The 41,049-nt window shown below is 37.5% G+C and carries 38 protein-coding genes and 1 other annotated feature (1 of these 39 running past the window's edge); of the genes, 33 read left to right on the top strand and 5 right to left on the bottom strand.

Going from position 1 to position 41,049, the window contains the following annotated elements; translation table 11 throughout:
• The 26 genes from IAE53_RS03870 to IAE53_RS03745 form a co-directional block, all read left to right on the top strand.
• A partial coding sequence (locus IAE53_RS03870) for an LPXTG cell wall anchor domain-containing protein (protein WP_200554186.1) occupies positions 1–298 on the top strand: 298 nt, incomplete at its 5' end.
• Between the two features lie 96 nt (positions 299–394).
• On the top strand, positions 395–1,918 hold the full coding sequence (locus tag IAE53_RS03865) for a glycosyltransferase (RefSeq protein ID WP_200136009.1): 1,524 nt from the start codon (positions 395–397) through the stop codon (positions 1,916–1,918).
• A gap of 3 nt (positions 1,919–1,921) precedes the next feature.
• Positions 1,922–3,652 (top strand): glycosyl transferase, encoded by a 1,731-nt coding sequence (locus IAE53_RS03860; protein WP_200136008.1) that lies wholly within the window; start codon positions 1,922–1,924, stop codon positions 3,650–3,652.
• A 12-nt stretch (positions 3,653–3,664) separates the two neighbouring features.
• Entirely contained in the window at positions 3,665–4,429 is a 765-nt protein-coding gene (locus IAE53_RS11385) for an Ig-like domain-containing protein (protein ID WP_233610657.1), read from the top strand.
• A complete protein-coding gene (locus IAE53_RS03850) occupies positions 4,422–5,303 on the top strand; it encodes a helix-turn-helix transcriptional regulator (RefSeq protein WP_148423785.1) in 882 nt (293 codons plus the stop codon). The genes IAE53_RS11385 and IAE53_RS03850 overlap by 8 nt, the downstream gene beginning before the upstream one ends.
• A gap of 159 nt (positions 5,304–5,462) precedes the next feature.
• Complete coding sequence (rfbA, locus tag IAE53_RS03845; RefSeq protein WP_200136007.1) at positions 5,463–6,335, top strand: glucose-1-phosphate thymidylyltransferase RfbA; 873 nt, start codon at positions 5,463–5,465, stop codon at positions 6,333–6,335.
• A gap of 5 nt (positions 6,336–6,340) precedes the next feature.
• Complete coding sequence (locus tag IAE53_RS03840; RefSeq protein WP_200136006.1) at positions 6,341–6,934, top strand: dTDP-4-dehydrorhamnose 3,5-epimerase family protein; 594 nt, start codon at positions 6,341–6,343, stop codon at positions 6,932–6,934.
• A gap of 14 nt (positions 6,935–6,948) precedes the next feature.
• Positions 6,949–7,986 carry a dTDP-glucose 4,6-dehydratase gene (rfbB, locus tag IAE53_RS03835; RefSeq protein ID WP_200136005.1) on the top strand — a complete coding sequence of 346 codons (1,038 nt, stop codon included), beginning with the start codon at positions 6,949–6,951 and terminating at the stop codon, positions 7,984–7,986.
• A 39-nt stretch (positions 7,987–8,025) separates the two neighbouring features.
• Positions 8,026–8,859: a dTDP-4-dehydrorhamnose reductase gene (gene rfbD / locus IAE53_RS03830; protein WP_200136004.1), complete on the top strand. Its 834-nt coding sequence runs from the start codon at positions 8,026–8,028 to the stop codon at positions 8,857–8,859.
• Between the two features lie 292 nt (positions 8,860–9,151).
• Positions 9,152–11,710: a GBS Bsp-like repeat-containing protein gene (locus IAE53_RS03825; RefSeq protein ID WP_234456349.1), complete on the top strand. Its 2,559-nt coding sequence runs from the start codon at positions 9,152–9,154 to the stop codon at positions 11,708–11,710.
• 11 nt (positions 11,711–11,721) lie between these two features.
• Positions 11,722–12,165 carry a hypothetical protein gene (locus IAE53_RS03820; protein ID WP_148423791.1) on the top strand — a complete coding sequence of 148 codons (444 nt, stop codon included), beginning with the start codon at positions 11,722–11,724 and terminating at the stop codon, positions 12,163–12,165.
• Between the two features lie 119 nt (positions 12,166–12,284).
• Positions 12,285–13,265, top strand: a complete 981-nt coding sequence (locus IAE53_RS03815) for an ABC transporter ATP-binding protein (RefSeq protein ID WP_148423792.1) — start codon at positions 12,285–12,287, stop codon at positions 13,263–13,265.
• Between the two features lie 16 nt (positions 13,266–13,281).
• Positions 13,282–14,100, top strand: a complete 819-nt coding sequence (locus tag IAE53_RS03810) for an ABC transporter permease (protein WP_233610656.1) — start codon at positions 13,282–13,284, stop codon at positions 14,098–14,100.
• 12 nt (positions 14,101–14,112) lie between these two features.
• A complete protein-coding gene (locus tag IAE53_RS03805; RefSeq protein ID WP_148423794.1) occupies positions 14,113–15,216 on the top strand; it encodes a glycosyltransferase family 2 protein in 1,104 nt (367 codons plus the stop codon).
• Between the two features lie 12 nt (positions 15,217–15,228).
• Positions 15,229–16,365 (top strand): polysaccharide pyruvyl transferase family protein, encoded by a 1,137-nt coding sequence (locus IAE53_RS03800; protein WP_200136001.1) that lies wholly within the window; start codon positions 15,229–15,231, stop codon positions 16,363–16,365.
• Between the two features lie 37 nt (positions 16,366–16,402).
• A complete protein-coding gene (locus IAE53_RS03795; RefSeq protein WP_080519151.1) occupies positions 16,403–17,017 on the top strand; it encodes a sugar transferase in 615 nt (204 codons plus the stop codon).
• Entirely contained in the window at positions 17,017–17,784 is a 768-nt protein-coding gene (locus IAE53_RS03790) for a DUF4422 domain-containing protein (RefSeq protein WP_200136000.1), read from the top strand. The genes IAE53_RS03795 and IAE53_RS03790 overlap by 1 nt, the downstream gene beginning before the upstream one ends.
• Positions 17,784–18,974, top strand: a complete 1,191-nt coding sequence (glf, locus tag IAE53_RS03785; RefSeq protein ID WP_200135999.1) for a UDP-galactopyranose mutase — start codon at positions 17,784–17,786, stop codon at positions 18,972–18,974. Before IAE53_RS03790 ends, glf begins: the two co-directional genes overlap by 1 nt.
• Before the next feature lie 51 nt (positions 18,975–19,025).
• A complete protein-coding gene (locus tag IAE53_RS03780) occupies positions 19,026–19,979 on the top strand; it encodes a glycosyltransferase family 2 protein (protein ID WP_148423798.1) in 954 nt (317 codons plus the stop codon).
• Positions 19,979–20,941, top strand: a complete 963-nt coding sequence (locus tag IAE53_RS03775) for a glycosyltransferase family 2 protein (RefSeq protein WP_148423799.1) — start codon at positions 19,979–19,981, stop codon at positions 20,939–20,941. The genes IAE53_RS03780 and IAE53_RS03775 overlap by 1 nt, the downstream gene beginning before the upstream one ends.
• A complete protein-coding gene (locus tag IAE53_RS03770) occupies positions 20,934–21,344 on the top strand; it encodes a GtrA family protein (protein ID WP_167497532.1) in 411 nt (136 codons plus the stop codon). The genes IAE53_RS03775 and IAE53_RS03770 overlap by 8 nt, the downstream gene beginning before the upstream one ends.
• Positions 21,334–22,173 (top strand): glycosyltransferase, encoded by an 840-nt coding sequence (locus tag IAE53_RS03765; protein ID WP_148423801.1) that lies wholly within the window; start codon positions 21,334–21,336, stop codon positions 22,171–22,173. Before IAE53_RS03770 ends, IAE53_RS03765 begins: the two co-directional genes overlap by 11 nt.
• A gap of 46 nt (positions 22,174–22,219) precedes the next feature.
• A complete protein-coding gene (locus tag IAE53_RS03760) occupies positions 22,220–24,403 on the top strand; it encodes a hypothetical protein (protein WP_200135998.1) in 2,184 nt (727 codons plus the stop codon).
• A 124-nt stretch (positions 24,404–24,527) separates the two neighbouring features.
• Entirely contained in the window at positions 24,528–26,426 is a 1,899-nt protein-coding gene (locus IAE53_RS03755; protein WP_200135997.1) for an alkaline phosphatase family protein, read from the top strand.
• A 1-nt stretch (position 26,427) separates the two neighbouring features.
• Positions 26,428–27,303 (top strand): fucose 4-O-acetylase, encoded by an 876-nt coding sequence (locus IAE53_RS03750; RefSeq protein ID WP_200135996.1) that lies wholly within the window; start codon positions 26,428–26,430, stop codon positions 27,301–27,303.
• 9 nt (positions 27,304–27,312) lie between these two features.
• Positions 27,313–28,218: a glycosyltransferase family 2 protein gene (locus IAE53_RS03745; RefSeq protein WP_200135995.1), complete on the top strand. Its 906-nt coding sequence runs from the start codon at positions 27,313–27,315 to the stop codon at positions 28,216–28,218.
• Between the two features lie 69 nt (positions 28,219–28,287).
• Here the strand turns inward: IAE53_RS03745 and IAE53_RS03740 are convergent, their stop codons facing one another.
• The gene (locus IAE53_RS03740) at positions 28,288–28,740 is read right to left on the bottom strand and encodes a flavodoxin (protein WP_148423806.1); all 453 of its coding nucleotides are present in this window, start codon (positions 28,738–28,740) and stop codon (positions 28,288–28,290) included.
• Between the two features lie 267 nt (positions 28,741–29,007).
• Here IAE53_RS03740 and larD point away from each other — a divergent pair, with 267 nt between their 5' ends.
• From larD to brnQ, 4 genes are all read left to right on the top strand, one after another.
• Positions 29,008–29,727, top strand: a complete 720-nt coding sequence (gene larD, locus IAE53_RS03735; RefSeq protein WP_148423807.1) for a D/L-lactic acid transporter LarD — start codon at positions 29,008–29,010, stop codon at positions 29,725–29,727.
• A 211-nt stretch (positions 29,728–29,938) separates the two neighbouring features.
• Positions 29,939–31,234: an adenylosuccinate lyase gene (gene purB, locus IAE53_RS03730; RefSeq protein WP_200135994.1), complete on the top strand. Its 1,296-nt coding sequence runs from the start codon at positions 29,939–29,941 to the stop codon at positions 31,232–31,234.
• Positions 31,231–31,794 (top strand): hypoxanthine phosphoribosyltransferase, encoded by a 564-nt coding sequence (gene hpt, locus IAE53_RS03725; RefSeq protein ID WP_010296244.1) that lies wholly within the window; start codon positions 31,231–31,233, stop codon positions 31,792–31,794. Before purB ends, hpt begins: the two co-directional genes overlap by 4 nt.
• Before the next feature lie 57 nt (positions 31,795–31,851).
• Positions 31,852–32,099: a binding site (T-box leader), on the top strand.
• A 143-nt stretch (positions 32,100–32,242) separates the two neighbouring features.
• Complete coding sequence (gene brnQ / locus IAE53_RS03720) at positions 32,243–33,634, top strand: branched-chain amino acid transport system II carrier protein (protein ID WP_200135993.1); 1,392 nt, start codon at positions 32,243–32,245, stop codon at positions 33,632–33,634.
• Between the two features lie 12 nt (positions 33,635–33,646).
• On the opposite strand, the gene fni is transcribed toward brnQ, so the two are convergent.
• The 4 genes from fni to mvk are packed head-to-tail and all read right to left on the bottom strand — an operon-like array spanning position 33,647 to position 37,592.
• Entirely contained in the window at positions 33,647–34,702 is a 1,056-nt protein-coding gene (gene fni, locus IAE53_RS03715) for a type 2 isopentenyl-diphosphate Delta-isomerase (protein ID WP_200135992.1), read from the bottom strand.
• Position 34,703: 1 nt separating this feature from the next.
• Entirely contained in the window at positions 34,704–35,723 is a 1,020-nt protein-coding gene (locus tag IAE53_RS03710) for a phosphomevalonate kinase (RefSeq protein ID WP_200135991.1), read from the bottom strand.
• Positions 35,716–36,678, bottom strand: a complete 963-nt coding sequence (gene mvaD, locus IAE53_RS03705) for a diphosphomevalonate decarboxylase (RefSeq protein ID WP_200135990.1) — start codon at positions 36,676–36,678, stop codon at positions 35,716–35,718. Before mvaD ends, IAE53_RS03710 begins: the two co-directional genes overlap by 8 nt.
• The gene (gene mvk, locus IAE53_RS03700) at positions 36,660–37,592 is read right to left on the bottom strand and encodes a mevalonate kinase (protein ID WP_010296222.1); all 933 of its coding nucleotides are present in this window, start codon (positions 37,590–37,592) and stop codon (positions 36,660–36,662) included. Before mvk ends, mvaD begins: the two co-directional genes overlap by 19 nt.
• 155 nt (positions 37,593–37,747) lie before the next feature.
• On the opposite strand from mvk, the gene IAE53_RS03695 reads away from it, so the two are divergent.
• From IAE53_RS03695 to IAE53_RS03685, 3 genes are all read left to right on the top strand, one after another.
• The gene (locus IAE53_RS03695) at positions 37,748–40,141 is read left to right on the top strand and encodes an exonuclease domain-containing protein (protein WP_200135989.1); all 2,394 of its coding nucleotides are present in this window, start codon (positions 37,748–37,750) and stop codon (positions 40,139–40,141) included.
• Positions 40,142–40,207: 66 nt separating this feature from the next.
• Positions 40,208–40,735 carry a hypothetical protein gene (locus tag IAE53_RS03690; protein WP_010296216.1) on the top strand — a complete coding sequence of 176 codons (528 nt, stop codon included), beginning with the start codon at positions 40,208–40,210 and terminating at the stop codon, positions 40,733–40,735.
• Positions 40,736–40,749: 14 nt separating this feature from the next.
• A protein-coding gene (locus tag IAE53_RS03685; RefSeq protein WP_200135988.1) for a pyridoxal phosphate-dependent aminotransferase crosses the window boundary here: on the top strand, positions 40,750–41,049 show its start. 891 nt of this gene lie beyond the right edge of the window; only the first 300 of its 1,191 coding nucleotides appear in the window; its start codon is at positions 40,750–40,752; its stop codon lies beyond the right edge, outside the window.

The following is a 41,049-nucleotide window of genomic DNA, read 5'->3' as shown; positions in this document are numbered from 1 at the left end:
AGATACACCGAGTTCGGATGTCCCAAGCTCAGATACACCAAGTTCGGATGTCCCAAGTTCTGACACACCAAGCTCAGACGTGCCAAGTTCGGATACGCCAAGCTCGGATGTGCCAAGTGGGGCTGTACCAAGCTCACCAACTGTGAACGTTGTTTATAAAGTAACCAATAAAAATGGTAAGAAACTACCCGATACTGGTGAAAATAAAGACAACCACGCCGGTGCTATCGCCGCTGCGTTACTCGCCGGTGGCTTGGGAGTGACATCAGTAATTCGTAAAAAAAAGAGTGATGACTAAAAAAATATTATTTTTTGATGAAATCATGGTTGTAAAAAAGGCTAAGCATTCTAGGCTTAGCCGTACATATTATAAATAAATAGGGGAATTTAATAAATGCATGCTGTATTTGTGAATACTTTTTATGCACACAATCTATCTGGTGCTAGTTTTGCAGTCGATAAAAGACTGCGATTATTTCTGAATCATAATATTGCAACAACCGTTATTAGTGCTGATTATTACTTAACAAATCGCTATTATTTTCATTATCATTTTCCAGACTTAACACAACACTTTTTAGATGTGCATGACATTTTGACAGATAATTTAGACCGAGCGGAAACGGATGCTTGGTCTGATTTTTATGCGAAAAATAAGTCACATTATAAATTTGATATGCAACAAAAAATAGCCACCAATGCAAATGGCACTTATCTCAGGTGGCACAATTATGATGATGGACGCTTAATGTTAATTCATCATTATTCTAGCAAGAACCAATTACTGCGCAGCGATGAATATGATTGGCGTGGTTATTTAGCCGTTAAAGCATATTATGCGTCTAAGCCAAATGATGGTCAAAATTATGTTGTGAGGCGAGAGCATTTAAACGCCGATCAGCAGCCAACTTTGACTTATCATTTTACGAGTGACAATCAAATTAGACGTATTGATTGGCGAGAGAAAGATGGTCAAATCCATTATTTTAATCAAAAAAACGATTTGTTATTAGCAGCTTTAACATACTACACGACCTTGATTGCTGATGATATTTTGATGGTGCTAGATTTATTTCATTCTGATACAATTGCCAAATTACACGCTTTAAATGATCTAAAACGTGTTCGCCTCCTTGTTCAACTGCACAATATTCAAGTAAAAGACACACCAGACGATACCCCAATAAGAATAGGCTATAGTTATCCGGTATTAAATAGTCATCAGTATAGTGGATTGGTTGTGTTGACTGAGCGTCAGCGAGAAGATGTATTAGCATTTGTTGATGAAAATAAGGTTTTCACAATCGCTGAAAATTGGTATGACGAAGATGATAAAGCCTCGCATAATGCCATTGAGTGGGCTAATAAGGAAGCTGGCTTGGTAATTATTTCTGCCCGATATGACAAGACCAAACAGATAGATCATGCCATCAAAGCGATTGTGACTGCACATGAGAGAGTTGCGGGTATTCACCTCGAAATTTGGGGTGGTGGTAATGATACTGTTCGAAACGAATTGCAACAATTGATTGATAGCAATCATGCTAATGACTATATTACATTAAAAGGGATTGCAGATAATCAATATATGAAGCAACGTTTGGCAGAGGCACAACTCCATGTTTTAGTGTCAAAAAATGAAGGATTGCCGATGGTTTTTTTTGAATCCCAGTTGGGTAAAACGCCGTCAATTAGTTATGATATTGATTATGGACCCGATGAAATTATCACCAACCGTGTAAATGGTGATTTAATCGCAGCAAATGATGTGAGTTATTTGGCTGCCAGAATGGTTGAGTTATTTGAAAGTCCGGGAATATTGGCACATTACGCTGAAAATTCCAGTCAGACATTGATCAAATTTAGTGAAGATACAATTTGGCAGAAATGGGAAAAGCTGATAGAGCAGGTATTTTGATAGATGAAAGTAATCATAACAGAGAAAGTAACCTCAGAATTACGCCGTTTTGAAACCGCTAATACTGAACCAATTCTTTTCATTTCATGGACATCCAAAATCGCATATCAAACCATGCCAAACGAAATTAATTTATTTTCATTTATGCGGCATCAAAATAATCAGAACTTATTGACAAGGCTAGATTGGTTATCGAATTTTGTGCTCAACTATCGTTCAGTTGCGGGAAATCATCAATTTGAATTTCAGAATTCACTTGGTAAGATTGCAGCCAAAATTTATATGGCTGATAATAATCGTCATCAGGTTGCTCACATTGATACCTTTGACGAGTCAGATCATCGTGTTGAAATGCAACTTTTTGATGAGCATAGCACGTCACAAATTTTTACATACGACGCTGATGGAAGACCAGTAACCAGCCATTTTAGTAATGATGACGGCACGATTCAAATCATCTTTTATTGGCGATTTCAGCATGGAAAGCTTGAAAATGTGGGCATGTCGATCCAACAAGACGGCAATGAGCAATTTTATAATAGTTACTGGGATTGGCAAATAGCGCAATTTAAATTACTTATTGGTCGCTGTTCGGATATTAGTGAAGTCCTTAGTTATGAAGCCCCTTTATTGTCTTTGAGTTTACCTACTAGACGGATTACTAAGAATGAACTAACATACGCATTGGCTCTCAATGCTTATCACGCTAAGGAAGGGCCACATTTTTGGATTGTCAATTTTGATGATGAAAATCATTGGAAACCAAGGACTGACATTGTGAAAACGATGATTCATGTTAATCAAAATCAATTCAAAACGATGCAATTTGACTCACCCTATGTTGATGAAGAAAGTTGGATTAGTAGTCAATTACAAAAATATGAGTCCGCAATGTCTGCTGGAGATGTCATTATTTGGCAATATCCAAAATACTCGCCTAAGTTAGAACTCGCTGTGATAGAATGGTCTAGAGAAAGAAATATTCTCATAGTTGGTCTTGTTCACGATGTTACTATGTTAAGAGTTGACACTAATAAATTAAAACATTATGATTTAAGCTCAGATAAAACAGTTTTGCAATCGTTTGATGCTGTCATATTGCCAAAAGGCTTTGTGCAGCCGCTAAACGATATTGGTGTTATGTTAAAACATATCATTCCGTTAGCGATGTACGATTTTTTGTACGATCAGATCATAACGCCCGCTACCTATCAAAAATCAGTTGTTTATGCTGGTTCTTTGTCAAAGTTTCCAAATCTATCCCAAGTAAATTTTGATTTAACAGTCTATGGGGAAAAGAATTTTTCAAGTATTGTGGTGGATCAACCACATATTACCAATGGTGGTTTTGTTGAAGCGAGTGAATTACCCACTAAACTTTCATCAGGATATGGTTTGATTTGGGATGAATCAGATGATGACGCTTACTTGAAACAGTATACGCAATGGAATTGGCCATATAAGTTTAGCTTGTATATGGTATCAGGATTTCCGGTTATTGCTTGGCAGGGATCGGCAATTGCAGAGGTTATTCGAAAAAAAGAAGTCGGTATTGTGATTGCCGATTTGTCTGAACTGAGTGCGGCTATCGACAATATTACCAAAAATCAATATGACCAAATGGCAAAAAACGCTACGATTCTTGGACAACAATTGGCGACTGGTAGTACGACAAAGAAAATAATACAAGATTTAGAAGCCTTTCTTGGTGGTCAATCATCAATCAGTTTATAGTATGAGTTAGGAGTGATTAAAATACGTAAATTATTATTATCAATTATGGTTATAGCGATCACTTCATTTACGTTTTCGACTGTTTCAGCCAATGATGGCACAATTACGCAAAATGGTATAGCCACAGTTTCTGGTACTTCTGACCCAAAAGATACAATTGAGATTAGTTTACCAAGTGGTAAGGTAATTAACGTCACACCTAATAGTTCTGGGCATTATAGCACTGATATCAGCGGCTTATCAGTGGGCGACACAGTTTATGTGACTGCAGTGAATAAGGATGGTAAAAAAAGTCAACCGACAAAACATACGATCACAACAGCTGATGTGATCGAGGAGAGTAGTTCGCAAACCACTACAGTATCAAGTCACGATAGCCACTCAAGTTCCTCAGAAACAACATATCAGTCGCAGAATAACAAAAAAAATCAGAGCTCTTTATGGCTGACTGTTTTATTATGGCTAAGTGGTGCGATTGGCATTACTGTTGGTGGGGTGGCGGTGGTCAATTCACGTTTTCCAAAGGTTAAACAATCAGTTTTCTCATTAGTTGGCTCTGGATTGTTATGGCGCAGTCAACAAAAACGGCATAAAGTGAAACTGGTTGGCGAAATTAATGATCACACTGAAAAAGCTTTTTTTGATATCACAACAAATGAATTGAAAATATTGGCGAAAACTGGCGAAGTTGAGTTAAACCGAAAATTCACACAATTTGAAGTAAAAGTATTTAATCGCCAAAATGACAATGTACAAATGGTAATAGTTGATGAGTAATTTAGGTCCAGCAATGAAATATTATTTGTCACAACGTAATATTTCGATTAAGCAAGTAGTTGATGAAACAAAATTGTCGAAGAGTTCACTTTATGATTTTTTTAATGGCAAACATGAACTAGGTGCCACCAGTTTTGTTTGTTTGATCAAACATTTAAATATTGACATTGATAATGTCATTGATGAGTATCACGACGCGGCGGATAACTCACAACGTAATATCAACACAGAATACAATACGATCAAGCATTTTGGAGCAGACAAATTAACCGATTATTTGTGCGATCTTGGTATCCATCAAACGGCTGTGGTTTTAGCTGATTTTATTGTACAAGCACAATATGAGGGCGAATTGTGTGACAAGATTGATATAATACAAGATGTGTCACGTGAGCTAGTCTTTGATAAATTAGACTACTACACCGCCGATGAAATGAATTTGTTTATCAATTTGATTAGTATATCGCAAAACTTTAATTATATTTATGGTGTTTATTTGGATTGTGAGCGATTGTTTTCAAGGCGAGATTTTAACGCGATGTATCGTAATAAATCAGAGTCAATTCAACAACTGTTGATGATTAGATTCAACATGATTGCGCTGTGCATGAAACATGCTGCCAAAGATCTAGCTGAAAAAATTATTCATCTGACGCAACAGTTACAAGATGTTGTTGATGACATGTATTCAGTTTTGCTTTTAAGACTGACGGAAGTTGTCGCGCTTATTATCGCAAAAGAAGATGCTCAGGCTGAGGCTTTATATAATAATATTTTTTCTGCAATGTCCTATTTTTTACCGGCGACAGGACAATATCGCTTTGAAATGCTATTTCTAGATTCTTTCGAGGCTTTTAAACAAAGCTTTGAATGAGTGGTTTGGGTTGTGATAGATTTCAACAATTACAAAATCTGCGGAAGCAGATTTTTTTACTATTTTTGAAAGATATGTTTATTTTGCCTGACAACCAAATAAGGTATAATATAATTTGTATATAAATAGTATATTAAAACTATGAAGGGAACATACAACATGAAAGGCATTATCCTAGCCGGAGGATCCGGTACCAGACTTTATCCAATTACCAAAGCAACTAGTAAGCAATTGGTGCCAATTTATGACAAGCCAATGATTTATTATCCGTTGTCTGTTTTGATGTTAGCTGGTATTACAGATATTTTGTTAATTTCGACACCAGAATATGTTGGACAATTTGAAGAATTATTCGGTAATGGTCATGACCTTGGGTTAAAGATTGACTATGCCATTCAAAAAGAACCTCGTGGCTTGGCCGATGCGTTTATCGTTGGGGCTGACTTTATTGGTGCTGATTCGGTAGCGTTGGTATTGGGAGATAACATTTTCTACGGGGCTGGGCTATCAGAGAAGTTACAAGCAGCCGCTTTGAAAACAACTGGTGCGACAGTATTTGGTTATCAAGTGAAAGATCCAGAACGTTTTGGTGTGGTTGACTTTGATCAAGCTGGTAAGGCAATATCGATTGTCGAAAAGCCCGCACAGCCTAAATCAAATTACGCGGTGACTGGTCTTTATTTCTATGACAATGACGTGGTCGAGATAGCGGCCAATGTGAAACCATCAGCGCGTGGTGAAATTGAAATTTCTGATATTAACCAAGCTTACTTAGACCGTGGCGATTTGGACGTTCAAGTCATGGGACGTGGCTATGCTTGGCTTGACACTGGCACACATGATTCTTTGTTAGAAGCCTCATCGTTTATTGCGACGATCCAAAAGCAACAGAACTTAAAAGTGGCTTCCTTAGAAGAAATTGCTTACCGGATGGGGTATATCGACATCGCGCAATTAGAGAAGCTGGCGCAACCATTGAAAAAGAATGATTATGGCCAATATCTGTTAAGAATTGTTGCGGAAGAAGGATAAATTTAATGAGTGATAATTTTTTTGAAAAAGCATTAGCCGGCCAAACGATTGACGCGATTCCCGGTATGATAGAATTTGACATTCCAGTTCATGGTGACAATCGTGGCTGGTTTAAGGAAAATTTCCAAAAAGAAAAGATGTTACCACTTGGTTTTCCGGAATCCTTCTTTGAAGCAGATAAGTTACAAAATAATGTGTCCTTATCAAGAAAAGGTGTGCTACGTGGTCTACACGCCGAACCTTGGGATAAGTATATTTCTGTCGCTGACAACGGTCGCGTTTTGGGATCATGGGTTGATTTACGCGAAGGGGATTCCTTTGGTCATGTTTATCAGATGATTATTGACGCTAGTAAGGGAATTTATGTCCCACGTGGCGTCGCTAATGGCTTCCAAGTATTGAGCGACACAGTGTCATACTCATACTTAGTGAATGATTACTGGGCACTAGATTTGAAGCCCAAGTATGCTTTTGTAAATTACGCCGATCCTGCTTTGGGTATTGAATGGGATGATGTTGAGCATGCTGAGGTGAGTGAAGCAGACAAAAATCATCCTTTGCTCAAAGATGTCGTGCCACTAACAAAAGTACAATTGTAATTAGGAGAAAATAAATGACTGAATACAAAAATATTTTAGTAACCGGTGGCGCCGGCTTCATTGGCGCCAACTTTGTGCGCTACATTGTTGAAGAACACCCAGACGTGTTTGTCACGGTGCTTGATAAGTTAACGTATGCCGGTAATAAAGAAAACTTGGCAGGTTTACCAGCAGACCGCGTGAAGCTAGTGGTTGGCGACATTGCCGATGCGCCATTGGTGGACCAATTGGTCTCTGAAACCGATGCGGTGATCCATTATGCCGCCGAAAGTCATAACGATAATTCACTGAAAGATCCATCACCATTCGTGCAAACGAACATCATTGGCACGTATACATTAATTGAAGCAGCACGCAAATACAACAAGCGATTCCATCATGTTTCAACTGATGAAGTGTATGGTGATTTGCCATTGCGAGAAGATTTGCCGGGACATGGTGAAGGTGTCGGCGAGAAGTTTACGCCTGAATCACAGTACCGACCATCAAGTCCCTATTCATCAACTAAGGCTAGTTCTGATTTGTTAGTCCGTGCTTGGGTGCGTTCGTTTGGTTTGCAAGCCACAATTTCTAACACTTCTAACAATTATGGTCCTTACCAACATATTGAGAAGTTTATACCGCGACAAGTTACCAATATCATTTCTGGCATTAAGCCTAAATTATATGGTTCTGGGAAGAACGTCCGCGATTGGATTCACACCTATGATCATGCCACAGCTGTTTGGGCAATTTTGACTAAAGGTAAAATTGGTGAGACTTATCTAGTTGGCGCCGACGGTGAAAAGGATAATATCACGGTCCTCCATGCGATTTTGAAAGACATGGGTAAGGATGAAAATGACTTTGAGTTTGTTCAGGATCGTTCAGGCCATGACTTGCGTTACGCTATTGACGCTACAAAGATTCGTGAGGAATTAGGTTGGGAACCAAAGTATACAGACTTTGCGACTGGCTTAGCAGATACGATCAAGTGGTATGAAGACCATCAATCATGGTGGCAAGCGGAAAAAGCTGCAGTAGAAGCGAAATACGCGCAGAATAATCAGTAACCAAAGGTCAGCGGAAGCGGCCTTTTTTTCGGAGGGAATATGAAATACTTAATAACAGGCGCGCATGGACAGTTAGGTCAAGAATTGCAAAAGTTGTTACACGAGCGTGTCTTAACCTTTGTAGCATTTGATTCTCAGCAGTTGGACATTACAAATCGTGAAGCAGTGATGGCAACTTTTAAAGCAGAACAACCGGACGTTGTGCTTCATGCGGCTGCGTATACAAAAGTGGATTTGGCCGAAGATGAAGGACGTGCCATGAATTGGCAGGTTAACGTAACAGGCACCAAGAATATCGCCGACGCTGCCAAACAATATGGTGCCAAACTAGTGGCAGTGTCGACAGACTATGTTTTTGATGGGCTGAATGTTGGTGAGTATCGCGAGACAGATCCAGTTAATCCAAGAAACGCTTATGGGCGCGCCAAGTTAGCTGGTGAATTAGCTGTCACGGAGAGTGGAGCGGCAGCGTATATTGTTCGAACGAGTTGGGTGTTTGGCGAATTTGGAAATAATTTTGTCTATACGATGCAACGATTGGCAGAAAGCCACCCTAAACTGACGGTAGTTAATGATCAATTGGGCCGACCAACTTGGACGAGAACATTAGCCGAGTTCATGTTGCACTTGATAGCGGTCGAGGCGACATACGGGATATATCATTTATCGAATGATGAGACTGCCACTTGGTTTGACTTTGCCAAAGCAATCTTAAAAGATACTAAAGTAGAAATAGCACCAGTGACCAGTGCAGAATTTCCACAAAAAGCGTATCGACCAAAGCATTCAGTGATGAATTTAGAGAAGGCAAAGGCAACAGGATTTGAGATACCAAGTTGGCGCGATGCATTGGCGTTGTTTTTGAAGCGATAGAGGTGAAGAATAAGCTTTTCAGTGAGAGCGTGAGAGTTAACGGACTTAGTTAGACGATTGCATGATAAGGCTTTATCAAAAGTAAATGTTGTAACGGAGAAAGTAAATAGTGAAGAGAAAAGTCAGAACTTTTATAATAATATTTTTGGCCAGTTTTTACATTGGCATAAATCATATTAGTGCAGATAGTGCGGTGAATAACTACATTTTAAACAATAATATCGCACCTGCAAAAGAACAAATTAACTATAGAATCAACATGCAAGACGCTTCGAAAAATGGTGGTATTAACATGAATTTTTCTAACGGTAAGCCACAGTTAGTTATTATTCATGATGTAGGAGTCGAAAATAGTACGATTGACAATGAAATCAATTATATGGTCAGGAATCAAACTAGTGCTTTTGTGCATAGCTTTGTTGATGGCAACCAATTAAAAACAATCGCTGATACTAGTAAGATTGCGTGGGGGGCCGGGCCATTTGGTAATCGCTATGCGGATCAAATTGAGCAAGTGCGGGTCAATAGCAAAACTGAGTTTGCTCACCAAATTTCCTCTCTTGCTAATTGGACGGCACAACAAATGATAAAATATCAAATGGGTGCGCCTAAGCTAATTTCAACAACAAGTAAAAGCTTGGATGGGAACTTAGCAAGTCACGAAAATATTAGTTATAAGTGGGGAGGAACAGACCATGTTGATCCAGTCGAGTATTGGAATAAACGTGGCAGAAACTATTTTGGTCAAGCCTACGATATGGCACAATTTAGGGATTTAGTAGCGGTTTATTATGCGAGAAGTCAAGCACCGAAAATTACCAGTGCAACGATTGTAGGTAATCCAAGTACTGGACGATTTGATATCAATGTTAAAACGACTGGTCTAGTTGGTGAAACAGTAAAAGTACCTATTTGGTCGGATGCAAATGGGCAGGACGATATCATTTGGTATTCTGCTGAAAAAATACAAAATGGTCAATATATTGCTCATTTTAATGTGAACGAACACCACAATGAAATGGGTCGGTATCATGTAAGAGTCTATGCTTATGCAAACAATCAGACATCTGAAGTAGCAATAGCAAATGATAATTTGAATGTTAATGTTTCAACGAATCCAAATGTTAATTATAATACACAGGTTCAAAATATTGGATGGCAAACGTATGTTCAAAATGGGCAACAATCAGGTACTACCGGTCAACAAAAACGACTAGAAGCTATCAAAATGTATATTACAGGAGGTGTGTCAGGTGGCATAACTTATCAAACACACGTACAAGACATAGGTTGGCAGTCCTCAACTTCGAATGACAATGTTTCAGGTACAGTTGGACAATCAAAAAGACTGGAGGCAATCAGAATCTCATTAACAGGTAGTTTGGCGCAACAATATGATGTTTATTATCGTGTTCATGCGCAAAATTACGGTTGGCTTGATTGGGCCAAAAATGGGGATTCAGCAGGTACTGCAGGTATGGGTCTTCGGCTAGAAGCTATCAATATTAAATTAGTTAAAAAAGGAGATTCAGCTCCTGGATCTACCTCACGTCCATATGTCGAAGCTGCACCCATTATTCAATATAATTCACATGTTGAAAATTCTGGCTGGCAATCTCCAGTTGAAAATGGTCAACAATCTGGTACTACCGGCAGTGGCTTGAGGTTGGAAGGGATTAAAGCGGCTATTAAGTCTTCTGCAATATCGGGTGGTGTTTCATACCAAACGCATGTACAAAATATTGGTTGGCAAAATACAGTCAAGGATGGTCAGTTAAGTGGCACAACTGGTAAATCCTTAAGATTAGAAGCAATAAAAATGCGTCTCACTGGTCAGTTAGCTCAAGAATATGATATATATTACCAGGTTCATGCACAAAATTATGGTTGGCTAGGATGGGCAAAAAATGGTGAAGTGGCTGGCACAACTGGATTAGGATATCGACTAGAAGCTATTAAAATACAACTTGTCAAGAAGGGTACTGCGTTTAATGCTGGTGGGCCGAGTTCAGTAACAGAAGTGACACCTCAAATTTTAAAAACTTCAATCACCGGTACACCGGAACGCGGTAAATTCAAAGTTCTCGTTGAGACAAATGTGTCGGATTTAATAACTGTTAAAATACCGGTTTGGACGACAAAAGGTGGTCAAGACGATATCAAATGGTACAACGCAACTAAAACAGGGCCTGGGCAGTACGCTAGTGATATTGATATTATGAATCACAACAATCAAATTGGTCAGTATCAGATTCATGCTTACGCTTATAGCCTTACTAAACAAACTTGTCAGGTGGTTAATAATAATTTGATGGTTGCGACTAAGCCAATACTAAATGGTGTTAATACAAATCAACTTACTTGGTTTAATAGTATTAAGAGTTCATTAGTTGATTTGGCAAATAAGAACGACATATTTCCTTCAGTAATGCTTGCTCAAGCAATTACAGAAAGTTCTTGGGGGCAAAGTGAACTAGCGCAGAAAGCAAATAATTTGTTTGGAATCAAGGCTACTAGTGACTGGGAAGGAGATATATACAAAGTAAAAACGCAAGAGTTTTCTGATAAAGATCAATATGTAATTGATTACACTGGGCAAAAAATATTTGTTAAAAAAGGGCAAGGATACTATATATATGCTAACTTTAGAAAATATGCATCCCAGTTAGATAGTCTGAATGACTATGTAAGAAAAATTAGAAATAATTACGCTGCTTCGTTACGTAGTAATTCTCATACTTATCAAAATGCTATCTTTTTGCTGCAAAAGAATGGATATGCAACTGATCCTAACTATGCCAAAAGTATGATTGCTAGAGTTCAGAATTACGTCTTAGAATCACTTGACTAGGAGAGATACACATGAAAAAATACCTCAAAATATTTTCAACGCTACTAATATTACTAATAATAGTAGGTTCAGTTTATTGGTTATGGTCAAGTGATTCTACTTCAAATAAAGATGGTGTTGCCATTTCGTCTAAAAAAATAAAACGTAGTACAACGTCAATGACTTCTGAAAAGTCCTCAAGTAGTGACAATGCATCTTCAAAAGAGAAAGATGCAATGTCAAGTAGTTCTTCTTCAATAAGTTCCAATAATGGACATCAAAGTGAAGAATCAGCAATTAATAGTACTGCGAGTGAAGCGGCCAAAGTTATGTCAGTTGATCAAGCACGAAATTTAATGAGAGATTCAGGAATTAGCGATGGTGCATTTTCAAACAACGACATTAACAAATATATAATTGAGGCTAACAAAAAGCATAAAGACTTTATTGAATATTTAAAAAGTCTTGGATTTTAAAAACGTAGAAATTTTCTACGTTTTTTTGTGATTTACTATAAGTCGTAATCGGACTTTTATGAGAGAATATGGTAATATAGTACTATGTGGTTTTCACTCTCACCACAATTAGGATAATTATGGATAATACAAAAAAACAATATATGGTTAGCGCCAAATCAATTACTAAAAATTTTCAATTATATGCTAACCAATCAGAAAAGCTTAAATCAACTTTTTTAGGAAACACTGCAGATGCTAATTTCTGGGCATTACGTGGACTGTCATTTGATGTTGAACCAGGTGACGTTGTGGGTATTGTTGGTACCAATGGTTCCGGTAAATCTACTTTGCTAAATATTTTAAGTGGTGTCATTCCACAGACATCTGGTACTTTGGAACTAAACGGTAGCATTGGTGTTGTAGCTATCAATGAAGGCCTGAATTGGGATCTTACAGGGCGTGAAAATATTCGTTTGAAACAACTGATGATGGGAAAAACGAATAAAGAGATTGATGAGGCAATGCCTGATATTATTGAGTTTTCAGAACTTGGTGAATTTATTGATCAGCCAGTCAAGGATTACTCGAATGGTATGCGTGCAAAATTAGGATTTTCAATTGTTACGCACAATGATCCTGATATTTTAATCGTCGATGAGGCTTTATCGGTTGGGGATTCTAATTTTTCGAATAAAGCACTTAGTAAAATACGTGAGTTTATTGCCGAAAAAAAGACAATTTTTTTTGTGTCTCACGATTTAGAACAAGTTCGCGAATTCACCAATAAAGTGATGTGGATTCAATATGGTGAAATGCGTGATTTTGGTCCAATGAAACAGGTCACTGATGAATATGAAACGTTCGTTAAAGACTTAAATGCGATGTCAGATGTAGAACGTGATACTTTTGTATCAGACCAAAAACATAACCAACAAATTTTTACACTGGCGCAATTGCAAGATAAATTATCACTGAATGGTCATAACAAAGAAGATGTTGAAGCCAGAACTGCAATCAGAAGTTTCCAAGGCTTTAAAGCGATTCCACTTTATACTGCTTTAACAGTGTTGTTTGGTTTAATGGCACTAGTTGTATATAACTATTTGTTGAAGGGATGATAGCACAATGTGGATAATGATCAAATCAATATTTAGTTTAGTTGTTGAGCAGGTTAATTATTTAGGTATGGCTATTCGGTTAGCAATTTATGATACCAAGGCTAACAATGCACATAAATATCTAGGCAATTTTTGGGAAATTTTAGATCCATTATTTCAAGTTTTAACTTATGCAATTATATTTGGTGGTGGTTTTCGACAATCAGCCCCAGTTGAAGGGACGCCATATTTTGTTTGGATGTCTGTTGGCTTTTCTGCTTGGTATTTAGTAAACCAAGGATTTAGTGACACAATCCGTTCTATTCAGACACAAATTTTCATGGTGAAAAATGTTAAATTCCCAGTTTCCGTTTTGCCAACAATTCGTGTGTTGCAGGTATTTCCTGCAGTTTGTTCCATTTCAATTGTTGCATTTATTAGTATGGCATTGACAGGACATTTTCACGTCTCTATCTACTGGATTCAAATCATCTATTATATGTTTGCTGCTCTTGTGATGTTGGTTTTCCTAGGAATTTTTAGTGCAACAATTAACATTTTAATTCCTGACTATGATTTAGCCATCCGCCAAGTGTTACGGTTGTTGTTCTTTGTATCAGGCATTTTATTTGAACCTGCAAAAGGTAATGCATTTAACTCATTAATTTATTACATTTCTCGTGTTAATCCATTCTATTATATTGTTAATGGTTGGCGTGATACATTTCTGTTCGATCGATGGTTTTGGAATTCACCACTGCAATTAACAATGTTTTGGTTGGAAATTGGCATATTTGCTATAATAGGTACCCATCTGTACTTGAAGTTCAAAGATCAATTGATTGATTTTATTTAAAATGGAGATATTATGACTGGTAAAAAAGTGTCGGCAGCGATTGTTACATACAATCGACTAGATTTGCTGAAAGAATCTTTGGGTGCCGTATTAGGACAAACAAAGTATTTAAATCATGTTATTGTAATTAATAACAAATCTAATGACGGGACAAAAGAGTATTTATCATCTTTAACAGATGAACGACTCGTTGTTTTCAATTCGGAAGACAATTTAGGTGGCGCTGGTGGATTTAATCAAGCTGTACGCCTTTTCGCTGAAAAAACAGACGATGATTATGTCTGGTTGATGGATGATGATACAATTGTGCAACCTGATGCACTTGAACACTTAGTGGATTTTGTTGAAGAACATGATCATGTTGGATTCGTGAACTCCCAGGTTCGTTGGGGTAGTCTCGAGGGAAATCCCTCATGGATGAATGTACCAGCGCCACGTGGCTTTACATGGCAAATGTATATGACGCCGAAAAATCCAGCTGTCGAGGTTGTCAATTCCACATTCGTTTCGGTAATGTTTTCTCGCAAAATGGTAGCAATGATTGGATTGCCACAAAAGGAATACTTTATTTGGGGCGATGATATGGAATATACTAATCGCATCGCCGATGTTGATCGTGGCTACACTGTTTTAAACTCAATTGCCGTTCACAAATCAAAAGAAAACTCAATGCCTGGTGATATTGTGAAAGAAAAAGATGAATCACGTCTTTGGCGTTACGACTTTGAATTTAGAAATCGTGTGCTGACTGCAAAACGTATTTCAAAACATGAATACATGCGAACTATCATCAATGCATTTATATTTGATTTAAGATTTGTGTTGTTTAATAAGAATGTTAAGTTTCGATTTACTAAAGCAAAAATGATTATTCGCGGTATTTTCAAGGGAATGCTCTTTAATCCAGAAGTTGAGTACGCAGATGGTCTTTCGAGAGTACCAAAACGATCAATTAATGCGCTGTTTAAAGCGCGTCATCTTGCAATGCCAACAGATATATTTACTTTAGATGATGACATAAAAGTTATTCATGAATCGAAATTAACTGATTTCAAAGGACACACAGTTGCTGCAGATAGATTTATTGAACAGCAGATGGGTGATTTTCGACAATAAGTTGAGGATTTTATGGCAACACACTATTTAATTTCCACTGCTGGATTTCCAAATTATGGTGATGAGCAGATAGTGAGAACATGGCTTGCTTTTTTTAAAAAGGTGCATGCAAATGACCAAATTATACTTGATGTTCCATTTCCATCACGAGCGCAGTTTCTTTTTAAAGATGAATTTCCAAATTTACTAATAGTAGATACTATTTGGAATTTGATTTATTTGGCTGAATCAAAGGGTATCACTTTGGACGATACTAATTCATTGTTTGAACTATTGCATGGCGGTGATCCTCGCAATGCTGGTCCCATAAAAGCGATGTTCGGTGCTGACTCGCTGCATTTGCTAGGTGGGGGCTATTTTTCTGTTGATCATATTGAGTTTAAAAGAACTTTTTATTTTTTTGCCTTATTGTCAATTATCAAAGATAAAAATACTAAAACCAAAATTTTTGCAACGGGTTTAGGCTTGACGCCAATTAATTCGGATATAGTTTCTACCATTAAAGGATATGTAGCGAATTTCGATTATTTTGGGGTGCGAGATCGAGTTAGTGATCTTTTTCCAAATGCTACGTTGGAAGTGGACGATGTATTTTTGTCAAAATCTTTAAGGACGATTAAAATAAACAAATCTGATGACAATCCCGATATCCTAGTATCAATACAACCAATTTTTGATGATAAGATTCGAAAAGTAGTTATTGAAAACTTAATATTTTTCTTGAAACAACATAAAAATGCTAAAATAGGTATACTGGAAGCTATGGTTCCGGACGATAATTGGCTATATTTCGGAGATGTCTTTAATCAAGAGCCTGACATAAAAGAAAGATTGATATTTTATGATTTTTGGACTCTTTGGACGGATGGTATTCCTTTCAAAAAAAATCAACTTTGGATTAGTACTCGTTTTCATTTTCATTTAATTGGTGCATTATTGGGTGCTAAGGGCACTGCCATTTCTATAGGGACACAATACTACGATGTTAAACATCAATCCTTAATTGATTGGGGTACAGGATGGCAATTTCAAAACTTTACAAAAAAGTATTCGGTAATTGAACCAAAAATCAATTGCTTTTTCCAAGTGAAGTCCAAACACTTGGCAGAACAAAAGATAAAACGAGTTGAACGGATGTTGTATCCGTAATTTAGAGAAGGAGGGGCATACTGTGGCTAATAGAAGTATGGGTTACACTATTTCTAAAAAAATATTAGATTTGTCAGTGTCTTCATTTGCTTTGGTGTTTTTGTCACCACTTTTTCTGATTATTGCTGTTGTCATTAAATTTGATAAAAAAACGAGTCGAGTTCTTTATCAGCAAGAGCGCGTTGGTAAATTTGGAAAAAAGTTTAAAATTTATAAATTTCAAACGATGGTTGATAATGCTGAATTAATTCTAGAGCAAGACGCAAAGTTGCATGCGGAATTTATTAGCAATGGCTATAAATTAGCGACTCGTGAGGATCCTAGAATCACAAAGTTTGGCGTTTTTTTGAGAAAAACATCACTTGATGAATTACCTCAGTTTTGGAATGTGTTAATCGGTGAGATGAGTATTATTGGACCACGACCTGTTGTTGAAGACGAATTGCAAGAATATGGCGATCAGGTTGACAAGTTTTTGTCGGTGACCCCGGGAATTTTTGGCCTTTGGCAGGCGAGTGGACGAAGTAATATAGTGTACCCAGAACGGGCGCATATAGAATTAGAGTATGTGGATAAGGCTAACTTAAAGTTTGACTTTTACGTTTTGTTTAAGAATGTTATTGCAGTATTTAAGCAGGATGGTGCGTTTTAATGATATATATCGCAACACACAAAAAATATGTGATGCCACCATTTGATGGCTATCAACCCATTCTTGTTGGCGCGGCACGTCACTCTGAATTGCCAAGTGGCTATATGTCTGATGCAACTGGTAAAAACATATCTCAGAAAAATAGTAATTTTAGTGAAGTAACAGCTATTTACTGGATTCGATATAATACTGATGATGAAGTTGTCGGTTTAATGCATTATAGAAGGTATTTGGGTTTAAAAAAGAGTCATAGACTTGAAGATATTCTTCAGAATCAGCAGATTAATCATTTGTTAAGCCAATACGATGTTATTTTGCCTAAAAAAAGAAATTATATCATTGAAAATCAAAAAGATCACTATTTGCATGCTCATTCAACAAAACCTTATGTTATCATGAAACAGGTGATTGCAATGAAATACGTTGAATATTTACCAGCATTTGAGCAAATGGAAAAATCTACATCAGCGCATTTGTTCAATATGTTTATTATGCCAAGGGGTTTGTTTAATGATTATGCTGATTTTTTGTTCGGTGTTCTTGAGGAAGTTGAGAAAAGTATCGATATTGAAAAGCTTGAAGGACAAGAAACAAGGGTCTATGGTTTCTTGGCAGAGCGACTGATGGATACTTGGGTAAATACAAAAAGACTATCCGTGGCTGAATGTCCTGTGATAGGACTTGAGCGGACAAATTGGTTGGATAAAGGGTATAATTTTCTTAAGCGGAAGTTTTTTCCAAAATCAAAAAAAAAGGTACATTTCTAATGACAAAAAAATATAATACAAAGAATTATGATTATCTTGTAGTTGGTGCTGGGCCGTTTGGTATGATTTTTGCATACGAGGCGGCTAAGCGAGGCAAGAAATCCTTGATTGTGGAGAAACGTCCATATATCGGTGGTAACATGCATACACACACAGAGCATGGTATCACAGTGCATGACTTTGGTGCCCACATTTTCCATACTGATAACAAAGAAGTGTGGGATTATATTCGCCAGTTTGCTGATTTTAATGGTTTTCAAAACCAAGTTGTTGCAAACTATAAAGGCACACTGTATAATTTGCCCTTCAATATGAATACTTTCTATCAGATGTGGGGAACGAAAACTCCTGACGAAGCACATGCAAAAATTGAAGAACAAAAGAATGCGGCCTTGAAGGATCTGGGTGATCGACAACCTCGTAACTTAGAAGAACAAGCAATTAGCTTAATTGGTACAGATATTTATAATAAATTGATTAAAGGTTATACGGAAAAACAATGGGGTCGTAAAGCAACAGAATTACCCGCTTTCATTATTAAGCGATTGCCAGTGCGCTTCATTTATGATAACAATTATTTCAACCACCGTTATCAAGGAATTCCAGTTGGCGGTTATACACAGATTTTTGAGCGCATGTTGGAGCAGTCAAATGGATTGATCGACGTTTTAACTGATACAGATTTCTTTGATGACAAAGAAACATTTCTATCAGAATTTCCTCGTGTGTTATATACGGGTATGATCGATCAGTTCTTTGATTATAAGTTTGGTGAATTGGAATATAGATCTTTGCGATTTGAGCATGAGGTGATTGATTCAGACAACTATCAAGGTAATTCAGTAATCAATTATACTGACGCTGAGACGCCATATACACGTGTTATGGAATGGAAACATTTTGATGGATTAGCCGATGAGGGTAAGACAATTATCACTAAAGAATATCCACAAGAGTGGGATCGCTCAAAAGAGGCATATTATCCTGTCAATAATGATGAGAACACACGAATTTACAAGGCTTACGCCAAAGAAGCGCGTGACAATCATCCAGAAATTATTTTTGGTGGTCGCCTAGGCAAATATCGTTACTTCGATATGGATCAAGTATTTAATGATGCTTTTAATACTGTCCGCCAAGAATTTAATGTCAATCAAGATTTTAATTTTGCTCACGATGAAGTTAAATAAACATGCCCGTTAGGGCGTACATAATATTATTTATAGGGAGTCACAGCAGTTTTGGAATTGCATAAAAACAATTTAAAAAATACGTCATTATCTATTGTGGTACCAGCGCACAATGAAGAAGACTCTATTCAACCTTTTTATGACGCAGTGACAGAACAAATACAAAATATAGATGCAATCGTATACTTTCACTTTATCGATGATGGATCAACAGATCATACGTTAGATAAAATCAAATATATATCTAACAAAGATAGTAATGTTCATTATGTTAGTTTTTCTAGAAAATTTGGTAAAGAAGCTGCAATGTATGCCGGGATGCAACAGGCATCTGGCGATTATGTTGCAATAATGGATGTGGATTTACAAGATCCTCCTGAATTATTGCCCAAAATGTTTGACATGGTGTCTGGCGAGGATTGGGAAGTGATTGGCACTAGAAGAATTAATAGGGGTAGTCGGTACAAATTGCGGTCCCTTTTTGCTAAATTATTTTATAAACTGATTAACAAAGTAAGCGAAAGTCGTCTTGTTGCTGGAGAAAGAGATTATCGTATAATGAAACGCAATGTTGTCAGCGCAATTTTATTACTGGGTGAAAGCCAAAGATTTAGTCGAGGTATATTTTCTTGGGTGGGATTTCGTACTAAGTATTTGACGTTTGATAATATTGAAAGATATAAAGGCAAGACCTCATGGACATTTTGGGGATTAATCAAATATGCGATAGATGGTATTGTCTCTTTTTCGACACTACCGTTAGCATTTGTGACGGGATTGGGGCTGTTTTCTTTCACCTTATCACTACTAGGTGCATTGGTGATTATTGTGAGAGCTATTGTAGATAAAAGTACCAGTGTAGCTGGTTGGCCATCAATGGTCACAATTATGTTGTTTATTAGTGGGATTCAGTTGCTAAGTTTAGGGGTGATAGGCAGATACATTTCTGCAGTATTTTTGGAAGTAAAGCATCGCCCTATTTATATAAAGAAAGAAGAAAAGTGATGTCGAAAAAATTAGTTATTGTTATTCCAGCTTATAATGAAGAACCTGTCATCGAAAAAACGACAGCAATTTTATTGTCCATTTTGTATAAATTAATTAACGATGATAAAATTAATGCAGAAAGTAAAATATTGTATGTTGATGATGGTAGCAAAGATAACACTTGGTCAATGATTGAAAAATTGCATGAACAAGATGGTCACGTGGTTGGTGCTAAACTAGCACATAATGCCGGTCATCAAAACGCATTGATTGCTGGGGTCGAAATTGCCAGGGATTCAGATTATATTGTTTCAATTGATGCTGATTTACAAGATGATCCCAATGCTATCATCGAAATGGTAAACCAAGCAAATAACGGTAAAAATGTGGTGTTTGGCATACGCAATAATCGTGATTCAGATACATGGTTTAAGAAAACAACGGCTGGTGCATTTTATAAAGTTATGAACTTGCTAGGGGTAGAATCCATACCCAATCATGCAGATTTTAGACTAATTGATCAGCGTGTGATACAAGCTTTTCTTTCGTATCCAGAGCGTGAAATGTTTTTAAGAGGAATTTTTCCACAAATTGGTTTTCAGCAGGGAAAGGTTTTTTATGCTCGAGCTGAGCGAGAAGCTGGTGAAACTAAATATCCTTTGCGAAAAATGCTTTCTTTTGCCATGGATGGCATCACCAGTTTTTCAATTGTACCAATCAAGATGATCAGAAATTCTGGTTTGATTATTGCGTTTATTTCATTCTTGTTCATGATATGGGCTGTCGTTGGTCGATTGTTCGGACATACGACATTGGGTTGGCCATCTATTATTATCTCAATTTGGCTTTTTGGTGGTTTACAGTTAGTGGCACTGGGCGTAATAGGTGAGTACATTGGCCGAATATTTATGGAAGTGAAACATCGTCCCAGGTATGTTTTAGATGTTACTAATTATTCACAAGAGGACGAAGATGTTTAAAAAGTTGATGGACTATCAAAAGTTTAGATTTATGGTTGTTGGCGTATTAAATACTGGCCTCGGATATATTATTTTTCTTGGTATGAATCACCTTTTGCATAATATCAGATTTGGATATATGATAGCTTATACCGTGTCCTATATTTTATCATTAGCGTTCGCCTTCGTGTTACATAGAAGCTATGTGTTTAAAGATAATGGTAACATTCTAATTGCGTTTTTAAGGTTTGCATTAGTTAATGGTATGAATTATGGCATTAACTTGATTTTATTGCCTTTTCTAGTCGAAATTGTAAAAATAAATTCAGATTTAGCACAACTCCTCATAACTTTTTTGACGTTGTTTGTGAGTTATTTTGGCAATAAATATTTTACATTTAGGAGACAACAAAATGGGAAGTGAAGTACTTGTATCAATAGTTATTCCGACATATCAAGGGGAAAAATTTATAAAACAGACAGTTGAGTCGGTTATGAACCAAACTTATAGCAATTTTGAATTGATTATTGGTGATCAAAATCCAGATGACGAGACAAAAAAAATTCTGAAACCATTTGAACATGATAGTCGAGTAAAAATTGTTAATGTGCCCAAAGGAGATGGTGCCAGTACAAACTGGAATTATGTTTCTGAGTTGGCTACTGGCGAATATTTTAAATTACTACCACATGATGACATACTTAAAAGTGATATGATACAGCGTCAGGTAGAATTGTTAAATGTTAATCCTAAAATTGGAATGACATCTTCGAAGAGAGAAATAATTTCTGATCATGGCGAGATACTGAAGAGTAACTGGGGCTTAGATGGTATTAAGCATTTAACTGACGGTCGAGAGGTTGTCAGAGCAACAATTAAAAAAGGTAGAAATGTAGTTGGCGAACCAGGATCAGTCTTAATGCGTAAGAGCATATTTGACCAGATTGGTGGTTGGGATTTTTCACATCCTTATGTTGTGGATTTGTCTACATTTTTTCACATTTTAATGGTATCGGATTTTATTGCTGATGATTATAATGGCGTCCAGTTTAGGGTTAGTCAAACACAATGGAGTAGCGTATTACGTGATTCACAAAGTGATGATGTGATTGCATTGAATCATCAAATTGCGGAAATTTATCCTAATTTTCTGAGCAAAAAAGAGTTATTCATAGGCGATAGCAAGGCTAAGTTGATGGCACTGGCAAGAAAATTATTTTTTATTGCTGACGCTTTAAAACAAAAAAAATAGTTTTTAATTACACTACTATGTAGTAATTTAAATAAGGACATGATCAATGCAAAAAAGTAATAGAATGAATCATTTTATTGGCATACTTATTGTCACTTTAATAGTTTTGATTACCGCTGTTATTCCACTTGTCTTTAATGAACATTATTATTTTATTGATGATACACAGAATGGCGCAATGGGACAGTGGTTTGAGTTGGGAAAAAGTTTATCTCATGGCAAATTTCCTATTCTTAATTTGTCTGCTCAATCAGCTGGAAACTACATTATGGAGGGGCAATGGGGAGTTGTAAATCCTCTCACTTGGCTTATAGCAATTTTTGTTTACTTGATTCCGAACTTCCTAATATCTGCAACAATCATCAAAGTCTTCTTTTTATTGATATTAGGGTTGGGTACATTTGAATTAACAAGAACTCTTACTAAAGACGTTAGGTTGCAAGTTTTAGCTGGTGCAATACTACCAACTGTTGCGTTCACGGCATATATTGATGCAAGTTCTTGGGTAACGGGCTTAATTGTTTTTGCTTTGTTACCATGGTTCTGGTGGTCATTTAGGATGTTCTTAAAGTATCAGAAAGTATATATATTCGTGGTGTTTGTGGTTGGATACTCTTTAATCGCCACAGGATATGTCTACGGAACTATTTATGTGGTTGCGATACTAGTTGGATCGTTTATTCAGAATCTGTTGGAAAAAAATTGGGCGACGTTTTTAAGGATCACTATAATATCTGCAATATTAGCGGGAGTAACTTTTGCAATATATTTACCAGGTATCTTAACTAGTGCTGCTGGTATTACTGCACGTGATTCTGGATTAAGCAATAATGACTTTATGTCACCGAATGTGTCGAGTTTGTTCAATTCTTTTATCCCCAATGCACTCGGTGATGTAACAAATTACTGGGGTGGAAATATATGGCGAGCTCCGGTATTATATATATCGTGGGTTTTGCCAATTGTGGCATTTCTTAATTTTGAGCGTAATCCTTTTACCAATATTAAAAATTCGTTTAACGGTGAATTGATTGCAATGGCTGTTGTGTCCTTTTTTTTAACTTTTGCTCCTTCAGAAATGGGACCAATAAGATTTCCAGTTAGAAATTATAGCTACGTCGGCTTTACCATTATTATTTTAATTATTTTTTTATTGAGCAAAGGTAAAATATTATTCAATAAAAAACGATCTATTTTTTCAGGAATTATTATTATTTTTGGCGTTTATCTTTCATGGTCTCAAATACCAGAGAATGGATTATCCTTCCTTAAGTATGGTTTATTTATTTTTGTGTTAATAAATTTATTAGTTTTTGTTGCTGTGAATCATGATGAAAGGCGAATGCTATTTGTTGCTTTAGTTTTGATAGGGCAGATTTTTATAACTGCGCAACAGCATAAGCAGTTATCAGCTTCTACAATGGGTGATCAACAAAGTTTACAAACATATACTGCTGTGAAAAAAACAACTTCAGTATTTGGTAAAAATCCGGGAAATGTTTGGATTGCTGGCAGTATGAACCCCAATAGTGCGTGGAAGTATACATTATACTCAAATTATTGGTACATTGGTAGCATAAAAACTGGTGCAGTTTATACACCGATTGGTTACGCAAAATACAATACCGATTTAAAGCGACAATGGGCTCAAGGAACTTTTGCGATTCAATCTATTGATCGCCTGTTTACTGTTGATAAAACTACTCAGATGCGTATTGTGGATCTACTCTCAATTGATACGATTCAAATCATTAAGAGTGGAGACAAGCAAGATATAAAAGACTATAATAGGATAACTAAAACTATACCGACAGGTTGGCATTTGTATAAAAAGAAAAGCCAATATGTTATATGGAAAAAAAATAAAACTACACAAAAAATAGGGTCAATTGTTTGGCGGAGCAGCAATATTTCAGTTCGTGAAGTGGTAAATACTTCAAGGACGATTAAGTTTAAAATTGAGAAACTGAATGGGCAAAGTGGTAAAGTAGTATTTTCTCGACTTTCATGGCCGGGATATGAGATTAAAAATAGTAATGCAAGGAGTTCAATAGGTAAACCTTTGAGAGGATATCTCTTGAAAGCCATTATAAATAAAAATGATGTTGGAAAAACAATTACAATACATTTTACGCCGCCATTTTTTGAGATAGGCATAATGTTGATTTTTAGTGATATTGCTATTGTGACTGTTTGGACAATTTTCAGTTTTAAAAGAAAGCATTTATGATTGTAAAATTAATATGGCTATTCTTTACATTAGTATAATTTTTATGTTAGAATTGTAACTATGAATAAAGACGGAGAGGGAACACTTTTGGTGTCCCTTTTTATTTTGGAATAACTGGTGTTATATGAAAAAAATAAAATGGAATAAGCTTTTAGCTTTTTTTAAAATAAATTTTTTATTTCTTTGGTTTGCAATCTTGGGTGTTATTGTTATTCAGGTCGGTATTTACTTAGCTGAATATATGGGTTATGGTCAGACTCCAACTGCCAACTTGTTGGCCTTTATTAATAATACATCAGCTGCAGGAATTAACGTACTATTTATGATGTTGATAATGTGGTTCATAACTATTGTTAGTAATCGTCTGCCAGTAACATTAATTTTAACGACAGTTCTTTCGTTAGTGTGGTCAGTTGCAGAGTATCAAGTAATAGTTGATCGACAGGAAGCTATTACCGAAGCAAGTTTGCAAGAAGTAACCGCTATTGGGTCATTATTAAAAATGATGGATACTAATGTGCAAATATTTGCATTTGTATTGATAGCATTAACAATACTTCTTTTGTTTGTGATTTATCGACGTTCGCGGTGGAGTGTTTTCAAATCGATACGATTCAGATCGTTGGCATTGGTAATTAATATAGTTTTGATAGTGCCCTTTTTAGAAGTAAATTCTGACAATTATAGTACAGCATTCCAAAAACTTGGAAATTCCCCCAAATTATGGGATTCATTATTTGATGCTAGTTCTAATGGGGGCATTTTAGCTGTTTTGAATTCTAGGACAACTGATGCAATGATTGAGCCAAAAAAATATAATGAAAAAGCCATTAAAAAATTAGTTATAAAGTATACAAAAAAGGCAGCAGCAATTAATGCAACACGTCAAAATATCAACTTTAAGAAGCAAACGGTTATTTACACATTGAGTGAATCATTAACTAAACCTAGTTATGTGCCTGGATTGACAATTAGTGATGATCCGCTTTCTAATATTGATAGTATTATGGATAATACCAGTTCTGGACACATGGTATCATCGGGATATGGCGGAGGAACGGCCGGAATTGAATATTCAACGCTCACAGGTTTTAACATTACTGCCTATAAACCAACTATTACAATGCCATACTCACAAATGAGTAGTAGTATTAACAAAAAAGTAACGGTTATGGGTCAATTTGACAGTAAAATTGTTATTCATCCGTATGTGGGGTCGTTTTACAATAGAAGAGCGGTGTATAGTAATATGGGGGTTAATTACTTTTACACAACTGACAGTAATGTTCCAATTAAATATAAAAAATCAGTTGATGGTGGTTCTTATATCAGTGATGAATCTGCATATAAAAATGTTTTAAGCAAAATTAGCAAAAAGAGTAATAGTCAATTTATTCAACTACTCACAATGCAAAACCACACACCTTGGACTTTTAAGGGAAGAGACTATAATATGATTGAACCTACTAATTCGAGTGCGGACGAGAGTACCATTGAGTCTTATTTGCAAGGGCTACATTATACTGATGAGGCCACTCAAACCTTTTTGGATAAGTTGAATGATTTAAGTCGTCCGATTACATTGGTGTGGTATGGGGACCATTGGCCAGGGATATTTAACTTTGTCAACACTACCACGGATGCCTTGTCTGCACACTCAACACCTTATTTCATTTGGCAAAATGACGCCGCGAAGAAGGCGAATGGTACAGTGAATGTTTCGGCCAACTATGCTGACCCATCTGACTTTACGGCTATGATGATGAGGATGAATGGTATGAAAGTTGATGCCTATTGGGCACTGAAAACAGAGATGCTAGAAAAAGTGCCAACAATCAACAACTACACGCGCGACGATAAAGGAAAATTGACATTTCTTGATCAGCAGGGTAATACAATTGATGAAAAGTCTTTAACCAAAGAGCAGCAAGAAATTGTTAATGACTTTAAATTAGTACAATACGACATTACAACGGGTAAAAGTTATCTACTCAAAACTAATTTTTTCCAGAAAGTGAAATAACATGGCGACAAAGAAATATTTAAACGCATTTTTGATGTCACTAGTAGCACTGGTGGGCGTGCTTTATTTGACTAAAGTGCAAGGCGATTTGCATGCACACTATGGTGCTGGAAAACTTGTTAGCTATTTTGCATGGCCATTACTTTTGGTTGGAATCAACAAATTGCTAAAAATTGAACAACGTAAAACGGGAACCTTATTTGAAGTTTACTTATTGATGTCGACTTTTTTTGCTTTTTTAGGTTTTATAACTGTGTTAGAAGTTGTAAAAATTTCGGCGCCATTTCAATTTTCGATGGGAAATTGGTGGGACGCCATTACCGCAGGTGCTATAGGTAATGAAGGAAATATGAAGACACCATTAGGTGAAATTTGGACCAATTACCGAGTTGGCTGGTTTCTGATGATGGCGCCGATTGCCATTAAACTGTCTGATTATATTAATAACAAGATTACAAAAAAATGGGAACAGATCTTATTAGCAACTATTTTAATGATTTTACCACAGTATATTAGTCGAATTATTGATTTGCCATTTAGCCTTAACGCGGCGATGCTGGGTGCAGGACTGTTAACTATCACGAGTTTAATTACCTTTGGTTCGCAAAAATGGCGTTTGCTATGGATTGGTTTTGGTGCTGCTATTGTAGTTATAGCTGCTAAAATTAGTGGTGTATATTTTAGTTATGGCAATGCAGAAAATATATTTGTCACGATCATTGGTTTGATCACTGCAATAAAACTCATAGAATTTTTAGTAGATTTTGTACTGCTTCGTGTAAAATTAAAACAGTCGAGAATTTCATTGTTTTCAATTATATTAGTTTTACTGGCAATAATAACATTGTTAGCAAACTTAACTATTGTATTAAATTAAGAGGGATATATGAATCAAAAGGTCAGTGCGGTAATTGTAACTTTCAATCGACTTGCGTTATTGAAAGAAGTTATTGAGAGTTTGCAGCAGCAAGAGACTGCTATATCGCATTTAATTGTGGTAGATAACGCCAGTGAGTCAGATACACAATCCTATTTGGAATCACTAGGGGATCGAATTGAGTATGTTCGTTTACCAAATAATATTGGTGGCGCTGGTGGCTTTAATGCAGGAATCCGTTACTTTATGGCGCATACTAGTGACGACTTTGTATGGTTAATGGATGATGACACAGTGCCACAAAGTGATACATTATCGCAATTACTTGCGTTTTCTAACGTTAAAAAAAATTTTGGATTTTTGGCTAGTGATGTACGATGGACTGATGGTCATCGCGCCCTTATGAATCGGCCAGCCCCAATGAATCGGCTTAAAAAAATATCTGAAGATTTAGTTAATCCAATACAAATACAAAATGCAACATTTGTTTCCTTATTATTGAAAAGGTCGGTAGTTAAGCAAATTGGTTTGCCAATTACTGAATTTTTTATTTGGGGTGATGATATTGAGTATACTGAAAGAGCGGCGCGTGTTGCTCCAGGATTTTTTGTACCTCGCGCAAAAGTTGTTCATAAAATGGCGGCAAATGTTGGTAGCAGTTTATTAAATGATGTGCCGGAACGAACTCCTAGATATTTTTACTCTTATAGAAATAAAGTTTATTATGCTAAGAAAAGGGACAATTACCGAAAATATCGTGCGTTTTTGCGTATATTTTTGGAATACTTACAAATTAAGTTTTCTAGAACTGAACGAAAGCAAGAAAAATTATCAATTCTAAAACGTGGTGTATTAGCTGGAAAAACTTTTTATCCGCACATAGAATTTGCGGATGATTTTAATGACAACAATTGAAAATAAAAACTAACTAACTTTGTACTAAGCAAACTAGTGATATTTAAAAAGAAGGCGTAAGCCTTCTTTTTAACGTCTTTCATTAGCAACCCGAATTAGGTCTGATACAAATTTATTTAGCGTAACGACATCATCATTATCAGGGCTAAGGTTGATTTTAACGCCCTCAGAACCTTTAATACCAGATGTTTTGGCAAATTGTGCTTCAAATTTTGGGACAGCCAAGCCAAAATCACTGAGATAATAAGTGTCACCAGAGCCAGCCACGCCATATACAACACCTGTTAAATCGTCATGAGCAAGGTCTTCAAAAAAGTCTAGGCCTTCATCTGGAAGCGAACCCTTATCGTATGTATAAGGGACAACGATGGCGATGTCGACATTTTCCAGTTCATCGGCCTCGGTTTGGCTGATTTCTGTTTTTTTAACTGATATGTTTGCTGCGACTAAGGCGTCAACAATGACGTCGGCAACTTGTTCATTGTTACCCGTGATAGTTGCATATACCACTTGTGCATTCATTTAAAAATCCTCAATTCATTATCTTCAATACTATTATAACGATTTATTGACGCGTTGCACAGCATTCGTTTGTGCAAAATGTAACGAATTGTGACGGTTTATTGACAAAACAACAAAAACGCTTTACTTAGTAGGTTGGTGGCCTTATTATATTAAGAGTATTCGAAATAAAAAACCGCAATACAATGCAAATTTTCAACTGCCACTTGCGTGAATTAGTTATTCTATCACAAGCATAATAACTAACACGCCAATAGGAGATTAAAAATGATACATCAGTTGTTGGCTGAATTCATGGGTACAGCACTCATGATAATTTTTGGGGTTGGCGTTCACGCTGACGAAGTGCTGAACCGTACAAAATATCACGGTTCGGGACATATTTTTTCGATTACAACTTGGGGATTTGGTATTGCCATGGTGTTGTTCATCTTTGGTGATGTCTATATTAATCCCGCAATGGCGTTGGCCCAATATATTTTGGGGAATATTGATTTACCTTATTTTATAATTGTCAGTTTTGTAGAAATTTTTGGGGCTGTTATAGGGTCACTGATTGTATACGTTATGTATGCTGATCAATTTAAATTATCAGAAAAAGACATTGATCCGGTCATTGTTCGGAATATCTTTTCGACGGCGCCTGCTATTCGTAATTTACCACGTAATTTTTTTGTTGAAGCATTTGCGACGTTTATCTTTCTAACAGGTATTTTGTCCATTTCTGCTCACGCCGGTGGTGTGCCAGGAATGGTGCCACTAGGTGTTGGCTTTCTCGTTTGGGCAGTCGGTATGGGGTTAGGTGGTACAACTGGATTTGCAATGAATCAAGCCCGGGATATGGGACCAAGAATCGCATACACAATTATTCCATGGCAAAATCGAACAACGAGTGATTTTAAATATGGGTTACTCGTTCCAGGAATTGCCCCATTTATTGGCGCAATTTTCGCGGCACTGTTTGCTAAATTTTATCTTGGAATATAAGCGCTTTAAATCCTAACGTTCGTTTTTGTTTCTTATAAGATAGCTTTTGTTCGGAATAACCGAACTTTTTTTTGTTTTGTGAGAGAAGGTTAATATGATTACGAACGCATTGACTATAATAACTGGTAAACTAGATATTGGAGATAGTTAGTCATTTTCCATTAAGACAATTGCGGATATTGTCTAAATTCATTTTAAAAGGACATAAATTATGCTTGAAAGATATTCACGACCAGAATTACGCAATATATGGTCATTGCAAAATCAATACCAAACATGGCTTGATGTAGAAATTGCGGTTGATGCTGGTTGGGTTGCTGAAGGGCACATACCAGCTGATGATTTGGCTAAGATACGCGCCAATGCGACTTTTGATGTTGACCGTATTGCCGAAATTGAATTGTCTACGCGCCATGATGTAGTGGCATTTACGCGTAATGTGTCTGAATCCTTAGGTGATGAACGGAAGTGGATTCATTACGGTTTGACTTCAACAGACGTTGTTGATACTGCGCAAGCCTTACGATTGCGTCAAGCAAATGACATCATTAAACAAGATTTAAACGAATGGCGCGAAGCTATTAAATCACTGGCGTTAAAGTATAAAGATACCGTCATGATGGGGCGTACTCATGGTGTTCACGCTGAACCCACAACATTTGGTTTAAAAATGGCTCGCTTTTACGCTTCTGCAACACGAGCGATTGAGCGTTTTGAGCGTGTGGCAAAAGAAGTTGAGACTGGTAAATTATCTGGCGCCGTTGGTACTTTTGCTAATGTGCCGCCGCGAGTTGAAGAAGTGGCAATGGCTGAATTAGGTTTAACCCCACAACCAATCGGTTCACAAGTCCTGCCAAGAGACTTGCATGCCGATTATATCCAGACAATCGCTTTGATTGGCACACAAATGGAAGAGCTTGCTACTGAAATCCGGTCATTACAACGTTCAGAAATTCATGAAGTCGAAGAAGGTTTTGCTAAGGGTCAAAAGGGATCCTCGGCAATGCCACATAAACGTAATCCGATCGGGGATGAGAATATTACCGGATTAGCGCGCGTATTGCGTGGTTACGCAGTAACGGCGCTGGAAAATGTGACATTGTGGCATGAGCGTGATATTTCACATTCATCTGCGGAACGTATTATTTTGGCTGATGCAACGGCTCTGATTGATTACATGCTGCACCGCCACACTGGTATCTTAACCACTCTTGGCGTTTTCCCAGATACAATGCGTAAAAATATGGACCGGACGTATGGCTTGATTTATTCGCAAAGGTTACTATTGAGTTTAATTGATGCGGGATTGTCACGCGAGCAAGCTTATGATACTGTACAGCCACTAACAGCACGTTCATGGGATGAGCAACTCATGTTCCGTGATCTGGTTGACGCTGATCCGACCATTCAAGCTAATTTAACGCCTGCACAAATTGATGATGCATTCGATTATCACTACCATTTGCGTCACGTAAACGAGATTTTTAAGAGAGTAGGCTTAGCATGAACAACTTGATTAGTCATCCAGCAATAAAAAAAGTGCTTTTAACGGAAACCGACATACAGGCACAAGTTCAGCGTGTTGCCAATGAATTAACAGAAAAGTTTCAAGATAATGAACAGCGGCCTGTTTTTATCGCTGCTTTGAAAGGTGGGGTTATTTTCGCCACAGACCTGTTGCGAAAAATGCCTCTTGATGTGGACTTTGACTTCATTGACGTTAAAAGTTACAGTGGATCTGCTTCTACAGGTCAGGTTAAAGTCGTTCATGATGTGAATATGGATTTAGCTGGACGTGATGTGGTTGTCATAGACGACATTATTGATTCCGGGCGTACAATGCAATGGCTAAGTGATTATTTCGCCCTCAAAGGTGCTAAAACTGTTACCACTGTTGCCTTGGCTGATAAACGTGAAGCGCGTGTAGTTGATTTTGATGTCGATTATTATGGTCTGATAGTGCCTAATGAATTTGTGGTTGGTTACGGTATGGATTATAATAATTATTTCAGAAATTTGCCAGTCATTGCCGTTATTGATTTTGATAAATTGAATTTGATTGGTTGATAAAGAATTATAAAGTAAGTATTGTTATTATTTTATCATTTCTGTATAATATAAAATAAGATTTCGATGAAAGAAAGAGTACATTACTTTTTAATGATATAGAAAGCGCTAGTTGATGGGAAAGCGTCATTAAAGGTATTGGAAAGTAATTCTGGAGAGAATCAATGTTTTGAATAACGAGACATTGATCGGTCACGACCGTTATATCGTATGGCTATCGGCATTGCGCCCGTAGTTAAGATAGAGATAGCTAGTTTAGTTTTGCTAGTTAAACGACGGTGGTACCGCGAGAATTCGCCCGTTAATTGTTTTGATAACAATTAGCGGTTTTTTTATTGGAAAAAATAGTGAGGATGACCATATGGAAAATTCAGTTGGTGGCTTGTATCGAGTCAAGCACAATAGCACATAATCACAAATAGCATTTGAACGTAATGGAGAGAACCGTATGACAACAAAATTAGATATTAAAAAGACTTTATTATTAGCATCATTGATTTTCGGCATGTTTTTTGGCGCAGGGAACTTAATTTTTCCCGTTCATTTAGGGCAACTAGTTGGTCTAAATTGGGGGCCCGCCACTATTGGTTTTTTACTTAGCGCAACTGTTATTCCGCTAATGGCACTCATCTCGCTATCGCAAACGCGTGCATCAGGTATTTATGACTTGGCTAAGCCCTTGGGACGTGGATTTGCGATATTTTTCCTGGTTGCTGTCCATGTTTCGTTAGGACCGATGATTGCCACACCGCGTACAGCAACGGTTGCGTATTCATTAAGTTTCGCTAACTGGATTCCGAGTAGTTGGCAGTCAATTGTGCAATTGATATTCTCGGCAATTTTCTTTGGCATTGTTTATTTCTTGGGATCGCGTGAACAAAATTTGACGAAGTATATTGGTCAATATTTAAATCCCATTTTCGTTATTTTGTTGGTTTTGATTTTTTTGTTAGCGATTTTCAATCCCATGGGCACTCTAAAGCATACGGCTGAAGCTGCTTATCAAACAAAGGCATTCTCGTCGGCATTTCTTGAAGGGTATAATACGCTCGATGCCATTGCAGCCTTAGCATTTGGCATTACGATCGTTCGTGCTATTGAAGCCATGGGATTTAGTGGTCGTCGACAGATCGCGCAAATTACTGCAAAAACCGGTTTTATTGCAATTGCTGGTATTGCGATTGTGTATATTGGTTTAATTTTGCTAGGCGCTACGTCGTTGTCGCATTTTAAATTATCAGAAAATGGTACAACTGCTTTGATGCAAATTACCAATCATTATCTTGGTTCTTTTGGGGGTGCGTTCTTGGCTGTGATGGGTACAATAGCTGTTTTGACGACAGCGATTGGATTAACAGCAAGTTTTGCGCAAGATTTTCACCGTATTTTTCCAAAGATTAGCTATAAAAAATGGTTGATTTTGACGATTGGACTTTCGTTCATGGCTGCAAATTTTGGATTAGATAATATTATTGCTTGGGCTGTGCCAATCCTCATGTTTTTATATCCAATCGCAATTACGCTGATTTTGTTGGGATTATTATCACCATTGTTTAATAATGCAAGTGTCGTTTATTTATCAACCATGATTTTTGCAATGATACCAGCAATCATGGATGGTATTGCCAATTCACCATTTTCAGGATTGTTCAAAGGGTTGGTCGGATATCATGACGCCAAAGGAGTACTGCATTTTGGTGTTTATCAAAATTTGTTGCCATTTGCAGACATGGGTTTTGGGTGGATTACGCCAACGATACTTGGATTTTTGATTGGATTTACCCTGTATAAAATTAAGTTAAATCGCATATTGAAACCGGTCAGTGATACAATGCAGTAAAAAAAAGCGATCTTAAGATCGCTTTTTTTGTTGGCTGATAAAATTTTGTAAACTATCTGAGTAGAGCGGTTGATTTTGTTGCAATTCAGCAATATTTTTTGCGCCCAATAAAGTGAATAAGCGTGGTAATGCTTGTTGCCAGTCTAATATTTGTTTGGTCAAATCTAATTCGCCATGATCCATCAGAGTTTGTAGCATGAAACCGGCACTTGAGGCCAAATTGGCGCCAAGCATTAGACTGGTTACAATATGATTGGCGTTATAGATGCCACCTGTTGCTATCAGCGGTAGTGCATTTTGTGCGAGTTGTGCTGAAATGAGACTTTCAACCGTAGAAAGTCCGTAATTGTCTATATTAAACGAATCGTCGTTACGATTACGCCGACGTTCAATCACCGCAAAGTTTGTGCCATTGGCGCCCCCAACATTGATTGCGGCGGGGTGGAGTTGTGCTATTGTTTGATAAGACGCAACGCTCATCCCAAAGCCAACTTCTTTAATAATGACTGGAACAGGTGATTTGGCAATCACTTCGGCTAAGTTATCAAGCCATTTAAATTGGCGATCTCCCTCAGCCATAACAAGTTCTTGTGCAACGTTAACGTGCATCTCAATGGCATTAGCGTCAATCATGTCAATCGCGTCTCTAACATGTGCGATGGGGTGATCAGCACCTAAATTTGCAAAAATAAATCCTTCTGGATTGCGTTGGCGAACAATTTTAAATGTTGTTGCTTGTGATGGCTCTTTAAGTGCAATCGATTGGGAGCCAACTGCCATTGCCAGACCAGTATTAGCGCTAACAGTAGCCAGCTGTCCATTAACACGACCAGTCAGAGCAGAACCACCAGTCATAGCTTCAATATAAAATGGCCAATTAAATTGATGTTGAAAGAGATTAGCAGTCACATCAACATCTTCAATGCTCATTTCAGGAAAAGTGTTTGGTAACCAACGAATATCATCAAAGGAAGCACCAATTTGTTTTTTTGGCGTCGTATCACGCCATAAACTGACACCAAGGGATAAATGTTCATCTTTTCTATGTGCTTGTGGTGATTCAGTCATATTAACCTCTATTCTGTGGTGCAATGTTCATCATGTGGACGTCGATACCCGCAGCTAACCATTGATCATTAATAGTTGACGGTGAGTTAATGACTGCAAAACCATTGTCACCAAAGCCAGCGCCACTAATTTTACCAGCCGTTTGATTTAGCGTGCTGAGTAAATAACTTAATTTAGGTGTGATGTAGCTGTTAGGTAATGTGCGGGTGAGCAAGTCTTGGTTGTCATGTAACCCTTTGGCAAATTCATGATAATTTTGCTGTATTAAGTTAACGATGACTTGTTGCACAATTGTTTGACTTGTTTTTAAAAAATGTGAATCAAGGGTGCTATCAGCAACTGCTTTAGCTGTATCTGCGCTTTCATGTGTTGCGCCTAAAACCAGTTGCCAATCAGTTGGCCAAGGTAGTGGGGTGATGCTTAATAGCGGCCATGATTTGTCGACAAAAGTGGGGTTCAGCCATTGGTGATTATTGACGTTCAATGACGATAAATCTGGGCTTGTGTAAGCAATAGCGCCACCAAAAGTAATCGCAGCAACATCACCTAGTGAGCCATTTTGTTGAACATGCAGATGTGCGAGTGCTGCTAATTTAAATTGTGTGAGAAGATCCAATTTTAGATGGAAATGTTGGGTGATGGCTTTAACAACTGCAACAGTGACTGCTGCAGATGAACCGAGTCCTAGTTTTCCGGTTGCACTATTGAGGTCGCTCGAAATCGTTATATGGACGTTATTAAAGTCTGCAAGCAAATCATTGAGATAAACATAATCGTGCATAATCTGAATGGCGGCACGTACAAAACGCCACTCATCATGATCATCATGAGATAAATGATCAATATCAAAAACAAGCGGGGTTTCTATAATATTTGAGGTTATGATTGAGCTGTCGTTTGTCGTCTTGATTGTAATTGTCAGTCCAGTCTCGACAGCAACAATTAGTGCTAAATTACCAGGCTGTGTAATTGCATATTCGCCAGCTAAAAATAATTTTCCAGGAACAAATATTTTAGTCATAAGTAATACCAGGTCCACTAACTGCAACGTCTAGTTTGAGTTGGGGTAAATGATCGTGAAGCGCTGCCACAATTTCAGGTGCTTGGGCTTTCGTCGTGACGATTTTGACGTTTGGACCGGCGTCTAGTGTTGCATAGGCCAGTATACCTTGACGTCGCATGTCTTTGATTAAGGACAAAATCAATTGTGTTTCATCTGTAAAATAGGTGAATGGCTGGCGGGCGGCGGTCAAATTGAGCGCGTGCATAGCCAACGCATTGTTTTCAGCAATGGCACCTATTTTTTCGATATCCGCATTTGCCACAGCAGCAATCATATCATCAAATTGATTTGCAGACTGCTTGATCCAATCATCATAATTGGGTGAAGTCATTGCGCGCATCATGCCTTCAGACGAACCAACTTTTTTACTCTGACCAGATACTTCTGCAACAATGAGGGCAATCGGCATATCAGGTGCGTGCAAACTTTCAGCAAAAGATGAGTCATCGTCTACGCCTTCATGCCAAACAGCAAAGTGACCAAAAAAAGAACGGCTAGCGGATCCAGACCCACGTCTTGCTAATCGTGAAAGTGTTTCTTTAGGTAAATCAAGCCCTAAATAGGCAGCAACCTCACCAGTCAAAGCCGCAAATGCTGAAGCAGAAGATGCCAGACCGGCACTTGTCGGCACATGATTGTCAGATGAAACATTTAAAGGTGGAAAATCACCTAATTGAGTTCGTAATATGTTTAAAAACGTGTGCACGCGCGTAGCGTCACAAATTTGTTCGTTTAATACAAATGTATCTGTGCCAGTTTCACTGGTTGAAACACTAGTCGTCGTGTAAAAACGATCAAGTGTTAATGAGAGAGAACTGGTAGTTGGTAAATTAAGAAATGAATCTTTTTTCCCCCAGTATTTAATGAGGGCAATATTGGTGTGGGCAGTAGCTGTCATAAAGGTTGAATCCATGTATTTTGAGCGCCAGCTTTTGTTAGCGCATTAGCAATAGTAATCGCATCATTGTTGTTTTTGGCTAAGGCAAACATAGCACCACCGATGCCAGCACCTGTCAGTTTAGCGCCAAGTGCGCCAGCGTGCGTTGCAGCGTTTACCAGTTTATCTAATTTGGGGTGAGAAATGCCCAATGATTGCAGTTCATGATGTGCGGCAGTGAACATCATACCGAGATGTTCAGGATTATTTTCAGAAATATCAAGCCGAATTTTTTCGGCAATTTGTCCAAGATGTGTGATTGATGCCCAAGCACGATCATGATCTGTCAACAAAAATTCTTTGACAATACTGATAGCATGGACTGTTTGTCCGTGAATACCAGTATCAGCTAACACCAGTGTACCTGTTAAATTCATACCAAAAGTAGACATACCTTTATTTTTAATAAACCAAACGGGATTATCGGCATTAACTGTCGTCGTATCTAATCCAGACGGTGAGCCGTGTGAAATCACTTCTTCGATATTGGTAAAGTAGGCTAACTCTTCCTCGCTCAAATCCGTATCAAAATAATCAAAAAAGGCTTTTGTAATCGCTGTTGCTAAAGCAGCCGAAGCACCAAATCCGCGTTCCTGAGGGACGTTTGAATCGATAGCTAGGTGAAAGGGCGTCGTGCTCATATCGAATTTGTCTAAAAGACGTAATAGCAGTTGCCGAGCCCCCTCGACATTGGCCCCTAACTCACTTAAATCGCCGTGAAATTCAGCCCCATCAATCGTTTGACCACGAAATGCAGGACGTAGAGTGGCTGTAACAGTCATATTTGGCAAAGGGATTGCAATCGCAGGTTCACCATAAACAACGGCATGTTCGCCAATCAAAATCGCTTTTGCGTGGGACTTGCCAACGCCATTCATTTGACTTAACATAATTTCCTCCAGATGTTCCTTACTATTGTACCGCACGAGGCCATTTAGTGTAAAATATAAAGAGAATGACGTTGTTTAGTGCGTGTAATGCATGCAGTAAACAGCGCCATTCAAAATATAAAGTGCTGATGAGCACACCGAAGAAAGGTATTTTTATGAACGCCAACAATACATTTGTGGTTTTAGATCTTGAAACCACAGGACAAAGTGTGGCAAAGGGCGGGCGCATTATTCAAATTGGTATGACATTTATTCGGCAACGAAAGATTGTTGACCATTTTGAGTCTTTTGTAAATCCAGGTCAGTTGATTGATCGGCAAATTCAACAATTGACACACATTAGCCAAAAAGATGTACAACATGCGCCATATTTTGATGAAATTGCGCCAATGTTGCAGAGCTTACTGTCAGATGCCGTGATTATTGCGCACAATATTAATTTTGACTATCCCTACTTGAATGATGAATTTGAAAGAACTGGATTTCCCGTTTTACAAATTCCAGCAATTGACACTGTACAGTTGGCGCAAATTTTGTTGCCAACTGCACCGGGATATCGACTGTTAGATTTGACAACGTATTTGGATATCAATTTAGTAAATGCCCATCGCGCCAACGCTGATGCGCATGCGACTGCTTTACTTTTCTTAGAAATGTGGCGCCGTGCTGAACAGTTGCCGTCTGTGGTATTGCAACAATTACAAACTGGCGATTGGCCACTTTTAAGGCAAACCCAGCAGTTTTTAAAGTTGGTTCGTTCTAAAAGTACCAAGCCATTTGATGTTCAAGACAAGGTGGCGTTGCAAATTAATCAACAGGTTTCCTCTGCAAACCTTAAAGATATCGAACCGATTGAGTATCCTGCAACTGTGGCCGAAAAGCGCGCCTTATTTGGTGAATGGTTAACTCAAAATGAAGCGCAAGAATTTCTAATGGATCGAACCCATCGTTTTTTAACAAAACGCTCTGATGGTCTATTGACGGTTTTGACAGCGCCACGGATGGGCAAAACAATTGCTTATTTAATTCCGGTCATTTTAAGCCAACAAAACACTGTGTTACTCACAAATGATGATAGTTTACAAATGCAACAATTAGCCTTGTTAGAAAAGTTATCATCTCTGTTTGATGTGCCATTTAGTAGTGCAATATTGTATGATCCTTCTGCTTATATTGATTTGTCACGTTTCATTAAAACGTTAGCCGTTCACGATTCATCACAAGTACAATTTGCTAAAGCACGGTTGTTGGTCTGGTTGACTCAAACGAAAACTGGATTATTGCAAGAAATTAGTATTGGCTTGCACAATTTAGATATCATTCAAGAAATTCGTGGCGATGAGCAATCAGAATTTTTCAAAAGAGCACGTCAAAATGCGGATAATGCTAATGTGTTGATTATGAATTTTCAAACTTTTTTCACGCAGGATCAATCATTACGTCAAAAAAGGCAAATTCAAAAATGGCCATTAGTTGTCATGGAAACCCCAGCGCAATTTGTTGACGATTTGCGGCAGTATTTTCATGTGTCATTTAATGTGACAGCACTAAAAAATGATTTAAAGGGTATTGCGCATCAAGAAGTTACCGGATTGACGCATAAACAGCGATTGTTTATTAGGCAAAGTACGAGTGAAGCACTCAAAATTTTGAAACAGTTGACACAATTAGACAGTACTAGGACTAATTTGAAACGTACTGAACGTTTAGCCTTGGTGATTTCTCATATTAACCAACTGTTGTCGCTTACAGAAGCTCATTTACCGAAAGAATTTCAGTTGCTTGAAAATCAGCTCAATAAAATTATCAGGCTTCAAACGCAAGACGATGTGGTGAGTGGGAACGAGCAGATTTCTGAAAATGGCCAGTCACAGATCATTTTGAGTTTCGATGTGTTAGAACGCGCTATTTACCACAAAAAAATTGTTGCACATATTCGAAAATTATTAGTAGTTAGTGAATTTTTGCCAGCTGGTGTGACGGATTTTTTGCGTGATGTACCAGATACTTGGACCATTGAGCGAGATTTTGTTCATGATGATCGCAAACCGGTCCAATTGGTACAATTACAAAAAAAGTCGCCCATTCTGCATTTGCAGGCTATGACCCAAGAGGATGTTGGTGAAATTATGGTCATCGTGCCTAATGAGGAACGTGTGAACCACTGGTATCAAAAAATAAAATATGCGGTGACAACGAATTATAATATTGTAGCGGAAGGCGTCACTGGTTCTTTAGAAAAAATCCAACGTCAAAGTCGAACAAATCGTCAAAACATTGTGATTGTAACGCCAAAAATTTTTGGGACGATGTGGCAACGTGATCAAGAGTTACCAGCGATTGTGATCGTGCCTGAGCGTGACGTATGGCAGCCAGTTGCAAGACTTGCATCCGTATTAAACCAAATGCAACGGCACCAATCGGCTATGCTAGTAACACAATTAAATGCCATGCAACGTAATCGATTCAAACAACAGCTCGCAATAGTGCCATTTAATGTTGAGCATGATTTAGTGGCACAATACTATGAACTTTTTAATCAGCGTTAATTTTCACAGTCAGGGGAGACGTTTATTTGGTACAATATAAGTGTATGTGCATAAAGGAGTAACATCATGATGCAATTTAAGGACGACATTCGAATCCGCCAGCGTCGCCGCCGAACTCGCATTCATTGGGCACGAGTTTGGTTTCTAATTATTGGTGCTGCTATTGTGCTGGGGACTTTGACACTAGGCTATTTTTATTTGTCGCTGTCACCCATGCGGGAAGCGGAAACAAGAATTGAAAAAATTGTTCGTCAGAAATCAGACATTGTTACCGTAACGCAAGTGTCAGTTGATTATCGAGACCGTACGACCTATGCCGCTTCTGGTGAAACTGCAAATGGGACAAAAAAAGTTGCCATTGTGCAAGATAACAAAGTGAAAACATACAGTCGTTCTGAAGGCATGTCAAATGCCCAATTACGATCACTTTTACTTAAAACCTATCACCCTAAAAAGTTATACAGCGCTAATATTAGCCGCTACAAAAACGTTTTAGTTTGGGAAATTAGTTACAAAGCACAAAATAATAAACTCAATTACCTAACCCTAGATTTTAAAACAGGTAAGGTATATCGCGCCATATCGGGCATGTAATTAAGGATGATTAAATGAATTTATCAGATAGAGTAACAGCTATTACCGCCTCACCAACATTGTCAATGAATGCTTTGGCAAAAGAAATGCAGTCACAAGGTATTGATGTCATTAATCTAGGTGTTGGCGAACCAGACTTTCAAACACCTGAAAATATTGCTGAAGCAGCAATAGCCGCCATAAAAGCTGAAAAAACAAGTTTTTACACGCCATCAAGTGGTTTACTTGCACTAAAGCAAGCTGTTACGGAGCGCATATATGCGCGTTATCAGGTGCGGATTGGGACTGATAATGTGACGATTACCACTGGTGCA

Source organism: Leuconostoc sp. S50, from assembly GCF_016624925.1.
GTDB classification, from domain to species: Bacteria; Bacillota; Bacilli; order Lactobacillales; family Lactobacillaceae; genus Leuconostoc; species Leuconostoc pseudomesenteroides.
Note: the sequence above shows the minus strand (reverse complement) of the source record. Positions and strands in the feature narration are given on the sequence as shown.

Excerpts from the sequence above, each read along its gene's own strand:
- IAE53_RS03865 (WP_200136009.1), top strand. The coding sequence starts at position 395 with ATGCATGCTGTATTTGTGAATACTTTTTATGCACACAATCTATCTGGT.
- IAE53_RS03860 (WP_200136008.1), top strand. The coding sequence starts at position 1,922 with ATGAAAGTAATCATAACAGAGAAAGTAACCTCAGAATTACGCCGTTTT.
- IAE53_RS03850 (WP_148423785.1), top strand. The coding sequence starts at position 4,422 with ATGAGTAATTTAGGTCCAGCAATGAAATATTATTTGTCACAACGTAAT.
- rfbA (WP_200136007.1), top strand. The coding sequence starts at position 5,463 with ATGAAAGGCATTATCCTAGCCGGAGGATCCGGTACCAGACTTTATCCA.
- IAE53_RS03840 (WP_200136006.1), top strand. The coding sequence starts at position 6,341 with ATGAGTGATAATTTTTTTGAAAAAGCATTAGCCGGCCAAACGATTGAC.
- rfbB (WP_200136005.1), top strand. The coding sequence starts at position 6,949 with ATGACTGAATACAAAAATATTTTAGTAACCGGTGGCGCCGGCTTCATT.
- rfbD (WP_200136004.1), top strand. The coding sequence starts at position 8,026 with ATGAAATACTTAATAACAGGCGCGCATGGACAGTTAGGTCAAGAATTG.
- IAE53_RS03825 (WP_234456349.1), top strand. The coding sequence starts at position 9,152 with ATGAATTTTTCTAACGGTAAGCCACAGTTAGTTATTATTCATGATGTA.
- IAE53_RS03820 (WP_148423791.1), top strand. The coding sequence starts at position 11,722 with ATGAAAAAATACCTCAAAATATTTTCAACGCTACTAATATTACTAATA.
- IAE53_RS03815 (WP_148423792.1), top strand. The coding sequence starts at position 12,285 with ATGGATAATACAAAAAAACAATATATGGTTAGCGCCAAATCAATTACT.
- IAE53_RS03810 (WP_233610656.1), top strand. The coding sequence starts at position 13,282 with ATGATCAAATCAATATTTAGTTTAGTTGTTGAGCAGGTTAATTATTTA.
- IAE53_RS03805 (WP_148423794.1), top strand. The coding sequence starts at position 14,113 with ATGACTGGTAAAAAAGTGTCGGCAGCGATTGTTACATACAATCGACTA.
- IAE53_RS03800 (WP_200136001.1), top strand. The coding sequence starts at position 15,229 with ATGGCAACACACTATTTAATTTCCACTGCTGGATTTCCAAATTATGGT.
- IAE53_RS03795 (WP_080519151.1), top strand. The coding sequence starts at position 16,403 with ATGGGTTACACTATTTCTAAAAAAATATTAGATTTGTCAGTGTCTTCA.
- IAE53_RS03790 (WP_200136000.1), top strand. The coding sequence starts at position 17,017 with ATGATATATATCGCAACACACAAAAAATATGTGATGCCACCATTTGAT.
- glf (WP_200135999.1), top strand. The coding sequence starts at position 17,784 with ATGACAAAAAAATATAATACAAAGAATTATGATTATCTTGTAGTTGGT.
- IAE53_RS03775 (WP_148423799.1), top strand. The coding sequence starts at position 19,979 with ATGTCGAAAAAATTAGTTATTGTTATTCCAGCTTATAATGAAGAACCT.
- IAE53_RS03770 (WP_167497532.1), top strand. The coding sequence starts at position 20,934 with ATGTTTAAAAAGTTGATGGACTATCAAAAGTTTAGATTTATGGTTGTT.
- IAE53_RS03765 (WP_148423801.1), top strand. The coding sequence starts at position 21,334 with ATGGGAAGTGAAGTACTTGTATCAATAGTTATTCCGACATATCAAGGG.
- IAE53_RS03760 (WP_200135998.1), top strand. The coding sequence starts at position 22,220 with ATGCAAAAAAGTAATAGAATGAATCATTTTATTGGCATACTTATTGTC.
- IAE53_RS03755 (WP_200135997.1), top strand. The coding sequence starts at position 24,528 with ATGAAAAAAATAAAATGGAATAAGCTTTTAGCTTTTTTTAAAATAAAT.
- IAE53_RS03750 (WP_200135996.1), top strand. The coding sequence starts at position 26,428 with ATGGCGACAAAGAAATATTTAAACGCATTTTTGATGTCACTAGTAGCA.
- IAE53_RS03745 (WP_200135995.1), top strand. The coding sequence starts at position 27,313 with ATGAATCAAAAGGTCAGTGCGGTAATTGTAACTTTCAATCGACTTGCG.
- IAE53_RS03740 (WP_148423806.1), bottom strand. The coding sequence starts at position 28,740 with ATGAATGCACAAGTGGTATATGCAACTATCACGGGTAACAATGAACAA.
- larD (WP_148423807.1), top strand. The coding sequence starts at position 29,008 with ATGATACATCAGTTGTTGGCTGAATTCATGGGTACAGCACTCATGATA.
- purB (WP_200135994.1), top strand. The coding sequence starts at position 29,939 with ATGCTTGAAAGATATTCACGACCAGAATTACGCAATATATGGTCATTG.
- hpt (WP_010296244.1), top strand. The coding sequence starts at position 31,231 with ATGAACAACTTGATTAGTCATCCAGCAATAAAAAAAGTGCTTTTAACG.
- brnQ (WP_200135993.1), top strand. The coding sequence starts at position 32,243 with ATGACAACAAAATTAGATATTAAAAAGACTTTATTATTAGCATCATTG.
- fni (WP_200135992.1), bottom strand. The coding sequence starts at position 34,702 with ATGACTGAATCACCACAAGCACATAGAAAAGATGAACATTTATCCCTT.
- IAE53_RS03710 (WP_200135991.1), bottom strand. The coding sequence starts at position 35,723 with ATGACTAAAATATTTGTTCCTGGAAAATTATTTTTAGCTGGCGAATAT.
- mvaD (WP_200135990.1), bottom strand. The coding sequence starts at position 36,678 with ATGGATTCAACCTTTATGACAGCTACTGCCCACACCAATATTGCCCTC.
- mvk (WP_010296222.1), bottom strand. The coding sequence starts at position 37,592 with ATGTTAAGTCAAATGAATGGCGTTGGCAAGTCCCACGCAAAAGCGATT.
- IAE53_RS03695 (WP_200135989.1), top strand. The coding sequence starts at position 37,748 with ATGAACGCCAACAATACATTTGTGGTTTTAGATCTTGAAACCACAGGA.
- IAE53_RS03690 (WP_010296216.1), top strand. The coding sequence starts at position 40,208 with ATGATGCAATTTAAGGACGACATTCGAATCCGCCAGCGTCGCCGCCGA.